At 29.9% G+C, this 43,327-nt stretch carries 61 protein-coding genes; 45 read left to right on the top strand and 16 right to left on the bottom strand.

The features are described from left to right. Positions 1-108: 108 nt before the first annotated feature. A complete protein-coding gene (locus tag ACIQ56_RS00745) occupies positions 109-1,077 on the top strand; it encodes a hypothetical protein (protein WP_397599171.1) in 969 nt (322 codons plus the stop codon). Here the strand turns inward: ACIQ56_RS00745 and ACIQ56_RS00740 are convergent. The 3 genes from ACIQ56_RS00740 to ACIQ56_RS00730 all read right to left on the bottom strand — a co-directional run bounded on the left by ACIQ56_RS00740 (position 1,071) and on the right by ACIQ56_RS00730 (position 3,152). Continuing rightward, complete coding sequence (locus ACIQ56_RS00740; protein ID WP_397599170.1) at positions 1,071-1,799, bottom strand: hypothetical protein; 729 nt, start codon at positions 1,797-1,799, stop codon at positions 1,071-1,073. The two genes, ACIQ56_RS00745 and ACIQ56_RS00740, sit on opposite strands and share 7 nt — an antisense overlap. A gap of 61 nt (positions 1,800-1,860) precedes the next feature. Beyond that, complete coding sequence (locus ACIQ56_RS00735) at positions 1,861-2,160, bottom strand: hypothetical protein (RefSeq protein ID WP_397599169.1); 300 nt, start codon at positions 2,158-2,160, stop codon at positions 1,861-1,863. A 14-nt stretch (positions 2,161-2,174) separates the two neighbouring features. After that, on the bottom strand, positions 2,175-3,152 hold the full coding sequence (locus ACIQ56_RS00730) for a hypothetical protein (RefSeq protein ID WP_397599168.1): 978 nt from the start codon (positions 3,150-3,152) through the stop codon (positions 2,175-2,177). A 253-nt stretch (positions 3,153-3,405) separates the two neighbouring features. Here ACIQ56_RS00730 and ACIQ56_RS00725 point away from each other — a divergent pair, with 253 nt between their 5' ends. Next, on the top strand, positions 3,406-3,819 hold the full coding sequence (locus ACIQ56_RS00725; protein ID WP_397599167.1) for a hypothetical protein: 414 nt from the start codon (positions 3,406-3,408) through the stop codon (positions 3,817-3,819). Here the strand turns inward: ACIQ56_RS00725 and ACIQ56_RS00720 are convergent. From ACIQ56_RS00720 to ACIQ56_RS00705, 4 genes are read right to left on the bottom strand one after another with little or no spacing between them, the layout of a single operon-like run. Beyond that, entirely contained in the window at positions 3,816-4,571 is a 756-nt protein-coding gene (locus tag ACIQ56_RS00720) for a metallophosphoesterase family protein (RefSeq protein WP_397599166.1), read from the bottom strand. The genes ACIQ56_RS00725 and ACIQ56_RS00720 overlap by 4 nt on opposite strands. Beyond that, positions 4,568-5,143: a hypothetical protein gene (locus ACIQ56_RS00715; RefSeq protein ID WP_397599165.1), complete on the bottom strand. Its 576-nt coding sequence runs from the start codon at positions 5,141-5,143 to the stop codon at positions 4,568-4,570. Before ACIQ56_RS00715 ends, ACIQ56_RS00720 begins: the two co-directional genes overlap by 4 nt. Then, positions 5,131-5,946 (bottom strand): VUT family protein, encoded by an 816-nt coding sequence (locus tag ACIQ56_RS00710; protein ID WP_397599164.1) that lies wholly within the window; start codon positions 5,944-5,946, stop codon positions 5,131-5,133. Before ACIQ56_RS00710 ends, ACIQ56_RS00715 begins: the two co-directional genes overlap by 13 nt. Before the next feature lie 13 nt (positions 5,947-5,959). After that, positions 5,960-6,637, bottom strand: coding sequence for a hypothetical protein (locus tag ACIQ56_RS00705; protein WP_397599163.1), 678 nt, complete (start codon positions 6,635-6,637; stop codon positions 5,960-5,962). Positions 6,638-7,103: 466 nt separating this feature from the next. On the opposite strand from ACIQ56_RS00705, the gene ACIQ56_RS00700 reads away from it, so the two are divergent. Both ACIQ56_RS00700 and ACIQ56_RS00695 read left to right on the top strand, forming a co-directional pair. After that, positions 7,104-9,011, top strand: coding sequence for a hypothetical protein (locus tag ACIQ56_RS00700; RefSeq protein WP_397599162.1), 1,908 nt, complete (start codon positions 7,104-7,106; stop codon positions 9,009-9,011). Between the two features lie 199 nt (positions 9,012-9,210). Next, positions 9,211-9,453: a hypothetical protein gene (locus ACIQ56_RS00695; RefSeq protein ID WP_397599161.1), complete on the top strand. Its 243-nt coding sequence runs from the start codon at positions 9,211-9,213 to the stop codon at positions 9,451-9,453. Here ACIQ56_RS00695 and ACIQ56_RS00690 read toward each other — a convergent pair. The 8 genes from ACIQ56_RS00690 to ACIQ56_RS00655 form a co-directional block, all read right to left on the bottom strand. Continuing rightward, positions 9,442-10,047, bottom strand: a complete 606-nt coding sequence (locus tag ACIQ56_RS00690; RefSeq protein WP_397599160.1) for a GNAT family N-acetyltransferase — start codon at positions 10,045-10,047, stop codon at positions 9,442-9,444. The two genes, ACIQ56_RS00695 and ACIQ56_RS00690, sit on opposite strands and share 12 nt — an antisense overlap. A 54-nt stretch (positions 10,048-10,101) precedes the next feature. Next, positions 10,102-10,572 carry a hypothetical protein gene (locus ACIQ56_RS00685; protein WP_397599159.1) on the bottom strand — a complete coding sequence of 157 codons (471 nt, stop codon included), beginning with the start codon at positions 10,570-10,572 and terminating at the stop codon, positions 10,102-10,104. A 92-nt stretch (positions 10,573-10,664) separates the two neighbouring features. After that, positions 10,665-11,075 (bottom strand): D-Ala-D-Ala carboxypeptidase family metallohydrolase, encoded by a 411-nt coding sequence (locus ACIQ56_RS00680; RefSeq protein ID WP_397599158.1) that lies wholly within the window; start codon positions 11,073-11,075, stop codon positions 10,665-10,667. Continuing rightward, complete coding sequence (locus tag ACIQ56_RS00675; RefSeq protein ID WP_397599157.1) at positions 11,072-11,344, bottom strand: hypothetical protein; 273 nt, start codon at positions 11,342-11,344, stop codon at positions 11,072-11,074. The genes ACIQ56_RS00680 and ACIQ56_RS00675 overlap by 4 nt, the downstream gene beginning before the upstream one ends. A gap of 8 nt (positions 11,345-11,352) precedes the next feature. Beyond that, positions 11,353-11,763 (bottom strand): single-stranded DNA-binding protein, encoded by a 411-nt coding sequence (locus ACIQ56_RS00670; RefSeq protein ID WP_397599156.1) that lies wholly within the window; start codon positions 11,761-11,763, stop codon positions 11,353-11,355. Between the two features lie 10 nt (positions 11,764-11,773). Continuing rightward, on the bottom strand, positions 11,774-12,568 hold the full coding sequence (locus tag ACIQ56_RS00665) for a recombinase RecT (RefSeq protein WP_397599155.1): 795 nt from the start codon (positions 12,566-12,568) through the stop codon (positions 11,774-11,776). A 2-nt stretch (positions 12,569-12,570) separates the two neighbouring features. Further along, on the bottom strand, positions 12,571-13,461 hold the full coding sequence (locus ACIQ56_RS00660; protein WP_397599154.1) for a YqaJ viral recombinase family protein: 891 nt from the start codon (positions 13,459-13,461) through the stop codon (positions 12,571-12,573). Then, entirely contained in the window at positions 13,415-13,597 is a 183-nt protein-coding gene (locus ACIQ56_RS00655; RefSeq protein ID WP_397599153.1) for a hypothetical protein, read from the bottom strand. The genes ACIQ56_RS00660 and ACIQ56_RS00655 overlap by 47 nt, the downstream gene beginning before the upstream one ends. A 174-nt stretch (positions 13,598-13,771) precedes the next feature. Here ACIQ56_RS00655 and ACIQ56_RS00650 point away from each other — a divergent pair, with 174 nt between their 5' ends. From ACIQ56_RS00650 to ACIQ56_RS00585, 14 genes are all read left to right on the top strand, one after another. Further along, positions 13,772-15,199, top strand: a complete 1,428-nt coding sequence (locus tag ACIQ56_RS00650; RefSeq protein WP_397599152.1) for a DEAD/DEAH box helicase — start codon at positions 13,772-13,774, stop codon at positions 15,197-15,199. 210 nt (positions 15,200-15,409) lie between these two features. Continuing rightward, positions 15,410-15,802 (top strand): hypothetical protein, encoded by a 393-nt coding sequence (locus tag ACIQ56_RS00645; protein WP_397599151.1) that lies wholly within the window; start codon positions 15,410-15,412, stop codon positions 15,800-15,802. After that, positions 15,799-16,146: a hypothetical protein gene (locus tag ACIQ56_RS00640; protein WP_397599150.1), complete on the top strand. Its 348-nt coding sequence runs from the start codon at positions 15,799-15,801 to the stop codon at positions 16,144-16,146. Before ACIQ56_RS00645 ends, ACIQ56_RS00640 begins: the two co-directional genes overlap by 4 nt. 39 nt (positions 16,147-16,185) lie before the next feature. Then, on the top strand, positions 16,186-16,473 hold the full coding sequence (locus tag ACIQ56_RS00635; protein ID WP_397599149.1) for a helix-turn-helix domain-containing protein: 288 nt from the start codon (positions 16,186-16,188) through the stop codon (positions 16,471-16,473). Further along, positions 16,470-16,643: a hypothetical protein gene (locus ACIQ56_RS00630; protein ID WP_397599148.1), complete on the top strand. Its 174-nt coding sequence runs from the start codon at positions 16,470-16,472 to the stop codon at positions 16,641-16,643. Before ACIQ56_RS00635 ends, ACIQ56_RS00630 begins: the two co-directional genes overlap by 4 nt. A gap of 41 nt (positions 16,644-16,684) precedes the next feature. After that, positions 16,685-17,497, top strand: a complete 813-nt coding sequence (locus ACIQ56_RS00625) for an RNA ligase family protein (protein ID WP_397599147.1) — start codon at positions 16,685-16,687, stop codon at positions 17,495-17,497. A gap of 244 nt (positions 17,498-17,741) precedes the next feature. Continuing rightward, positions 17,742-18,011, top strand: coding sequence for a hypothetical protein (locus ACIQ56_RS00620; protein ID WP_397599146.1), 270 nt, complete (start codon positions 17,742-17,744; stop codon positions 18,009-18,011). After that, complete coding sequence (locus tag ACIQ56_RS00615; RefSeq protein ID WP_397599145.1) at positions 18,004-18,189, top strand: hypothetical protein; 186 nt, start codon at positions 18,004-18,006, stop codon at positions 18,187-18,189. Before ACIQ56_RS00620 ends, ACIQ56_RS00615 begins: the two co-directional genes overlap by 8 nt. Positions 18,190-18,202: 13 nt before the next feature. Then, positions 18,203-18,400, top strand: a complete 198-nt coding sequence (locus tag ACIQ56_RS00610; protein ID WP_397599144.1) for a hypothetical protein — start codon at positions 18,203-18,205, stop codon at positions 18,398-18,400. Beyond that, a complete protein-coding gene (locus ACIQ56_RS00605) occupies positions 18,397-18,588 on the top strand; it encodes a hypothetical protein (RefSeq protein WP_397599143.1) in 192 nt (63 codons plus the stop codon). The genes ACIQ56_RS00610 and ACIQ56_RS00605 overlap by 4 nt, the downstream gene beginning before the upstream one ends. Beyond that, positions 18,585-20,111 carry a VapE domain-containing protein gene (locus ACIQ56_RS00600; RefSeq protein WP_397599142.1) on the top strand — a complete coding sequence of 509 codons (1,527 nt, stop codon included), beginning with the start codon at positions 18,585-18,587 and terminating at the stop codon, positions 20,109-20,111. Before ACIQ56_RS00605 ends, ACIQ56_RS00600 begins: the two co-directional genes overlap by 4 nt. Before the next feature lie 329 nt (positions 20,112-20,440). Continuing rightward, complete coding sequence (locus tag ACIQ56_RS00595) at positions 20,441-21,217, top strand: hypothetical protein (protein WP_397599141.1); 777 nt, start codon at positions 20,441-20,443, stop codon at positions 21,215-21,217. Between the two features lie 18 nt (positions 21,218-21,235). Next, positions 21,236-21,889: a hypothetical protein gene (locus tag ACIQ56_RS00590; protein WP_397599140.1), complete on the top strand. Its 654-nt coding sequence runs from the start codon at positions 21,236-21,238 to the stop codon at positions 21,887-21,889. A gap of 133 nt (positions 21,890-22,022) precedes the next feature. Continuing rightward, entirely contained in the window at positions 22,023-22,388 is a 366-nt protein-coding gene (locus ACIQ56_RS00585; RefSeq protein WP_397599139.1) for a hypothetical protein, read from the top strand. A gap of 251 nt (positions 22,389-22,639) precedes the next feature. Here ACIQ56_RS00585 and ACIQ56_RS00580 read toward each other — a convergent pair whose 3' ends face one another. Beyond that, positions 22,640-23,314 carry a hypothetical protein gene (locus tag ACIQ56_RS00580; RefSeq protein ID WP_397599138.1) on the bottom strand — a complete coding sequence of 225 codons (675 nt, stop codon included), beginning with the start codon at positions 23,312-23,314 and terminating at the stop codon, positions 22,640-22,642. A gap of 255 nt (positions 23,315-23,569) precedes the next feature. Between ACIQ56_RS00580 and ACIQ56_RS00575 the strand changes: the two genes are divergently transcribed. From ACIQ56_RS00575 to ACIQ56_RS00445, 27 genes are all read left to right on the top strand, one after another. Next, a complete protein-coding gene (locus tag ACIQ56_RS00575; protein WP_397599137.1) occupies positions 23,570-23,782 on the top strand; it encodes a hypothetical protein in 213 nt (70 codons plus the stop codon). A 34-nt stretch (positions 23,783-23,816) separates the two neighbouring features. Beyond that, positions 23,817-24,386, top strand: coding sequence for a hypothetical protein (locus tag ACIQ56_RS00570; protein ID WP_397599136.1), 570 nt, complete (start codon positions 23,817-23,819; stop codon positions 24,384-24,386). A 394-nt stretch (positions 24,387-24,780) separates the two neighbouring features. Next, positions 24,781-26,232, top strand: a complete 1,452-nt coding sequence (terL, locus tag ACIQ56_RS00565) for a phage terminase large subunit (RefSeq protein ID WP_397599135.1) — start codon at positions 24,781-24,783, stop codon at positions 26,230-26,232. Beyond that, entirely contained in the window at positions 26,223-27,530 is a 1,308-nt protein-coding gene (locus ACIQ56_RS00560; RefSeq protein ID WP_397599134.1) for a hypothetical protein, read from the top strand. Before terL ends, ACIQ56_RS00560 begins: the two co-directional genes overlap by 10 nt. Continuing rightward, positions 27,523-28,341: a phage minor head protein gene (locus ACIQ56_RS00555; protein ID WP_397599133.1), complete on the top strand. Its 819-nt coding sequence runs from the start codon at positions 27,523-27,525 to the stop codon at positions 28,339-28,341. The genes ACIQ56_RS00560 and ACIQ56_RS00555 overlap by 8 nt, the downstream gene beginning before the upstream one ends. An 8-nt stretch (positions 28,342-28,349) precedes the next feature. Further along, entirely contained in the window at positions 28,350-29,408 is a 1,059-nt protein-coding gene (locus ACIQ56_RS00550) for an XkdF-like putative serine protease domain-containing protein (protein WP_397599132.1), read from the top strand. A gap of 4 nt (positions 29,409-29,412) precedes the next feature. Further along, positions 29,413-29,781 carry a hypothetical protein gene (locus tag ACIQ56_RS00545; protein WP_397599131.1) on the top strand — a complete coding sequence of 123 codons (369 nt, stop codon included), beginning with the start codon at positions 29,413-29,415 and terminating at the stop codon, positions 29,779-29,781. Next, positions 29,778-30,785, top strand: coding sequence for a hypothetical protein (locus tag ACIQ56_RS00540; protein WP_397599130.1), 1,008 nt, complete (start codon positions 29,778-29,780; stop codon positions 30,783-30,785). The genes ACIQ56_RS00545 and ACIQ56_RS00540 overlap by 4 nt, the downstream gene beginning before the upstream one ends. A gap of 12 nt (positions 30,786-30,797) precedes the next feature. Continuing rightward, positions 30,798-31,067 (top strand): hypothetical protein, encoded by a 270-nt coding sequence (locus ACIQ56_RS00535; RefSeq protein ID WP_397599129.1) that lies wholly within the window; start codon positions 30,798-30,800, stop codon positions 31,065-31,067. A 32-nt stretch (positions 31,068-31,099) separates the two neighbouring features. Next, on the top strand, positions 31,100-31,522 hold the full coding sequence (locus tag ACIQ56_RS00530) for a hypothetical protein (protein WP_397599128.1): 423 nt from the start codon (positions 31,100-31,102) through the stop codon (positions 31,520-31,522). Continuing rightward, complete coding sequence (locus tag ACIQ56_RS00525; protein WP_397599127.1) at positions 31,512-31,964, top strand: hypothetical protein; 453 nt, start codon at positions 31,512-31,514, stop codon at positions 31,962-31,964. The genes ACIQ56_RS00530 and ACIQ56_RS00525 overlap by 11 nt, the downstream gene beginning before the upstream one ends. After that, positions 31,961-32,293: a hypothetical protein gene (locus ACIQ56_RS00520; protein ID WP_397599126.1), complete on the top strand. Its 333-nt coding sequence runs from the start codon at positions 31,961-31,963 to the stop codon at positions 32,291-32,293. Before ACIQ56_RS00525 ends, ACIQ56_RS00520 begins: the two co-directional genes overlap by 4 nt. Continuing rightward, positions 32,277-32,744, top strand: coding sequence for an LIC_12616 family protein (locus ACIQ56_RS00515; RefSeq protein ID WP_397599125.1), 468 nt, complete (start codon positions 32,277-32,279; stop codon positions 32,742-32,744). Before ACIQ56_RS00520 ends, ACIQ56_RS00515 begins: the two co-directional genes overlap by 17 nt. Next, positions 32,731-33,774, top strand: coding sequence for a DUF3383 family protein (locus ACIQ56_RS00510; protein ID WP_397599124.1), 1,044 nt, complete (start codon positions 32,731-32,733; stop codon positions 33,772-33,774). The genes ACIQ56_RS00515 and ACIQ56_RS00510 overlap by 14 nt, the downstream gene beginning before the upstream one ends. 8 nt (positions 33,775-33,782) lie before the next feature. Then, positions 33,783-34,208 carry a phage structural protein gene (locus tag ACIQ56_RS00505; RefSeq protein ID WP_397599123.1) on the top strand — a complete coding sequence of 142 codons (426 nt, stop codon included), beginning with the start codon at positions 33,783-33,785 and terminating at the stop codon, positions 34,206-34,208. Continuing rightward, complete coding sequence (locus ACIQ56_RS00500) at positions 34,201-34,665, top strand: hypothetical protein (RefSeq protein ID WP_397599122.1); 465 nt, start codon at positions 34,201-34,203, stop codon at positions 34,663-34,665. The genes ACIQ56_RS00505 and ACIQ56_RS00500 overlap by 8 nt, the downstream gene beginning before the upstream one ends. 11 nt (positions 34,666-34,676) lie before the next feature. Then, positions 34,677-34,838 carry a hypothetical protein gene (locus ACIQ56_RS00495; protein WP_397599121.1) on the top strand — a complete coding sequence of 54 codons (162 nt, stop codon included), beginning with the start codon at positions 34,677-34,679 and terminating at the stop codon, positions 34,836-34,838. Beyond that, positions 34,828-36,672: a hypothetical protein gene (locus ACIQ56_RS00490; RefSeq protein WP_397599120.1), complete on the top strand. Its 1,845-nt coding sequence runs from the start codon at positions 34,828-34,830 to the stop codon at positions 36,670-36,672. Before ACIQ56_RS00495 ends, ACIQ56_RS00490 begins: the two co-directional genes overlap by 11 nt. Next, complete coding sequence (locus ACIQ56_RS00485) at positions 36,672-37,346, top strand: phage baseplate protein (RefSeq protein ID WP_397599119.1); 675 nt, start codon at positions 36,672-36,674, stop codon at positions 37,344-37,346. Before ACIQ56_RS00490 ends, ACIQ56_RS00485 begins: the two co-directional genes overlap by 1 nt. After that, entirely contained in the window at positions 37,346-37,705 is a 360-nt protein-coding gene (locus tag ACIQ56_RS00480; RefSeq protein ID WP_397599118.1) for a phage baseplate plug protein, read from the top strand. The genes ACIQ56_RS00485 and ACIQ56_RS00480 overlap by 1 nt, the downstream gene beginning before the upstream one ends. Continuing rightward, a complete protein-coding gene (locus tag ACIQ56_RS00475; RefSeq protein WP_397599117.1) occupies positions 37,690-38,559 on the top strand; it encodes a baseplate hub protein in 870 nt (289 codons plus the stop codon). Before ACIQ56_RS00480 ends, ACIQ56_RS00475 begins: the two co-directional genes overlap by 16 nt. Further along, on the top strand, positions 38,556-39,335 hold the full coding sequence (locus tag ACIQ56_RS00470; protein WP_397599116.1) for a Gp138 family membrane-puncturing spike protein: 780 nt from the start codon (positions 38,556-38,558) through the stop codon (positions 39,333-39,335). The genes ACIQ56_RS00475 and ACIQ56_RS00470 overlap by 4 nt, the downstream gene beginning before the upstream one ends. 8 nt (positions 39,336-39,343) lie before the next feature. Next, complete coding sequence (locus ACIQ56_RS00465) at positions 39,344-39,685, top strand: hypothetical protein (RefSeq protein WP_397599115.1); 342 nt, start codon at positions 39,344-39,346, stop codon at positions 39,683-39,685. Beyond that, positions 39,685-41,106, top strand: coding sequence for a hypothetical protein (locus ACIQ56_RS00460; RefSeq protein WP_397599114.1), 1,422 nt, complete (start codon positions 39,685-39,687; stop codon positions 41,104-41,106). The genes ACIQ56_RS00465 and ACIQ56_RS00460 overlap by 1 nt, the downstream gene beginning before the upstream one ends. After that, positions 41,096-41,671: a hypothetical protein gene (locus ACIQ56_RS00455; protein ID WP_397599113.1), complete on the top strand. Its 576-nt coding sequence runs from the start codon at positions 41,096-41,098 to the stop codon at positions 41,669-41,671. Before ACIQ56_RS00460 ends, ACIQ56_RS00455 begins: the two co-directional genes overlap by 11 nt. Then, positions 41,668-42,468, top strand: a complete 801-nt coding sequence (locus ACIQ56_RS00450) for a hypothetical protein (protein WP_397599112.1) — start codon at positions 41,668-41,670, stop codon at positions 42,466-42,468. Before ACIQ56_RS00455 ends, ACIQ56_RS00450 begins: the two co-directional genes overlap by 4 nt. A 6-nt stretch (positions 42,469-42,474) precedes the next feature. Continuing rightward, on the top strand, positions 42,475-43,182 hold the full coding sequence (locus tag ACIQ56_RS00445; protein ID WP_397599111.1) for a hypothetical protein: 708 nt from the start codon (positions 42,475-42,477) through the stop codon (positions 43,180-43,182). Positions 43,183-43,327 lie beyond the last annotated feature (145 nt).

Genomic DNA, 43,327 nt, shown 5'->3' with positions numbered 1-43,327 from the left:
CTACGCAATGAATATCATCTCTGGGAGCCGGATGTGGGAAAACTACAAGTCCGGTTCTGCAGGGGTTTCATGGCAATGAATTACTTTATTTGAAAGGAAATAAAAGTCATGTCTCTACCTACCATTAAAAAAATATTTTTACTTTCATGTTTAGTATTTAGTTCTGCTTACGCAGATATAAATATTAACGATAATATTTATCAAAATTGTATTTTAGATAATAATGGTATTATGTATGGTTGTACTGCAAGAGAAGAGCCAATTTTAGGAACACTCGAATTTTCACAAAGAAAAGATATCAAGTTTAAATACAAAATTGATTATAATTATTCTTGCAATGCTAACAGATTAACTAATATCAATATCGTTTCTGAGTCAGATAATCTAACATTAGGAAATTTTAGATACCTTGGTGGGACAATAGAGGGTGAAGCAAATGGCCGTTTAGTTATCAAAGATCTATCTCCTATGAACACAAGAAGAGCTAAATATAACGCAGCTTGTAAGTTGGAAATTATAAAAATTGAGCAGGATTTATCAGCGTCATCAATTTTAGGTTTAAAGCGTGATATTTGCACAATGCAATCATTAAATTATTCTTATTATCAGTCAAGAATTGTTTCAGATTTATCACAAAGTTTAAGAAATAATATTGGGACATTGTCATCTGATCAGCTTAATAGAGAGTTATCTTATTTAAAATCGAACCTAGATTTTATGAAAAGGCAAACTTCAAGCAGGGAAGCAAAACAACAAATTGATAATATAATTGGGTCTAATAATAACCCATTAGTTGGAACAATAAACTATATTATGGCAAAAAGTTCTACTTGGGAAATGGGATCTTATCAAAAAATATCTAACATGAATATTTTATATAATAATATGCAAAATATATTAACAAGTATGAGAGATAGAGTTGAAAATAATATTAAAAATATTTATGATTCTAATAAGGATATTTCTTTAATAAAGCAATTTCCTTCTGTTCCCGAATTATTTGATAATTTAATGTTTGAATATAGAACATTAATAGGTGAGGATACATCTAAGAATATTCAGGCTGAATGTCAATAAGATTCTAAATAAACAACCTGTGATCTATCAGGACGGCGATAGGGACTAAGAACAAATGAGCCGTCCTCAGTAAAAATTCCATTCAAAAATTCATTGCTATTAAACCAAGAATATTTATTTATTAACGGAACCATTACTAGGCCATTTGTTTTGCAGCCATTTTCAATTGTTTGTATTTTAGATGGTGTTATACCTTTTTCATAAAAAAATACTTCTTGCACAGTTTTATTGCTGCAATCAATTTTTGCTAATCCATTATCTGAATTATATTCTTTATTAATTATAGAAACACCAGTATAAGTAAATATTAATTTATTAGGAAGTTCTTTTTTTATGTTAATGTGAAAATCACCATCAATAGTTTTAAATGCATTATCAATCGTGCAATGAACTGTAACGCCTCTTTCAGTTATTGGCTTTGTACAATCCGAATAAATGCCTTTTTTAGCTGTCGAAATTTTAAAATTTATTTCATTGTCTGAAAGCATATTTAAAGCCTCAGATATTACAGGCTCAGGCTTTGGATCTGGTTTGATTGGTTCGGGTTCTGGTATAGGTTTTGGTTTAGGTTCTAAAGGATCAGTTTTAGGAGTTGCATCAATAATATTTGTTATTAATGGCTTTTCATCTTGAGTATTATATGCGTTATTATTCTCGTTATTTTTAACACCACAACCTACTATCATTAAAGATGCTACAATAAAAATTCCTTTTTTTATCATTTTAAATCTCCTAAATTCGAAGACTAATATTTAACATTAATTAATAACTAAATCAATATTATTAATTTGGAGTTTTAACACCAAATTTACTTAATTTATCTTGACTATTATTTATTATTAAAGGAGCTTCAATCTCTTTTTGAGGTTCTTCTTTTAACATTTTATTTTGTTCTTGCACCCTCGCAGCTAATAAATACATTACTAGATCTTTACCTTTTAATTTTATAATTTTTTTATCATCTACATAAGAACCTTCACGAATTAATTTAGCTATATTGGCAATATTTGTATCAGAATCTTTTAAGTTTAGTTTTAAGTTTACATTTACAAAATCAGAAGCCCCTTTTTTTTCCTTTTCCATTCTTTATACCTCATTTACTTTAATAGTGTTACTACGCTATGATTACCTATATCAATACCAATTCCTTTATTGCCATATAATTCTCTTGCTACATATTGATAACCTACCGCAGCCGATAAAAGGCTAGTTTCATCGTTTGCGATTGAACAATTATATTTAATTGATTTAAAAAATTCTTCTAATTTATGCGCAACTATCTTATGGCGAACCCCGCCACCAGTTGCAACTATCGGCATTTTAGTGTCAAATTTTTTGAAATAGTTAGCGATTTGTTTAACTAGGTTATCAGCATATTTATTTAAGGCGTTATCCATTGCAATTTTTAAGTCTATTGCTTCCCAAACTTTATTGTTATAATTAAGTAACAAAGTTTCATCATTTTCGGCAACTCTTTGTAGTAGTAAATCCCAATAAAAAAATTGATCATCTCTTATTAGTGGATTGTCGTAACCTATGGCTCTCAATTCGTTACGAAAAAATGGTACAGCCTGATGTAAACCAAAATTTATTGAGGCTAATGATTTATCAATTATTCCCTCGCTTGTAGCGGCTCCTAGTTCAACCGTTCCGAAGCCCACACTAATAACTAGCGAGTGTGTCCCTAGTTGTTGTGTAAACGCCAAAGCATGAGCGGCACACTCAGGCATTACGCTTATTTCATTAATATTTATTAATCTAATAGTATTGTCAGGTAAGGATATTTCGAATTTTCCTTTAGGTAATTCATTCTTAAATCTGTCAACTAAAAAATATGGTGCTCCTACAACAATGTTACATTCGCTAGCATTGTGTTTTAAAAGAGCAGCAAAAAAAAGAGCTTGCCAATGTTCAGAGGCTGGCGAGGCATTTAATGGGCGATCCCATTCCAATTCCGCTTTGCGGCATATATCACCAACAGCGAAAAATTTTTGTTTAAAACCAACTTGAGAACCTTTATGGGCTAAAAATTTATCAACTTTTGAGACAATAGATTCAATTTTTGCAAAATCCATAGTTTAGACCTCATTAAAAATAATTTTGAAACAATTTAAAAACTATTTTCAAACGCTTCAAAATTATTTTCAAACAAAAAATAATCAGAGTCAAATTTTAAAGAAACAAATATTTGCTATAAAGTAACGCATACTTGTTTGCGGACACCGTCCGAAGATTAACGCAAACAGTTTTGCGCATATCAATACGCATATATTATGCTAGAGGTTGTTACGTAATGTATTCGTATTCGGTTCGTGAAAAGGGGGGCTTATGGAATGGTTAACGATCGCAGAAGCTGCGCAACGTTACGAGAAGAGCACAGCGGCAATACGCCGAATTGTCGACAAAAGCTTGGTAGATACTAAAAAAGATGATCGTGGGCGTGTGCTGTTACGATCCGAACAGTTAACACAGCATATGATCGCACTCACAAAATCGATCTCTACTAATGAAGCAAAAAAACAGCTACCCACAAATAGCAACGATGAACTGATCGCAGAATTGCGTCGTACGATTGAAGATCTCCGCAGAATGCTGTCCGAAGAGAAAGCGAGATCTGATCGCATTGATAAGCGTAACGAACAGTTGCAGGGTGAGCTTTTACAACGACACAAGGAAATGCAGGCGGTTTTGGAAAAACAAACGGGCGTATCGGGCTGGCTTCGTGGTATTTTAAAAGATTAATCAATTAAAATTGAATAACACTTATATGAATTCTCACTTAAATCATAGTATGTATACCCAAAATTATCTTTATCAATGTCTGTTAATTCGTTTGAACCAGTATATTGAAATTGTGCGAAACTTGAAAAACCAGTTTCTAAAAAAGCATTGTTACCTATACGAATTGAATAACGATTATGAACATGGCCTGTAATAAGAAGTTTAATATGGTTATTTTTTTCTATAAGATTAACTAAATTAGAGCCATTCATAATAGGACAATCATCAATTAAAGGAGTTCCAACAAGTAAAGGATGATGATGGGTTATAATTACACAATTTTTATTTAATTTTTTTGCTTTATCTATTATTATTTCAGCTTTTTTAAGTTCAGAATCAGATAAGTTGCCAAAATCTTTTCCTTCTATACATGAATCAAGGCCAATAAAAACCCAATTTTCAATTAAAATTTCATCTAAATTAATAAACATTTGATTATCTGAAAATGTTGAGATTAAATTGCTTTTTAAATCGTGGTTTCCATTTATGAAATATATTTTTTTATTTAATTTTGAAAGTATATTTTTAACATATGCGTATGATTCTATACTTCCATCATCTGAGATATCACCTGTAAGTAAGATAAAATCAAACTCTATTTTTGAAAATAAAATATTATTTATTACATCATATAATCTTTGTTTAGAATTAACACCATAAACTAATGAATTATCATTTTTTATGTGGCAGTCAGAAATTTGTATGATTTTCATTTTACCCTCTTTAATTCGTTATAATCATTAAATTGAATTACATTTGAGTTTTCAAATTTATCTAATTCTAGATAATTTTTATCTATATTTTCTTCAATATTATTAAAAAGTAATTCTTCTTGACTATTTATATAGTTATTAATTTCAAAATTCACTATTGTATTAACAATATGTTGAGCTTCTAAATTTTTCATATGCTTTAAGTATTTGATTGATTCTGTCCAATTTTCAGAAGTTATTTTAACTATATTATTTTGATAATAATCACATATAGATATACTATTATTAATTGGATCAAAACAATATATTTTATATTTCTCAAAATTATTAGAATGAAAAAAAACTGAAACTAATTCAACATCTGATGGTTCTGTGTCATATATTAATCCTTTTTTATATTCGTCATATTCAATTTCATCAGAATGGAAAGAACCTAGCGCTTGAAATGTGATAATTTTCTTACCTTTTTCATCTACTTTGCATTGTAAAATTCTTACACCCCTAGTATTTTTAAGGATATGTATAAAGAAATTAATTATTTTTTTTAGTTTTGTAGATATTAATTTTGACATATTTTATTCACATAAACATTGACGCCAGTATTGCCTTTTTTTGGAAATATATTGTAAGATACACCGTAATCATAAGTATCAATTTTATCGAAATAAGTACATAACTTTGTTAATGGCCTAGTAAGAAATAAAGCAATCAACAATCCTATACATAGTTTATAAATATAAGTACTTGTTATTATATTAAATAAATCTGATAAACTTACTCCAACACCTAAACCAAAATTAATTGTGTATGTAATTAGAACTAATGATAATTGTGACAAACAAAGTGGAATAAAAATTGATAAAAAATAACCAATAATTGGAAAATTATAAAATACTCCAGCATTTTTACTTGTTTTACAGACAAACAATTTTTTACATTTTGAAGTTAAAACCGAGCATATCCATAAAGGGATAAATGTATCTAAAATACCCGCGGATGTTACACTCCAATATTTGATAAAATAAGCACTAAAATTTTGTGATACACCATTATCATTAAATGTATTGTTAGTTTTTACAGAAGCAAAAATAAAAACAGTTATACAAAAAATAAATTGAGCCATAGTCATAGCGATTGCAACGCTTTTTGCTCTTTCCGCTCCGTATATATTTGCAATAATTCCGACTAATACAAATGCAATTGGAAAAATAACACCACTGGCAGATAAATGTATGCTAGAAATATTTATTGTTAATAACGCAACAACATCACAAATTAATTGTATTAAAACTAGGAATGACATTAAATATGAATACATCATGAGTGTTGGTTTTTGAGTAAAAATATCTTCTTGTTTTATAAATTTAACCGCCATATTATTTTCCTTTTTATTCAAGTTCAAAATCAAAATTTGAGTTTAGTCCAGAAACATTTTTCATAATTGCATATACCATTTTTGCTATTAATATAATTTTGTCATCAAATAATTCCTCCTTTTTTAAATTATATAAGCTTACTAAATAACGTTTGTTTGAAATTAATTTATAATAATTTAAATAAATGAGACTACCTTTTTTAATAATTACAACATCACCATTTCTCAAAAACCTTGGGTCAGTTGTTTTTTTAAATAATGCAATAGTTCCTGATGGTAAAAGAGGGTTTTCTAAATTAGTACCTATTTCAAGACAGAAATCGCAAATATATTCGTTACTAATTGATATAGTAAAATGCTTATAAGCCACAGGGTTTTTCGTACTTAATTGTTCAATATTGAAAACAGGGATTTTTTTTATATCCTCTGTTTTTCCTGTATGGATATTATCTAGCCATCCATTTGGTAATTCTGCGGCGACTTCGATTTGTCGTGCTGTGTTATCTGAAACTTTTTTTCTTAAATCTTTTGATACTAATTCAGACAAATAGCTTGAAGATATACCTAAAATTGTTTTTAATTCTGCATAACTAGCATAGCGTTCTGCTAATAATATTAAATTATCGCGCCGTATAGCATAAATATCTTTGTAATTACTATTTGGCAAAATTTGATGTTCCGTTGTTTTCACGATAGCCCCCGTAAGAAAAATAAAAATAGCTTAAGATCTAACAACTAGTCAATCAAGCTAGCGAATTTTAATGCGAAAATTTTAGCGAAGGATTGACTAGTGACCTCAAACTAGTTAAGTTGACTTAGCATTTGAAAAAATATTTAAAATGCTCGATCGTGAATTTTGTTACCTTAATTATAAAGGATATAATTTTGATTATTAAATTAACAATTGAGTATAAAAGGAAAAACCCCACTGATGTAGAACACACTAGTGAGGGTTTGAGAGCGGAGCTTGTGGTTTAGCCACATTATTGTTACTATAGTTTTTGGGAACTCGCATTCTGTTTGGCGACGTCTACGAGCAACCAATTACACAACTACATACAAAAGTTTGCACTTTCGCATAGTTCGAGGACTTTACCGTCCGCGTACTATAAATAGCCTAACACGCTATAAATGCGATTGCAACTTGAAAGGGTTGCATGTCTCTAGCCAAAATATTTCTACCACAGCACGCAAAATACGATTATAAAAAGTATTTTTTTGATAATGATGGCAACCGTTTAGCTGGGTTTTGCGAGCGGGAACAAACCCCAGATTTACAAAGTTGTGCGATTAGAAATCCAAACGGTTTGCAAGTTCTCAGACATTTAATGCTAGATTTAGACGCGCACAGAGCGGAAGATAGATGGCTAGATATAAACGGTGCTCTCGACTGGCCTAAAATAAAATCTTATTTATCAGAAAAATATCCTTTAATTTTTGCACATATCGAATATGCTTTAAAATCTTATAGTAAAAAAGGTATTCATATATTATTTGGATTTAATCCTTTTTCATTAGAGCAAAAAACTTATAAAACACAAAGAAACTGTTACTTAATTCAGAACTATTTAATTGAAATATTTAAGACAGAAGGTCTAGGCGTTGACCCCGCAGCGAGGGGATTAAATAGAGATTTTTCATCATTCAGAAATGAAGATAATATATTATTTCATAATAAAATATTAACTAAAAGAATCAAAAATGAAAGGTTTGAAAAGGATGTTTCTAAAAAAACACCTTTTTTATCAAACTTATTTAATGCTTCTAAGTCAGAATTTGATCGTATACAAAAAGAAAACACATGCAGACTATATAATAACGCAATAGTTGAAGAAAAGTTTGCAAGATTATTCTTATATACTCTTGGTGAAATTGAAGTAAAAAATGAAAATAATAAACAAAAAGAACAAATAGAGCAATGGGGATTTAATCAAAATAATTTTGTTAAATGTAAACCTTTTGAGCCAGTTACTTTAAATTTAAAGCAAATAGAAATCATTTCAGGACTAAGCCCGAGGAGTATTAAAGACCTTGATTTTTGTAACTTAAGAGAAGCAAATAAATTATGGGATATAACTAAGAATGCTGATAAAACTATCACTCTAACAGCAAAAAATACAGATGATTTAAAAAAGAAAATTGAGAGAGCTAAACAAATATACAAGAACCAAAAAGCAGTTACTAAAAAGGTAGATCCTAAATTAATTAGACCAGAATTAGTTCAAGACGGTGAAAGAAATTTAGCGATTTGGTCTTGGGCAGTATACTATAAAATGGCGGGCTATTCCGAGTTAGAAGCATTAGAAAAGATAAACTTACGTATAAAATGGATTACAAATTTTGAGAGTTCGCAGGAATGCAAAAGCTATCAAATTAAAAACACCGTTCGCTCTATATATAGGAACAGAAAAGAGACATTTGGCATTAAGCCAGACTGTCTGCCTGATTTTTTAGCAGATGATAGTTTTTATTTTGATTCGGGTCTAAAATTATGCCCGATTTTAGAGCCGTCAAATACCAGAAGGGAGCCACCCCCTGCCTTAAGCATTGCCCCTACTCCAGCATGCCCTGCTGTGGAAGAGAAAAATAAACAAAATCCCGTGACCCCAACAGGCGACCCAAAAATTAAGCCCGATTTAATTTTAATTAATAGCGTATTTGCTGAAAACAGCAATATCAAAAAAATTGATAACACAAAGAATAATGCTGTTAATTTAAGCATTAAAAAGATAACGGTTGTTCGCTACAATCGAAAAATTGGGCTATTTAATAATGAAGATAATCTTATTTTATGCGTCACAGATTCGAGGCATTATAAATTAAAAAAAATAATACCAAAATTAAAAACAATAGTTTCTTTTGAATTAACAGATAAAAATTTCTTCCATCCGAAAAAAAATAATAAAAAATTACGAATTTGGAACGCTAAAATAGACAAAGAAAAACATCCGATTAGTTCTGATATCCTTTGTGGTAGAAAAAAAAGTTTTGCTAAAAAAGTTTTGGAATTTAAAAAGAAAAACTCAAATAAATTGAATGAACATGATTTTGATATTCCATTTTAATTAAACATTTTTTTAAAACATCTATTGTTTTTTACATTTTTTACTTTATATATATAGTGTGGTTTGTATTGGTAAAACTGTCTAAAATTTGTATAGTTTTGTCTGTTATAAAAAACAACTATAATATAATTTAACTAATTGCATTCATTAAAAATTTTGCTATGATTGGACGTAGATAGATTTTATGGAGGAAAATAACATGGAAAAAATGTGCGAAATGTGTAGTGAGATTGCTACAAAAAGAGATTGTAACGGTAATTATTTTTGTAAAAATCATATCATCCATTCGAGAAAATCTGAGAAAAAACAAATAAAAAGAGTTTCACTAGATGATGATATTTACTGGTCTGCTGTTAAGTTAGGAGCTGAAATAAACATGGACGTTCATAAATTTATTTCAACTTTGGTGATTGAAAAATATAGGGAAACATTAGAAGCTTGAAAAAACTTCTTTTAATTTTTCTAAGTTTTTCTCTGAATTATCATAAAGTTTTTTGCTTAATTTGAGTTCTCCGCACCTAAATATATAAGCTTTTTTTAGGTCTTCATTTAAAAAATGTGTTAACCATCCAATTTGCCCATATTCTGCATGTGTTTCTACTCCTGTAAGGTAAAAATCTTTTTTGATCATTTGCGACAAAATATTGTTATTTGAAAGAACAAAACAGCATATAATCTGCACAAAGCCAGCCTCTTTACAATATTCTATCGCTTTGTTTAAACACTCGGATAAAATCCCATGTTTTCTATATTCTTTTTTAACTACTCCGTGTCGTAAATAATAAACATCTATGTCTCTCTGTTCACCACGGAATAACGCAATAGCTTTGTCGCCATTTTTTAAAATTAAATAGTGTGAAATATTTGAAGTTTTATTTAGTAACTCTTTTCTTTTATTTAATTGGTCTTGTGTCAAAAGTCCTTCTCTAATAAAAGTCAATTCATCAGGGTAGTCCTGCATAAATTCTTTATAGTAAGTGTTCCAATATTGTTCATTATTTACTTGTTCTACTTGGTAATTTAAAATTTGTTCCATTAAAATATTTTTCCTTAACGTTGTTTTTAGACCGTCTACTAGGGACACCCCTATTTAAAATTCGAGTCTGTGCGAGATCCCGATCTCGTAAAAATTATTGTTGTTAAAAATTTCGTGTTTGATTCTTGAAAAAGCCCACAAGTCGCCCGTTACCCTATAATTAAGTTTTGCTGAAACATTGGGCGAAAATTCGAATGTTCTTGGAAGGTCTGAAAAATTTGTGAAACTATTTTCAATACCTGCCTGCATTTCTAAAGCAAAATCATTTCTAGGCGTTTTAAGCTCAGTTTCTTGCATAGCCCTAGCCTTAGTATCTACAGAAACGAAATTTGCAATGTTTCCCGTTTCTTCTCTTTTACTTTCGGTTGCTATTGTTTCGTGCGTTTTGATTGTTCCGTCTGGCAATTTAATTTTGTCTATAGTTTTAACCTGTTTTTTTTGAGAAGAAATTTTTTTAAGCTCTTCTTTTACAAGATGGGCTACTTCTTCAAAATCTGTTACTTTAATTGTTTTAGTCTCTGTCACAATTTTTTCTTTGACTGAAAACCTGCCAATAAAAAAAACTGAAACCAAAACAACTAAACATATAATGATTTTATATTTAAGGAGCATTAAATCTATCCAATCCTTAAAGAATTATTTCTATTATTTGCGCCATCCCAAGAAACATGCACCCAATTTTTACCCTTAATATGTTCAATGATAAGTTGGTCAAATTTAAAATTGTTTTTAATAAAATGAAATAAATCTTCTGTAGATAAATCTTTAACAATTATATCAGCAGCTTTGCCTTCAAGATGTTGTGATTTACTAACACCACCAACAATTTTATTTAATTCAAAACATCTATAACCAGATGTTACTATAATGGGTTTGTTTAATTTATCTCTTAAAGGTTCTAATAAGTTGTTGCATAACTCTTTTAAATTATATACTACTTCATTATTTGCTTTATTAATTATATTATTTTCAATTGCTGTATTTGAATATTCAAACTCTTCAAGTGTAAAATTCTGAGTCAAGTTCATTTGATTTTATCCTCAATTTTCTCCACTCTATCTTCTAAATTTAAGTGTTGGTGTTGAAGTCCTACAAGGCTCTCTCTTGTTTTAGATAATTCAGAATTTGTGTTGTTAATTGCCGTATTAATGCTTGCAAGTTGAGCTGTCACTTTTTCAATAAATTTTTCTGAAATATTCATGATAAATCTATATACACCATATAAAACAATTAGTGAATAAATTAAATAAGCTGCTGGAGTATTTAACCCTCGTAATATAGGATCAACTTCGCTCATTAATTCCCTCAAAATGGAATATCGTCATTCATTGGACGATCTGGTGATGTATATTGTTCTGTTTCTATTTGTTGTTGGGAATCTTCCTTTTTTAGAGATTCTATAAAGCAAAATTGATTAGCAATTGTTTCTGTAACGCTACAATCATTTCCATTTTTGTCTTTATATTTTTTAGTTTGAAGCTTACCTTCAATATATATATTAATGCCTTTTTTAAGGTACTTTTCTGATAAATCTGCTAGTTTATCCCATGCAACTATTCTATGCCATTCTGTTTTCTCTTCTTTATTTCCATTTTGTACCCAAGTTTCACTTGTTGCGATTGAAAAAGAAGCGCATTTTTTACCTGATTGCGTAGCGTGAATATCTGGGTTTCTGCCAAGTCTGCCGATTAAAATAACTTTGTTAAGTCCTGACATTTTTTTCCTTTTACGAGTTAATAGATTCTTCTATTAAAAGATTTTCTTCTGTAATTGATAAATCTTTTTCTATTTCATTTTCATGTACTAAATATTTAGATAAGTCCTCTGTTTTTGGTAGATATTTTAGAGCTTTTTTAAGCACAGTTTTTTTTGCCATTTCATTAAAATCTGTCTTCCAAGGGCTTGTATTCGTATTATAAGATTTTGAATACTTTGAAGCGTGTTCTCTCACTTCGTCGTAACTCATGACCTCAAAAATTGGTTCTGAAAATTCAGATCTAACACTTGCGTAAAAATAAATAATTTTTTTATCTTTTGAGCGTTCTTTAAAATTTGGATTGTGAGTTAATTTCGGAGCTGAGCCATATTCACAAATAAACTCGTCACATTCGTATACTTCTCTAACGCAAATTTGTTTCAAACCTGCACGCCATGCTAGTTCTAAATAACCTTGATATGACATTTGAAATGTCACTGTATTTGAGTATGGAATTAAGTAAAACATATCATGAGCAACTATAGGTAAATTTAATGTAATAGCTTTAGAAATACAGCTTAAAAATCCTATTTTATCCGAATTAATAGCAGCCATTAGGGTTTGATTGTCTTTGGCTTTTGTATATAAATGTTGTACTAAATTTGAAGCATATTTTCTTTCTTTATCATTCCAATTTTTACCAAATTGTGACAATGTATTTTCTGTAAAATATGTTAACAAATTTGTTTTTTTCTCTTCTATTTTTGGAACTTGTGCATTTGATTGTTGCATTAATTGTTTCTTTATATCTTCTGTTTTACTCATTATCACATCCTAAATGTTCTGTATGTGGTTGTTTTTTTAAATTCATTGAATTTATCGCCTAAATATTCCTCAAGTTTTTTATTATCAATAGATATTCTTTCCGCTTGCTTCCATGTGCATAGCTTTTTATTAAACTCATCCAGAAGTATTTCATTTTCTGCCATGAAATTTTTTACTTCTATTTCATTTTTTTCTTTTTCAGTTTCTAGTAATTTAATTTTGCTTTTTAATTTAGAAATATTTTCAAGTGATTTAATAATATTTTCATTGGCAACACATTGAGAATCTTTGACGGCATTTATCTTATCTGCTGGTGCTGGGTATTCGTCGTTTCCTTCAACATATTTTTTCCAAAATTTGACACACTCATCTACACAAAACTGATAAAAATTTTCATCAAATTCAATTAAATATGTTCGGAACTTTTGCCCTCCCATCAAAACGGGATAAATACATTTTTCTTTTTTGTGCATGCCGCAATGGAAATTTCCTTGAACATAATATTCAATAGGTATTTCTTCAGTGAAACTTTTATTAAATAAACCAGTTGTTTTTGCTTCAATAACATCATTCTCTGTTAGAGCGTCAGCGGTTGATCCTAGAAAATTGTATTCAGAATGTCTAATGTGTACTTGTGTACCCGTGTAATTTAAATTTAATCTTTTTGCAGATTCTTCAAGTAAAATTGGCTCAAGTAACAAACCCCAATACATGCGCTCTAGGGTTCCATCATTAAATTCTTTTTCCTGTTTTAATTTTTTATGACACCAAACATCATATGCCGTTTGATAGGGGCTTAGTCCTATTATAGCTGCAACTTCTGTACTTCCTATATATTCATGCCTGTTATTTAATGTTTTGATTTCTTGGTTCTGTGTTTCTGTTTGCTTCAATTTTTGTAACATCTATCTTTTTTATTCCTGCTTGTAGAACTAATTCGCGTATATATTCACGAATTGTTTTGTTTTCGTTTATTGAGTTTAATTTTATAATTTTATGAGTTTCTGGATCTAGCGTAACTGATTTCATGTTTTTACCTCCAACATTTTTTTATTTTATTTCTATTTGTATTTGCAAATACGTTTTGGCAATTGGGCGTTTTATCCTATTTGTACATTTTGCCATTTTGCCACTTTCGCCATTCTGCCAAATCGTATTTGCAACAAAAAAAAAAAATATTGCATGATTACCGCGGAGGTAAAAATGCAATTAAGGCCATATCAAGACGAATTAATAGAAAATATATTTAATAAAATTAATAATAATGTACATAGAATTTGTGTTATGGCTCCAACGGGTGCGGGAAAATCTGTCATCATTGCTAAAATAGTTCAGATGTTTGTCAGTAATTTAAAACGAGTTTTTTTAGTTGCGCATAGAAAAGAACTTTTAGATCAATTATCTGATACACTAACAAATTTTAATATTAATCACGCAATGATATCTCCAGATTATCCAAGTCAGGATGATATTAATGTACAAGTTTGTTCTGTTGATTCTCTAATAAAACGCTTTAATAAATACAAAAAACCCGATTTAATTATAATCGACGAATGCCACCACGTCGCAGATAATAAATGGGGAAAGGTTTTAAATTATTATTCAGAGAGTGTTTCGTTAGGTTTTACAGCAACACCGATAAAATCTAGCGGCGAGGGTTTAGGTAGGTTTTATGATCTGTTGATTGAAGCCCCGTCGGTAGAGTGGTTAACAGATAATAAATTTTTGTGTCCTATTCGTTACTTTGTTCCTCCTCAAATTGTTGATCTTAGCGGCTTGCGCACGGTTGGTGGCGACTATGTAGCTTCTGAGCTTGAGGAGCGCCTAGATAAATCAATCATTACGGGCGACGCAATAAAACACTATGCCCGTATTTGCCCTCGCTCTCCTGCAATTGCTTTCTGTGCCTCAATACGCCACGCGCAAAGTGTGGCCGCTGAATTTTCCGCTAATGGTTTTGCCTCCGAGGTAATTCATGGCGGACTTAATAAAGTAACTAGAAAGCTATTATTAAAAGCGTTAGCTTCTGGTGAAATTCACGTCTTAACTTCTGTAGACGTTATATCAGAGGGTACCGACGTCCCCCATGTTGTAGCTGCTATTGATCTTTGTCCCACACGTTCGCTAGTAAAACACAAGCAAAAAATGGGCAGAATAACACGCAATGCAAAAAATAAAATATTTGCTTTTTTCTTTGACCATGTTGGAAACGTTTTAAGAAATGGTTTTGCAGATACACCTATAAAATGGTCGTTGGAAGGCAACAAAAAGTCAAGAAAAAAATCAGAACCCACACCACAAATAAAACAGTGCCCAATTTGTTATTGTGCTCACAAACCAGCGCCAACTTGTCCAACATGTGGGCATACATATAAATCAGAAATTAGAAAATTAAAAACAGAACATGGCGAGTTAACGGAATTAACGAAACAAGAACGCGCATTAATTCAAATTAAATTAAAAAAAGAGGTTCAAAATGCAAACACTCTCGATAAATTATTACAAATACAACAACAACGGAAGTATTCAAATGGATGGGCTGAAAGAGTCTTTGAGGGTAAAAGAAAAGCTCGAGAAAAGTACAAAAACCAATATTGGAAAGAAAACAAAACAAAGAATTATTATTTATGAAGGCGACAAATACGAATCAAAAAATTTTAATACTGAATTAAAAGAAATTGAAAAAATAAATAAAGGGCGCGCAGCCGCAGGCTTAAGTTTATTAAAAATTAAATTAGTAAAATGTTTACGTTGTAATAAAAAAATTTACACGGTGGGAAGGTATCGATGTTTAATTTGTCAAAATCATATTGAAAAATTTAATATTTATGAAGGTTACGGATGAAAAATGAAATGACTATCATGAAAGAAAACATGATAGAGCAATCGAAAGATAAAGAAAAATTTACGAATTTAGAAAATAGTAATGCAATTTATACAAGGCTTTTCAGAAACAACACAGCAATAGGGGTGGCGTATGATTTTAAAAACAAAAAATTAATTACACCAATTAGACCAATTAGAGCGGGATTATTTAAAGGATCAAGTGATTGTATTGGTTGGGAATCAATAATTATTACGCCTAATATGGTTGGAAAAAGGATTGCGATTTTTAAAGCAGTAGAAATGAAAACGTTAAAAGGTAAAGCAACAAAAGAACAAGAAAATTTTATAAGAATTGTTAATTTATTTGGTGGTATAGCCTATTTTCACACTGAGGAGAAAAAGAAATGACAGCATTAAATAAAATTATTGAAGCAAATTTTAGTAAAGATGTAATTATTAAACAAGAAAAAAATATTAATAGTATGTATAATAGGCATTATATGGATGTTAAAATATTATACTTGGCAACAATTACTCAATTAAACTCAGAAAAAAATAAAAGAAAATGCTCATTGTCATTAATCAACCCATTAGATCAAATTAAATTATTGCGTGTAGAAGTGGATGAACTAGAAAAAGAAATACGTAATAAAGAAAATCGTAATATTGAAAGAATTATTGAAGAAATAGGCGATTGTGGCGCTTATTTAGCTGGTATTAGTTCTTTTGTTAAAAAAGAATTTGCGAAATAAAGAAGTTGTTATGAAATTAAAATAATAAGGATCTTTACTATGTCATTTGCAAAAACATTAAAAGAAATAAGAAAAACAAAAGGATTAAAACAATTTCAATTAGCAAATATTATAGGCATATCCGAGTCTGCAATATCACTTTATGAAAGTGGTAGTCGTTTACCAAATCTAGATATTTTAGTAAAAATATCTAATTCATTAAATATTAGTTGTGATTATTTGTTAGGTATTAAAACAGAAAATAATGACATTTTTAAATCATTAAAAGAGAGTGATAAAAATGTTGTTTTAAAACTTATTGAAGTTCTTAAAAAGGATTTGATATGAGTTACAGAATCCAAAATATTTTAAATGAAAACCTAAGAGATGTTGAATCACTTGTATGTAGATTAAATCAAAATATTAATAATTTATTTAACGATTTTATTGATGATTTATATAGTTTAAGTAATGAAACAAAGGATAAAATTATTTCAGAAAATGATACTAATGAATGATGAGTATTTAATCGTTAATATATTAAACATGAGGTTTTAAAATGGATTTTAAATCATTCCCTAAAATACAGGCTTTACATAAAGCTAAAATGTCGATTACGCAAAAACTACACGGTACAAATGCACAAGTTTATATTTATTTAGATAAAAATACAGGAAAGCTAGATTTAAAATGTGGCTCTCGTACTCGTTGGATAACCCCAATTGATGACAACTATGGATTTGCTAAATTTGTGTATGAAAATAAACAAGAATTCATTGAAAAATTAGGAGAGGGACATCATTTTGGCGAGTGGATAGGGCATGGAATTAATTCGAGCGAAGGAATTAACGAACGCATGTTTGTATTATTTAATTGGTGGCAATTCCCAACAGAAAGACCTTTACCGCCAAGGACTTCTATTGTTCCAGTTTTATATAATGGTGATTTAAATTTTGATAAAATATATGAAACAATGAATGACTTAAAAGAAAATGGATCAAAATTAGTTAATGGTTTTATGCGTGTTGAAGGCGTTGTCGTAGATATTGATGGCACCAGATATAAAAAAGTTTTTGATCCAGAAGAAACAAGATGGCGTTCGGGTACTGATAAAAAACCCAAGACAATAAGCGATGTGTACGAAGATCTATTACAGCCAATAAGGCTTGAAAAATTGCTATCAAAAGATGAAAGATATTTAAAAAACTTTCCTCGAACTATTCCAGATATTGCACATGATTATATAAATGACTTAATAGAAGAAAATCAAATATCTAAAGAAAAATTTGAAGATAATAAATTCAAAATAAAAAAAGATGTTTGTATTTTTTTAAAGGAATTTATAGCCGTCAATTATAATGGAAATATCTAATGGTAAGAATTTTAAAATCAATTTTACTTCTAAGTTTGAGTATGTGTATATCGTTATTTCACTTTGAACTTACGATATATAAAGCTATTTTTATAGCAATTATAAGTTTATTTATCACTTCAATAGTTTTTAATTATAAAGATTATAAAATTATTTATAAAAGCCTTAACGAGTACTATAAACGAAGAAAAGTCAGACGTTTCTACAAAACTATATCTAAATTAAAAAATAGGAGATAATTAAAATGGAATATTTTAAGATTGTTTTTAAAGACTCTAATATAAGGTTTATTAAATTAGTAAGTATTAAAGATATTTACTTTAACAATGAAAAAAATAAAATACATTTATCATTTGAAGGTATTGCAGACTCTTTAGAAGAAATAATTTTAGATCAAAACTATGTTTTAAATTATGAAGAAATATATAACATTTTGTTTACTTATATGGAAAAAAATTCATTTCGTTGCAATATTATAAAATCGAAAAATAAACAGGAGGTTTTAAATGATTAATAAGGAAAAATTAGAAGCATTCTTTTTTATTTTAAATAGAGACTATCTGCCTTTTGGTAAAGTTGAAGAAATTTTTAAAAATCACGTTGATAAAATTAGCGAAGAAAACAAGCCAGTGTTTGAAGACAAAAATTTAGAAGCTTATTGTAAAAATTTGGTCAAAAAATTTGAAAACTAAGAGGTTTTTAATCATGAATGTAATAAAAATAATACGTTCTTATTTATGGGTAAGAAGTTTAAAAAAAGAATTAAGTTCATTTCAAAGACCAGCAAATGACGACATTGTTGACGCTTCAAGATTATCTTTAAAGCATCTTAAACCAAGCTTTTGGAGTAGGTTTAAAAATTTATTTAAAAAAATTATTTCAATAGGATCTAAAAAATCATGACAGATGTTCGAGAATATAAACTTAAAAATCTTTTGTTAGATAAAGAATTTTGCATTGCAAATGCAAATAGAGAATTAGATTTAGGTGGTTGGTTAAGTGATTGGGGGTATCTTATTAAATGTATAAATATGGAGATTGATAAATTAATTAAAGAGCTTGATAATTTGCCTCTTGAGGCCAATAAATGAGCGATAATAATCTTATTAATATTTTGAAAGAATCTCAGAAACAAAATATTAAAAAAAGACAAATAAACGCATTAAGAGATAACGATATTTTTCTTGAAATAATAGCGATGTTAGAAAAAGAATACTTATGCGATGGTGAGAGATATTATAAAATAATTGATTACCGCAATAAAATTTGTAAACTTATTAAATATACAAACTTAAAAAACGCTTGTATTAATATAAGAAAGCCGCAAAAAACAGACTCTAAAACCGCTAACGAAGCAATTATTGCGTGGAAATCCGAATGCAATTTTATTTCGGAACCGTCGCTACATCGTGAAGAAACAGATGATGATTCGTGGCAATTAGAAGCTAAGTCAGAAATTAATAATATTATTATCGAAAACGACCCAAGACGATGGCTAGATGTATGGTTTAATTCGAGAAAAATTCAAATGAAATCTTGCAATGAATTTCACATGGAAGGCGAAAAAATTCCCTTTGATGATTTAGTTGCAACCCTGAATTGTGACTTTATTTCAAACAAACCAGAAAAAACCCGAATTAATCTTCAAGTTTTACGCAATGCACTAGATTTAAAAATTTCCTCGGAACAAAGAAAGATTCGTATTATGATAATTGAAAAACTTACTTACACCCAAGATTTAAACGGTAATATGGAGAAATTTATCACGGCTTTACTTGGTAAATATGACTTTATTGCTGACATGATTTTTAGGCATTTTATTTGGCAGACAAAGCGCAAAATATTTGGTCTTAAAGTTTATGATCATCTCATGCCCATTATTTACGGCTCTCAAGGCATTGGGAAATCGGAAGCTATTAAAAAACTTCTCAGCCCACTAGACGGCCTATGGATCGAGGGTAAGTTCACGGATTTAATTGATGACAGAAACTCGAAATTTTTTGAGTCAAATTACATCATGTTTTTTGACGAGATGAAAGGCGCAACAAAAGCAGATATCGAGGAAATTAAAGAACGCATTACAGCCGATTTTATTAAGTTTCGGTTACTTTATTCTCACAATATGATGCGTGTACAAAATAATTGTACGTTTATCGGAACGTCCAATAAGCCCGTTTCTTTATTAATCAGAGACGAAACTGGGATGCGCCGATTTTACGAGATAGAAATACATGGCAATTGCGATTGGGACACGATTAATAAAATTGATTATCTAGCTATCTGGCGAGATGTGGACGAAGCCTTGGACAAACCTTTTATTGCGACTTGCAGAAAAGAAATAAAGGAACAACAAGAATCCAACAGAGATAAAAACTCGGTCGAACAATGGATCGAAGAAAAAAATCTTGTTGTCGGAGATAAAAAATCTGAGGTCAATAATGTTTACGCTGACTATTGCCATTTTTGCAGATTAAACGGCCTTTACAGCGATTCAAAACGTGTGTTCGGTATAAAGCTTAAGTCCAAATTAAAAGTTGCTTCTTATCCGTATTCTGGCAAGCGTTACTATAATTTCAATATCGAAATTTCAGACAAAGCGATGGCCTATGTTTAGCACAGAAGCACAGAAGAAGCACAGAAGAACTGTGCTAAAGATTTATTACTCTCAGTTGAACAAATACCCATTAGAACAGAAGAACAGAAGAAATCGACAAAATACCTACGGAGAATTTACAACACACGCATTTACACGTTTTCGGGCGTGTTCATATGCTAATTTTTTTTTATATTAATTTTGATGATATATTCTGTATAATATGTGCTAAATGAGAATTGTATAACAGAGAGTAAGAAAAGTTTTAGCACAGAAGAAGCACAGATCTAGCACAGAATATACAGAAGGAATGATTTTTTAATGGGTTTTGATTAAAATGAGGGCAAAAAATGAATAAACCAGTTAAAACAGAAAAAGAAGAAACAACAAAAAAGAATGATAAAATTTCTAAAACACTTGGCGGGTTTATCCTAAAGTTCCTAGAAGACAGAGCCAGTGATCCACTTTGGAGATCGTTTGCGTTTTTCTTTATAATTTATAACTGGAAAGCTTTCGCCGCTTTTATATTAGGTGATATTGAAAATCCAAGTGATAGAATAGAAAAGATTTTAGCCTATTTTCATGAAAATAAAATACCTGATTTAACAGTAGAAATATTCAAATATTTTAATATGTTTGAACAATCAAATTATACATTATTAGGTCAAGCTTATTGGTTTATTCCTTTCTGTTATTCCATGTTATTTATATTTGTTTATCTTAAATATATTAAACCAATTGTAGTTGAGATATATACAAACAATAATGAATTATCATTGAAATCGGCAAAGAAAAAAATAAAATTAATTCAAGATAAAATAAAACAACTTGAGATTGAAAAAAATAATATTATTAAGTCAAAAGATGATGTTATAAGAGAAAGAGACAAAGAAAGGCAGTTATTAGATTCTCATTGGAGAACTCATGATAATGCAAATACTGAATATTTAAAGTATTTAGGAAAGAAAAGAGATGATGATTATTATTTAGTACCAATAGATAATCTAGGAACAAATCAACCAAAAGTTGGATCTAATATTAATTGGGGTGGTAAAAATTGCGAAATAATACACATTTTTTATGATGAATTTAACGGAATAAAAACAGCTTTTTTAGTTAAGAAGTAAATTAAAAGGTAGCATTATATGAAAAATATATATAATAGATTAAGTAATATAACAATTAACTTTATAGCTAATCATATTCTTATTATTATGTTTTTATGGATTGCTATTCTAAGTATTGCAATCTTAATATCTAAGCATGATTTAAAATTCCTTATAGCTCCTTCAATAGCTTTTTTTGTTCCATTCCTAATCATGAAATTTAATAAACATAAAGAAGAAAAACAGAATGAAGATTTTAAGAAAATTATTGATGAATCAATATATGAAAACTCTATAAATATTAATGAAAACTTATTTAAATACTCTGATGGAGAATTTTTAATATTAGATGATGAAAATCTTGATGAATGGAATTATCACAATCTCCAAGATCCAGAATTTCGAGAATTTCATCTTGAGTATATTGATAACATAAATCAAATATATAAATTATTATGTGCAGAATTAAAGATCCTTCAAGATTCAAAACTCCAATTTTACGATAGAAAAACATTTATAAAATTTAGAGATTATAAACTTCTAGTTTATGAATATGAAAAATATACTGATAAATTTGATTTTTATATATCTTTAGGATTTTATTATAAATTATTAGAATTATTAGAACCAGAAAATAAAAAATTATTAGATAGTAATAATATGAAAAGGGTAAAATTAAATGAATGTAGGTAATAACGAAACAACAAAACCAGCACCGAAAAGATCGGGCGGACATCCAACAAAGTACCAGCCTGAATATTGCGAAACTCTCATTGAACACTTGGGGGCTGGCTATAGCTTTGAAAGCTTTGCAGGACTATTGAGAGTGAATAAGTCCACGATTTACAATTGGCTTGTTTTATATCCAGAGTTTAAGGAAGCGAAAGAAGTAGCGGACGGATTATCTAGGCTTTGGGCTGAAACTCAACTAAAGTTACAAGTGCAAGGCGATGCTAAAGCAAATCCTATTCCGTTAATCTTTTTTTTAAAGAACAGGTTCCCAAATGAGTGGCGAGATCGCAAAGAAATTGACCTTAAAAAAGATGATGAAAATAAGAGCAATAATTTAACGCTTGACCAACAACTAGCCCAAATCGAGGCTATGAGAGCGCACTTATTAGAGCTTAAATCGAGAGAGCAAGGGACTGATACACTAACAATTTGTACTAGTTCAACGGTAGATAATGAGTGATTTTATTGCCATATTTTCGGGCGTAAAAACTCAGTTATGATAACTAGCATTATGGTGGGTGAGTTTGGGTAACAATTTCGCCTAGTTGTATAGCAGTTCGAGAGGAGCTTAAGGTGTGAACTAATACGCAAAGCTTAGTATATAGGGGTACCCCGTCAATTTCATGAGCGGGGGGTCGACTTCCAAAACTGCCTACCCCCGCCACAATAAATGCAAATCGTATATATTTAATGATTACTTGAATAATTATATTACAGTTTACGATCACTAAAATTTGAAAGCTCAGAAAATAAATTAATTTTATCTTTATCTTTAGCTATCTCTAATATACGTAATCGAAAGTTAAAAATATGTTGAACAATTATATTTATTTTTGACGCAAGAAAGATTGTTAAATATTTAGAAGCCAAGCAATGATCATTAACGAGTCCTTTTTGAACACTATCTGGCGGTGAACTAATGCGCTCGCTAGAATGAATTGCGCCTGTATACAATCGATATTTCATTAGTTGAGTAAAATTATTTTTCTCGATTAAATTTTTTCCATTGATTTCGATTTTGTCCCTTTGATCAGTAAAATTTTTATTTATTTTATTTACAAGCTCAATATAAAATTTTTCAAATTCTTTATCATCGCCAAATACTTTAATTACATCTTTTTTTAAATCTTTAAAATAAAAGAGTTCATTTTTTGCTAAAAATTGTCTAACTCGTGTTAATAAACTTTCAAGATGATATTCATCAAAGTTGAAAGTTAATTTGAACTTTCCATTTTCAATGATATTTAAATTTAAAGTTCCACCATTTTTATGGGCTATAATAAATGGATGTTTTTCAAGATTAGAACAAAATATAAAAAACTCTCGTACTCGTTCAATTGAGTTAGGTATAAATAATTTTTTTTTCTTGCATGGACATACAATCATACAAAACCTCATAGAAAAAATTGTTTTGATAACTGGATTGTTACCATTTGAAATATAAACAATTAAAAATATTTGTCAAAATAAGTAATTAGTTAGATTGCTGTAATAGTGTGCGAACTGTATTCGTGTATAATATATTACGACAAATTTTTGAGTAATATAAAAATACTTATCAAATAATCCCATACAACTATTTACAATTTAATATACATGAGTTAAGGTAACAAAGAATTATTTTTAAATAGGGGTATTAAAATGACTGATTTTATTAAATTGCCAGCTAATGATGAATGTTTCACATATATAAATTTAGATAAAACTATTTCTTTTCAATTTAACAAAGATAAATTAGAGGTACTCGTGCTACATGCAAATGGTAATGTTCAAATTAAATCTACAAATTTAGATATCTTTGAAGAAATTAAAAAGATAATTAATCGAGAAATGGAAAAAAGAATGCTTCCTTAATGCAGATTTTAATAATAATTCTTAGGAGAGAAGAATGCTTAAAGAACAAATATCGTTTTTAGATAAAAAGTTTCCTTACCTTAATAACACTAGTAAAATTAAAATGTTGAAAAATATTAACGAAGAAAGTAAAAAATTATATAGTTTAGTTGATAATAAAATTATAGAAATGCCGATATATTCAGATGCTAAAAATAAAATAGTTAATTATTTATATAATGTTTTAAGTGAAGACGGCAAGAACCAAGTCGAAAAATTTTCAGAAATTTATCAAGATGAATTTAATAAAATTACTTTTGATATAGCTGTTAATTTTGATGAAAAAAGAGATTTTGAAATATTTACACTACCACACGCTTATTTTGTTGTTGCAATGAGCAATAAAGAACGAGAATTTTATCTAAAAATACTAGAAAAATTAAGTGAAATAAGAAGTCAATTTTATTATATCCTTATTGATTATTCTGCAAAGTTAGTTTTTAAAATAAAAGCAAATGAGCGGGTTGAATTCAAGTTTGAAAATTGCATTAAAATAATACATGAAAGTAAGAAAAAATTTAAACTTAATGATTACGAATTTGATATGAAAAGTATATTTAAATAATGAATTTATGAAGTTGTTTTAAGAGTAGTTTAATGCTAATAAAAATTTAAGGTGATTATTTTTTGATTTTTGATACAGACCGAAAGCTGGAAATAATCACGCCCAAATAAAAAAAGGAGGCACTATTGCCTCCCCGTGATCTTGCTTAGTAGTTTTCAAATTTTAAAATTTCTCTCCCCTAAAGTCAAATGTTACTTTGCTGTAATTTTAATCAAATCATGGTTACTTTAACTTAGCCATGAATAAAAGATGTGGATAACCTGTGGATAACTCCCAATTGTAAAAAAAATAATAAATGCAATTTGTATTTTTAATATAGTTATTAATTATTTTAAATATTATCTATTGCTATTTACTGCGAAAACATGCTGAAAATAAAGCTGGAGGTATGTTTTTGTATAATTTTAGCGATATTCAAAAAGAAATAGATAGCCTGCAATTAATGCATAAGCGAAAAGATTTTGCGGCAATGGTGAAAAATACTGTCCCAAAATATAAAGATGCTCCTTATTTAAATTATTTATTTAAAGAATTGACTTTATTTTATTATGATTTGTTAGCTGGAAAATCCCCGCGTTTAATCGTGAATATGCCACCACGTCATCTTAAAAGTGAATCCATAACAGTTCGTTTTGGTTTGTTTTGTGCATTAAACAACCCTCTATTTGAAGTGATCGCGGCTTCCGCCAATCAAGAGCTTGCGAATAAATTTTCGCGTGCTGCTCGTGATGTTGTGCTTGAGAAATATATACAAGATACATATAATATAGGCATTGCAAATAATAATAAATCAATTGAACATTGGGGACTAACAAATAAAGCAAATTACAAAGCCGTAGGAATGGATGGGACAACAACGGGTTTTGGTGCTGACTTATTAATAATTGATGACCCTATCCGCTCACCCAAAGACGCAAATTCAAAAAAATTAAAGGACGATCAATACGAATGGTTCGATGCAGTAGCAGATACTCGTTTGTCTCCTGAAAGTGGAATTATTATTGTGTTAACCCGCTGGGCAGAAGATGATCTTGCGGGTAGATTAATTGCAAAATTTCCTGACGATTGGAAAGTTATCAAATTTAAAGCTATTGCGGATAAAGACGAACCTTTCAGAAAAGCGGGAGAAGTTCTACACCCGCAACGATATTCGCTCGAAAGAATGCTTAAAACAAAATCAAGAAAATTACCTCACATTTGGGCAGCGTTATACGAGCAAGAGCCGAGAGTAAAACAGGGTAATTTATTTAAATTAGAACATTTTAAAAACAAATATTATCCAGCAGAATTGCCGCAAAAATTTGATTTAATAATATCATCATGGGATTTTCCATTTTCAAAAAAATCAGATTCAGATTTTGTTGCTGGCGTAGTTTTAGGAATCAAAGAAAAAGTAATTTATTTAATTGATGTAATAAATAAAAGGTTAGGCTTTAAAGAAACAGTCCAAGCAGTTTTAGATAATTATAATAAATATAAAGTGAATACAGTTGTTATTGAAGCAAGAGCAAATGGCGAGGCTGTGGCTGATTGTATCAAAGATATTGTTATGGCGTATAAATTAGTACATCCCTGTGAAGATAAAATAACACGAGCGAATGCAATAACTCCAGTTTTAGAATCTAATAAAATATTTTTTCCAATAGAAGAAAATGCTAGTTTTTGGAGTGAGTTTAACAATCAATTACTAGGTTTTCCTCGTGCTCCTAATGATGATATTGTGGACGCATTTACGCAAGGTGTTTCGTATTTAATAGAAAAAAGTTTTGAAGATCAGGATATCAATGATGTTGATTTTAACGCTGATCATATGCTTTATAAGAGTGAATTTAGACTATGGGCGTAAAGAAATTAAGTAATACAAGTAATGAAATGATTGAGATTGGAGACACTGGTTCGTTACGTAATTCTGGATATACATTTGAGGAATTTGTACCTGAGTTACGTAGCAGAAATGGCGCTGAAATATTTGATGAAATGAGAAAAAACGACGCAACAATTAACGGCGTTTTGACTCTCATGAATCAATTATTTTACAATGTTTCTTGGAAATATTCGACTGATTGCGTTGATAATGATTTAGAAAAAAGAGGAATAATCGTTGAACAAATGCTCAATGATATGGAAAAAACTTTTACTCAGACAATGAATGATGCGCTTACATTTTTACCGCATGGTTACAGTTTGTTAGAAATTGTTTGGAAGCAAAGACTAGGGCTACATACTGATCGTAGGTTTTATTCTAAACATAATTATCGAGATGGCCTTTGGGCGCCGCGTAAAATTCCTTTAAGGTCACAAAAAACAATAATCAAATGGGCGTTTGATCCTACGGGGACACCAATTGGCGCTTTCCAGCGGATCCCATCAAGTGGGCGTGAGGTTTTTATTCCCATCGAAAGATTATTACATTTTAGAACAACAACAGAATGTGATTTACCTGAAGGCATTTCTATTCTTCGGGGCTGTTACGAGAGTTACGAAACCGTAAAAAAAATAAGACGAATTGAAGCCATTTCGATTGAGCGAGATCTTGCTGGTATTCCTGTTGTTTACGCTCCCGCTAGCATTATGAGTAAAAAAACAGATGAAAATAAAAGACAATACGATAATTTAGCAAGCCAAATAGTAAATATAAGAAACAACACGCAAGCGGGTATTTTGTTACCTTCTAATATATATGAAGGAACAAATCATCGCCAATTTCAATTTGATCTGGTTAAAGCGGCAGGACAAAAACAAATTGATACAAATACAATTATAGAACGATACGAAGCAAATATTGCAATTCAATTATTAGCTGATTTTATGTATATGGGAGCTAAAAAAGCAGGTGGTACTTATAACCTAGCCGAAGTTAAAATCAAACTATTTGCTCAATCATTAAATTATTATTTAGATGTTGTACAAGATGTTATTAACGATAGTCTGATCAGACAAATATATATTATGAACAACTGGCCGTTGGAAAATATGGTCAAAATAAAACATGGAAATATTGATACAATCGATTTTGAAATATTTGCAAAATCGATAATGGAACTCGTGCAATGTGGGGCTTTAACTCCTGATCATACACTCGAAAAAGAAATACGCGAACGTGGTAATATTCCGCAAATTGGTGAGGATATAAGCAATGTTTGAAGTAGAATTTCTGATAAAAAAACTATCGCGTGAATTTAAAAACGTGTTTTTAGATATTGTAAACAGCGTTAATGAAGAAATTGAAATTGACGATTTAATTAAGGCAATAGAAGAAAGAAATTTATCACGAGTTAAAAGAGCTATTAATTTTGAAAAATTTCAGCAAAATTTAAAACAATTTTCTCCTGTAATTTTAAGTACTATAAATACAGCCGCAAATGAAATGGAAAAAACAAAACATATTTTGCTAGATTTAGATAGGGAAGTTAACTTAAGTCAAGTAAAAACTGTAACAAATAAATTAATTACAGGACTCACAGAACAACAAGATAAAATTATAAAAGATATTGTTTATGAAGGCATTGACAGACAGTTATCAGTTAAAACAATTGCTGATAAAATAAAACTAAATATAAATTTAAATGCTCCACAATCTAAAACGTTAAAATCAATTGAAGACAATTTATTAAGTAAAAATACAAATAAAGAAGTTATTAAAAAAATAGTTGAAGAAAAAGCAAAGCAAATGTTGAAGCTCAGAGCTGAAACTATCGCATTAACAGAGTCAGCAAATGCGGTAAGTGCAGGCAGGGATTTAATGCAAAAACAAATGTTTTCTGATGGGGATATTCCAACAAATACAAAAAAAGAATGGGTTACAGCGAGCGATGAAAGACAATGTGCAAACTGCGCGCCTATGAATGGTCAAATAATCCAAATGGAAGAATTATTTACAACGGGTTTTGGTGCAAAAGTTGAGCGTCCAATCTTACATGCGCGTTGTCGTTGTTTCGTCGTAATAAAATTTTGAGGTAGAGAATGAATAAGTTTGAAATTATATCTAAATCATACAAATTTAATAAAGATTATAAAACAATAACAGGTTTAATTTTACAGCCTGATTTACCAGATTTACACGGCGATATATTAAGCAAAGAAGAAGTAAAAAAAGCTTGCTACAATTACATGAAAAAGAAGCAGCTACAAACAGGTAAACAGCATGTTATTAGTGATGATATTGCATTAGTTGAATGTTATATCTCTAAAAGTGATATAAATATTGGTGATCAAGTAATTAAAGAAGGTTCATGGTTTGGCGAGTTCGAGCCTTTAAATGACAAAATAAAGGAGGAAATAGAACAAGAAAAATTTAAAGGTTTTTCCGTAAAAGGTACCGCTTTAACAGAGTTATTACAGCAAGAAAATATTCAAAAATCAAAAGAAAATCCATATATAAATAATCCAAAAAGAAGACTTTCTGACGTTGATGTTTTTGAAATATCTATCGTTGATCAGCCTGCCAATAATGTACAAATAATTGAATTTAATAAAAGTTTAGATGGAGAAAATAAAAAAATGACAATAAAAATTGAAGATATTAAAAAAGAAGTTGCAACAAATTTAACTTTATTAGAAGAAATAAAAAAAGAGTTTGGAGAGAAAAAAGAGCAGACAAAAGAAGACATAATTAAATCAGCTTCTCCAGAATTAGCTTTTATTATAAAACAAAATGAGGATATGTTAGCTAAGTATGAAAAAGAAAAAACAGAAACAATCAGGAAAGAATTTCAAACAAAAGTTTCTGACTTAAAAAAATATACACCAGCCGAAGATAATTTAATTGACGCTTTAATGGCTGTTTCAAAAAATAATCCAGAGCAATTTAAAATTATTGAACAAACGTTAAATAGCGCAGTAGACACAATTAAAAAATCCGCAAATTTTGTTCCATTTGGGGAAGATAATCCAGAGGACAAAACAACAAATACTCCTCAATCAAAAACTGAAATAATAGCAAAAAGCTATATGGATAAAGATTCAAATTTAACAAAAGAAAAAGCAGTCGCTAAAGCAATAAAACAAAATGCTAGGAGATAATTAAATGGCTACATTAGGAGCAGGGATTGATTTAACATCATTTCCAGTAGGGGATAATGAGATAAAACAATATAAATTTTGCACAATAAGAGACGGCAAGGTTTTTACTTCAAAACTTAACGAGTATTCGGATGGTGTTTCATTAAATGAATTTTACAAAGACCAGACTGTACTTTTAAGGACAATCGGTTTTGCAAAAATAATTTGTGGAGACGTAATTGCAGACGGTGATTTTATTTCATCGGATGCGGAAGGATGCGCAGTAAAAACAAAAGAAAACCAATTAATCTTAGCAAAGGCTTTGGAAAAAGGAACAAAAGGGCAAATAATTGAAGTTATACTTCATAAGTTTTATAATAAAGGAACAGCATGAGCGATAATAAAATTCATATAAATAGACCGATGACAAATATATCTGTTGCATATATACAAGATGCAGATAAATTTGTAGCAAATAAAATATTTCCTGAAATCCCAGTTGAAAAAGAATCAGCTTCTTATTTTATTTATGATTCAAAGCAGTATTTAAGGGATGATGTAAAAAAAGTTGCACCAGGTGGGAATGCTCCGTCAATCGAATTAACTGTTAAAAGCAAAGATGCTTATATTTGTGAGTCATGGGAATTACAAACAAAAATTCCAATTGCTCATCAAGTTAATGCTGACGAACCGTTAAACATTCAGATAGATACTACCGAATTACTAACAAGAAAATCTTTGATAAATCGTGAAATTAATTTCGCGAGAACATTTATGAGAACTGGTTGCTGGGAAACAAATTTTAAAGGCGGTAAGGAAAATAAAGAAGATAATATTATCCAATGGGATCAACGCACCGCAGCGCCAATAGATAATATTGATGATTGGAAAGAGCTTGTCTATTTAAAAACAGGATTTGAGCCAAATACATTAGTATTATCAAAACCTGCATGGAGAAAATTAAAGAAAAATACCGAGCTTTTATCAAGGATATTGTACAAAGGCGGTGATGACCCTGCAATTGTCACACGGCAAACAATCGCGGCTATTTTTGAATTAGATAATATTTATATTATGGATGCGATTTATAACCAAGGTAAAGAAGGTGATACAACAACACCAAACGAATATATATCAGGAAAATCAGCATTGCTTTGTTACGTTCCTGAAAGCCCAGGTTTAAAGACTCCAGCAAGCGGATATACATTTGCGTGGACAGGTTTACAAAAACAACTAAACGGTAATCGAGAATTTGATCGCATTGGGAATGGTTCTTTTTGTACCGAAATGTGGTGGGATATCAATTGTAAATCGCACATCGTCAGAACATCGGACGCACGAGATCAGCGTTTAGTTGGGAAAGAATTAGGCGTATTTATTGATAACATCGTATCATAATAAGGTAACAATATGTTAAGACAACCGCCATTTTATGAAATTGAAAAATTTTACGTCCAAGCACGCGCGGGGCTTTACTATCATGGGCGCGTTTTGGAATTTGGCGAGCCAATAGATTGTTTGACTGATTTTGCAGCAAACCAGTTGTACGTCAGAAAATTAATTGGCTCCCATGAGCAAGTGCAGGCTTCCGCTAATAAATACGGTCTAGTTTTTAATGTAGAAAATAAAAAAAATGATGCTCAGGTCATTAAAAAAAATGAACGCTGTAAATCAATTTAAAACACTAATTTAAATGTTTTAGGAAAGTGCCAATGAATTTTAGTTACTCTGGAAATCCGAACGCTTCAAAATTAGACAAACTTCGTTTTTTAATTCAAGACACGGACGCAAACGATCCGTTGCTTTTAGATAACGAAATTTTATTTCTGATTGACGCATTTGGAGATGTTGAGTCCGCGGCAATCGAAGCTTGTTACATTTTAATAGCAAAATACTCCCGTTATGTTGATGAAACAGAGGGTAAATTGAGTATAAAAGCGTCTCAAATTCAATCCAATTATAAAACATTAGCTAAAGAATTAGAAAATAAATATATCTCGGGTTGTACAATATTTATTGGTGGAATTTCTGCAAATGAGTATGAGAAAAATATAAATAATAAAGAAATAAATAAAACTCAATTCAGTGATAGGAATGGTGACAATCCTAGAGCATGGCGCGGTAATGACAACTAAAATACAAGCGAATACTGAAAACTATCAAAAACTAAAACGTGTCCTTGAAGACTTGGCGGGCGCAAAATTAAAAGTCGGATTTTTTGATGGTAAAAAAGAAAAAGATTCTGAATTAACATTAGCAACTATTGCAAAAATAAATGAGTACGGAGATGGTAAAAATATTCCACCGCGCCCATTTATGCGTCAAACTCTAAATAAAAATAAAGATTTTAAAAAAGATATTGAAGATGCAGTTAGGGATACTATTAATTTTAAAGCTTCTTTTAAATCTGCATTTAGAAAAGTTGGTGTTAAGGCGATGCAGGAAATGCAATTAGAAATAACAAATGGAAGTTTTAAAGAAAATAGCGAGTATACTAAAAAGAAGAAAAAATCATCAAAACCATTGATTGATAAAGGCCATTTAAGAAGAAATGTTTCTTGGAGAGTGGAAAAATGAAGCAAAAACCGCGGGCAATTCCGAGACTAAAAATAAATATTACTAGAAAAGAAGGTGACTTAATTGACGGTGTTTTTGAAGAAATAGTTAAAGAAAATATTGAATTATATTTAGGAATACAGCCATATAACGGCATGCGCTTAATAAACGACAAAGATTTATCTAAAATAAAGTCATCAGTTCTTGTCTTTGCAGACAAAGAAATAAAATTAAATGACGAATTTATATATAATAATATTGTATATAAAATTAAATATATTGACCAATACTATCTAGGAAATTCTGCACGCTACGAGGCAATAGCTTTTTCGTATGATAGTTACAAATGAAATAAGAAAAATATGTAAATTAGTTTCTGAATATTTAAATTTACCTGTTTATATTGCAGAACAAGATTGTGAAACAAAAAAACAAAATTATATTACTGTATATATTATAGGAATTAGTCCTATTGGTCGGAAAAAAACAGAAATAATTGATAATCAATTAAAATATATCCAATTGTTAGAGCTAGAAATTTGTTTTGACTGTATTGGCTCAGATGCTGCAAAAAATGCAATAAAAATTTCTAACATGTGGCCACTAGAAGAAATACAAAATAAGCTTGCAGATATTGACATATCTTGGAAAAAAAATAACCAAATTAAAAACACATCATATTTATTTAGTGAAAGTTATTTACCGCGAATGACTTTTGAATCTTATTTTTATTTTAAAAACGAAGAAATAGAAACGCATGAAAATATAGAAAAGGTTAAATTAAATTATGGCACAAATTGAAGAAATTATAGAAGTGACGGCGGTTAATTCCGCTCAAAGTATATCACAAAAAGGGTTTGGAACTGGGCTATTTGTTACTGATAACGTTCCTAGTTCATTTAATGATGTTCTTAGAATTTATTCGGAATCAAAAGCAATATTAGACGACGGTTTTCTTGCGACCGATAGCGCATACATTGCAGCTAGTGCTTTTTTTGCACAAGAGCCTAGACCATCACAGTTAATTATTGCACCAATTACTAAAAAAGAAGACGGTAAAATTGATGACTGGCCAACAGCATTAAGCAAAATTAGTAATGTAAATGATGATTGGTATGGTTTGGCCACATACACAAAAAAAGATGACGAAATTATTTCTATTGCAAAATATATTGATACAACTGCAAAAATTTATGCTGTCGCTACATCTGATCCCGCTTCTCGTGATAATCCGTTTAAAGAAACAGGAAAAGATTTAGGAAGCGTTTTAAAAAAATCAGGCTTTAAAAATACTGCTTGGATGTACTCGGAGGAAGCAAGTAAATTTGCTGAATGTGCAAAGCTTGGACAATGTTTAGCATATAAAGCAGGAACAGCAACAATTGCATATAAAACGCTATCAGGGATTAAATCAGACAGTTTAAGCAGAACTCAATCAGAAAATATATTTGCAAAAAATGGCAACACCTATCAAATGATAGCAGGCGTTAACGTAACTAGATACGGGACACTTTGCGACGGAACGCCAATTGATATAAAAATTGGGTTAGATTTTATTAAGGCAAGAGTCCAAGAGAATATATTTTTTGTTTTAAAAAATAGTAAAAAAGTTTTATTCACGGAAAGCGGAATTGTAACTATTCAAAATTGTATTCATGAAGTTTTAGAAAATGCAAATGAAATCGTAAGTGAATATAAAGTTGAAATGCCAAAGCCTGCTAAAATATCAAAAAATATTAAAGCTAAACGAATACTTGATGACATTAAAATAGATTTGATTTTAACGGGTGCAATTCACAAAGTTAAAGCTCAAATTAATTACCAATTATAAGAGGAAACATGACGCTTTATAATCCAGAATCAACAATTGTAAATATTGGCGGTGTAGAAGTAACTGGTTTTGCTGATGGTTCTTTTATTAAAGTAAAAAGAACAAAGGATTTATATACATTAAAATCAGGAGCGCACGGCGATTCCATTTTTGTAAAAAATCCAGATAGAACGGGAACAATTTCGGTAACAATTATTTCAACATTTAAAACAAATGATAAACTATCGGCTTTATTATTAGCGGATGAGTTAGCACCAAACGGCACAAAAGAAATTCCAATTATAGTTAAAGATACAAACGGTTTAACGCTTTGTACAGGATTAGGACGATTAAAAGGCTGGCCAGAATTAGATCGTAACGTGGAAGAAAAGCCAATTGAATGGACTTTTTTAGTTAAAAATTTAAAAATATTTATAGGTGGTACAGATGACTGAAGAAAAAATTAAAGTAAATATTGATGGCGATGATTTTGTAATTGAAAAATTAGAAACATGCGATTCATACGATTTATATATGCAATGTCTATCAATGTTAGCAATAAGTGTAAAGAATTTTAAAAAAGAAACTATTAAAGATGATGATGGCAAAGAAAAGATAGTTTACAGGCCAGATATTGAAAAATTAAATATTGAAGAAATTATTAGTGAATTGATTAAAAAATTAAATTTTGATTATGTAGTTTCTAAGCTAAAAAATATTACAAAAAATAATATTGCATTTACTAGAGATGTTATAAATAAAACAGATGCTTTAACGATTATCGAATTATTTATTCATGTGATTAAAATGAATTGTATGGAACAATTGTTAAAAAAAGATTTAGGGGCAATGTTCCAGCGGATCATTGGCTCCTCGAAGTTTCTCGACGCATTAAAAATCAAACTAAGTTAGATTTTAAAATTATGAGAATATGTCATCAATTTAAAATCTCAAAATCACAATTATTTAAGAATTTTACTCTTGATGATATTTTTGATGAAATCGAATACATGGAACAGCAACATGAAATTGAATACAGGCAAAGCTTAGAAATGCAAAGAAAGTATAACAAAAATGGCGGCTAATTTACTAGCGGATTTTTTCGCAAGATTTACAATTCAATTTGACAAGTCAACGCTTTCAGCTTTTGAAAATAGTATGAGCAAAGGTCGAGAAAATGTTGACAAATATGCTCAATCTGTTGAAAAACTTTCTGGAGTTTTGCAAAAATTAAAATTTGTATTAGCTGGTTATTTAGGTTTTGAAGGAATTAAAAGCACATTTAAAGTAAATGCTGAATATGAAAATGCTAAAAATCAGTTGATAAATGCGACAAAATCAGAAGATATTTCTACAAAACAACTGGAGAAAGTCACTCAATTTGCTTTAAAGTCGAAAATGTCGATTGCAGCATTAACGGAAGAGTATGGAAAATTTCAACAGCAAATGTCATTCTCTGATATTAGCGTTGATAAGTCCTATGATATATATACAAAACTACAAATTGCTTATGCTGGCGCAAATATAAAAAACAAAGAAACTTTGCAGCGAGTGCAGAAAGGCGTAACAGATTTTATTGCTGGCACTGCTTCAATGGCCGAATTAAAACAAAGAGAGCTCGGTGATGACACAATTATTTTGCAGGAAATTGAAAAAAGATTAGGTGGCAAAAAAGTAGCAGATGCAAAATTAAAAGCAATGACCGCAGAACAACGAGCAGAACTTATAAGTGACTCAGGATATTCACTATATAAGGACGGGGTAGAAGCTTATTATAAAAGTCCTACCGCTGCACTTCAAAATTTTAAAAACCAAATTTATATGATCCAAAAAACTATTGGAGAGGCGGGCTTTACAAAATTAGCAGTACAAGCGCTTGATATGTTCTCTAGTGCGTTGAGTAAACTAAATCCTCTAATAAGAATTACATCGGATTTTATTCATGGTATTGCAGAAGCTTTTGATAAAGTACCAGTGGTAATGTGGTCGGTCGTGGGTGCTATAGGGGCTTTAACGTTAGCGCTCAACGCAAATAAAATAGCACTACTTGCAAATATTGTTGTAACAAATGCTTTAATAATAGCAGATGGCGCGTTAGCAATCGCCGCAGGAACAGCGACAATTGCAGAAATTTTAATGACCCTACCTCTGTGGTTGATTGTTGCGGGTGTGCTCGCGGTAATTGCTGTTATTGGTTTACTTGCTGAGGATATTTACGGATATTTTCATGGAAAAAACTCTGTTACTGGAAAAGTTGTTGCAAAATTAAGAGAATTATTTTCTGAATTTGGAACTTGGATTGAAGAAATTGGCGTAAAAATTTCAAACTGGATTTATGATCATACAATAGGCTGGATTAAAAAATTTGAAGCATTCGGTACAAAGTTTTCAAAATGGATAAGCGAAAAAACAAAATCATGGGTTAAAAAATTTGGTGAATTTGGTACAAAAATATCTTTAGAAATTTATAGTGCGTTTAATAGAGTTAAAGATTTTTTATTGGGTATATTTATTTATATTAAGGATAAATATTTTCAATATGTTGTTGAGCCTATCCTAGCGATGTCATCAAAAATTTCAGGAGTATTTAGCAAGATATTTAGTGGTGTAAGTGATAAATTTAGAAGATTTAAACCTAAAATATCTTTAGATGATGTTAATAACATTATGGGTACTATTATCCCAAAAGTGGAACATTTTACAGAATATAGGAGCCAACAGCCGCTTATTTATCCAACACAAAAACCAATTAATAACGTAACTAATACATTTTCACCTAAATTGAGTTTTGATATTGTATCAAATAATCATCATCAAACAGACGAAAAATTTCTAGCAAATAAAATTCGTGATTATGTTGATGATACGTTTACATCTCACTACTCATTAGCAATGGCAGACGCTACAAGCAGGGAATAATGGGCGCAATAGTTATTTTAGATGGTGATGGTAATTCTATTGATATTGATTGCACAAATGAAGATTCTAGAAATTATTCTTCTAAAGTAACATCAAAACCTATCGGTAGTGGCATTTCTGTTTCTGACTCAAGAGTGTTAGAAAATCCTAAGTTTTCAATTGATGGAACAATATCAAATATACCAACAATTGAAACAAGCGATGAAGATGTTGAAGTAAAAGCAGATAACGGAATTATTAATAAAATAAGTTTATTGTTTGGAAAAACAACATCAAATTCAAGTATTAAAATAAAAGAAAATGTAGAAGAGAATAGAGTTTTAGATGCACATAAATATTTTGAAAATCTTTATGAATCGCAAAAAACATTCTCTTTATTTATTAGGGGATTTGATGAAATAGACAACCTTGTTTTGTTAAATTACACACCAAAATTTAATGCCGATAACGGGGATAGTTTAAAATTTACTCTTGAAATACAAAAAATTATTAAAGTCAAAACAAAAACTACATCAGTACCAAAAGAAAAAGTTAAGCCTAAAGTTGTTGAAAAAAAGAATAACGGAAAAAATGAAACAAAAAAAATAGATCCTAATGATACATATGGTGTGAAAGTTTTTGATGGTTTAAAAAACGTATCTTCAAACGTATCTTCATTTTTGGGGTTTAAATAATGATATATGAAATAGTAATTACAAATAAATCTCATTACTTTGTGCAAACAAATATCATTGATAATCAAGCATATCAATTTGAATTTTCTTTTAATTCACGAGACGAAAGATGGCGCTTGTCTGTTCTGGATATGAAAGACAATTATTTAATTAGAAATATTAAAATATTGCCTTTTGTAGGGATGTTTAAAAGATACAAAATAGAAAATTTATTTGCTGGTGAAATTGTAGGATTTAATAACAAAAATATTTATGAATATCCAAATTTTGAAAATTTAGGGAATGAATTTAAAATATATTATTTTTCTACAGAAGCAATTGATAAAATAAAACAAGGTGAACTATGGAACAATATATAAGGTCATATGAATTAACTATAGGGCAACCTAACTCCATTGGATTTGTTTTAGATGATCATGAAATAGATTTTTCTGTAAAAAAAGGACAAGAAAACGATAAATCAATTAATAAACTAACTCTAAAGATAATAGGTTTAGATAAGGAATACAGAGATGCCTTAACAGCTAAAAATAATATGGCCATTATATTTAGTGCAGGTTATCAAAATAAAACCGTTATATTTCAAGGGAAAATTACAAAAGCTTCAAGCAAAAAAAATGCAACTGATTATGAAACAAATATTGAAGCGGCCGAAGGTTATATTGCATTACGAGAAGCAAAAACATCAAAATCATTTCCAGCAGGAACAAACGCGCTGACAATAATAAATGCGCTATGTAGTGATTTAATGGAAAAAGAAAATGATTTAGCATTAGGAACAATTTACAATTCAGAGTTGCTTTCAAATAAAATATATAGAAATGGTTATTCAATCTGTGGATTTACTAAAGCAGAAATATCAAAAATATTACAACCTCTAAATATGAATTTTTCAATACAAAATAATATTATTTATATTGCAGCTAGAGATAAAATAACGCAACAACAGGGTTTTTTATTAGATTATAGCTCTGGTTTAATCATCGCAGAAAAAACAAAAAATGATCCACAGGCTACAGAAAAAGAAAAAAAGCCTGTAGACGGTGTAAATTTTGAAGCATTTCTTAATGGTGCGCTGCAACCTCTTTCGATGATTAAAATTAATAATGATGATAGTGTTAATAGTAATTACAAAATAATTAGCATTGAACATAAGGGAACATATTTAGGCGGCGACTGGATAAGTAAAGGCTTTGCTGTGGAGGTTCGATGATATCAGAAGTAATACAAGCGCATCTAGAAAATTTTTTAACTGAGTTTCACACTGTTTTTCCTGCTCAGGTTGTGAGATATAACCATGAAAATCAATGTGCCGATTTGCAGCCGACAATTAAAAAAAGATTCAAGGACGGGCAAGTTTTAGATTTGCCGATTTTACATAACGTTCCGATTTGTTTTTTGTCTGTTTCTAATTCAATTATAGGACTACCGATAAAAGAAAATGACACGGTTTTAGTTCTGATTTGCGAGCGTTCAATCGACGCGTGGATTAATTCAGACGGTGCGCCAATTGACCCTGACGACACACGTAAATTTAATTTAAGTGACGCTTTAGCTATTCCCTGTTTAAGACCAACAAGTAAAAAAATACAATTTGCACAAAACGCCATTGTGTTAAAAAATGCAAATTGCCAAATTGTAATTAACGACAATAATACTCTAGACATTCATGCACAATCTAAACTAAATATAAATAGCGATGATGATGTTTGCATTGTTTCCGCAAAATCAATCGAGATTAAAAGCGATAGTAATTTAAATATCACTTGTAATAATGCAATCATCAAAGCGGATAAAGTTTCTTTCAGTGGTGATATTGAATGTAAGAAAATTTCTTGCACAGCATTAAAGTCATCCTCAAATATTGAAGCGTTAAACGTAAAAGCAGATGTTGAAGTAACAGCGGCAAAAGGTTTGGTCTCTTTAAGTAAACACACTCACGCGGGTGTATTGTCTGGAGGGTCTGTAACAGATTTACCAAAGGGATAGAATTAATTATGGTTGATATTTTACTAGATAATGATGGCGAAATAGATATTAAAAGTGGTAAAATATTATCTACATCAAACATTGCGCAAGCTATAAAAATAAGACTCAGAACATTTAAAGGCGAGTATTTTTTAGATGAAACTCGAGGAGTTCCCTACTATCAAAAGATTTTAGGAAAAAAAACAACAAAACAAAACATTGATATTCTTTTTAAGAAAGAAATATTAAGCGTTAAAAATGTTGAAAAAATAATTAAGTTTAATTCTTATACTAATAATAAAACATATTTCTATAACGCAGAAATTAAAACTAAAAACTCTGAAGTGTTTACAATTAAGGACAATATTTAATGACATCATACATGACAAGAGAAGGCTTAAATATTAAAAGACAACCTCAAATATTGTCTGAGATGGTTAAATATATTGAGAGTAAAGCTAAAGTAAAAATTGTATTAGAAGATACTCTGATCGGTAACTATTTAGAATCTGTTTCTTTTCAATTAAGCGAAGTTTGGGAGGGTGTGCAAAGCGCATACGACGCTTCAAATCCTGATAGTGCGGAAGAAAAAAACCTTGATGATTGCGGCTTAAATAGTAATATTATCAGATTGGAAGCTGCAAAAACAAAAGTTGAAGCTGCGCTTACAGGAAAAATAGGCACAAAAATACCTAAAGAATTTTTATTAAAATGCGTTGCAAATAATGAACTATTTTTTAATGAAAATGAAATTATTTTAAATGTAAATAATTGTATAGAATTTTCAGCAAAAATAAATGACGGCATACTACCAAGTAAAGAATATTTTATAAATATTAATGGAAAAAAAATATCTTACACATCAAAAGCAAATGATAAACCTGTTGATGTTTGCAGAAATTTAGTAAGCTTATTTAATATTGATAACTATAAAATAATACAAAGCGATAATTTCTACACAATATCATCAAATGATTTTAGTGTATTTTTACCTTACATTAGTGAGAATCAGACACTAGATAAAGTGACAAATAAAACAATGTTTAGCGCTAAAAATGACGGCGCGATTATATGCCCTCCTGAAACGTTAAACATTGTTGTTTCTCCTGCCCTCGGTCTCTCGCGTGCTACAAATAATGAGCAAGCGCGATCTCTCGGTAGGCTTCGCGAATCAGATATCGAATACAGAGCGCGAAGGTCAGGAGCAAGTGCGATTATCGGTCAAAACGTTTGGCAGGCTCTTAAAGCAAAACTTGCTGATGTGCGCGGGGTTTCTAGCGCTGATGTTATTAATAACGATAGCGATAAGGTATCGAGCGAGGGTCTCCCGCCACATTCGTATCAAGCGATTGTTGAGGGTGGCGATGATCAGGAGATTGCGGCGGTTATATTTAATAACAAGCCGTCGGGTATTCCATGTGTAGGTAGTGTTAGGGTTCCGTATTATATCCCAAAAACAGATCAATATTTTGATATTTATTTTTCCCGTCCTAGCGACGTTCCTATTTTAGTAAAAATTGAATTAATCGTAACAAATAATTTTCCAGAAAATGGAGATATTATTGTGCGAGAATCTGTTTCAAAATATGGTAATAGTTTAGGGATTAATAATAATATAATTGATCAGAAATTTTATGGTTCTATATTTGCAAGTTGTATTGGAATTATAAATATAAATTTATCATTAGCTAAAAAATCAGACGGTATTTACAAAAAAGAAATAAAAATATCAAGAACCGAATACGCTACATTTTCATTAAATGAAATAATGGTTATTAAAAATGTACAATAAAATTGAACATAAAAAAGAATTAAATAATAAACTGTTATTTCAATTTCAAGATAAAGAAATAATTAATATTGTAAATGATGCAATAGGGATTCAGTTAAATGATATTGAAGAAACATTAGAAAATATGACAACAAAACGGGGGTTAAACAATGCGATAGGTAAACAATTAGATGTTATTGGAATAAATAAAAATATTCCTAGAAATATAGATAATGATGAAATATATAGGCAGGAAATTAAAAATAAAATAGCAATAGATTGTTCTCGGGGGCTATGCAATGATGTAATATTAGCGGCAGAATTGATACTAAATGGAAAAAAATATTTATATGGCGAATCTTATCCCGCACGTTGTGAAATAATAGCATGTAATAATTGTAATAAAAATGAATATTTAATGTTAAAAAATACAGTTTCACTTGGTGTTACCTTTGGTTTAAGATATTCAAAATCTGAAAATCCATTTGGATATAACAAAAAATTATATACAGGATTAAAAACAATATTTGGCAATAATTCAAACAAAGGAGCTGGTTATGCTTCTATAATTAGGGATGAAGAATGATAAATAAACCTGAAAAATATGCCGATTGGTGTATAAAAAACAACAAAAATGGATTAAATAATACATATACAAAAGCAGAATATCCACAATCAAAAATTGACGACGGATGGGATGTTGACGAAATTCCCCCAAGGGAATGGGAAAATTATAAGAATAATTTAGTAGGCCAATGGCTTAGATATCTTGATGAACAATTACAAAAAGTTTCTACCGTGGGCGTTCCTATTGGCGTTGCCGTTGCGACATTTCCAAGCCTTGGGGGCTACAAATGTATTGCCTTGGAAAAAGCAGACGAATTTGGTTTTGTTCTTTGCAATGGCCAAATAATTAATGATCAAGAGTCTCCATTTAATGGAAAAACAATACCTAATTTAAATAATAATAATTTTTTAAAAGGTTCTAACAAAGATAATGTCTTAGGTGGTAATAAAAATAATAATGTTAATTTTAACCACACACATAATTATGCCCATACACATGAAGTAACAAGATTAAAAATAGATAACGCTGATACAGGAAGATTAATACAATTATTTTATGAGAACGCAAGAAAGGGAGAAAATGAGCCTGATTATGTTCTCTCTTTTAATCCAGCGGCAAATACATCTGCTAAAGGCAGTGGATTGCAATTAGTAAATTCAAGCCATGATTACAGAAATTTTTATACAAGTGGTGTTTTAGGCGATGCAATTAATGGTGTGCTTGATAAGGCAGAAACATCAAATATAAGCGGTAAATCTGATTTAAATATCGAACCGCAAAACGTAACAACAGTATATATAATAAGGATTAAATAATTTTATATGAAAAAAATAGTTTTAGGTATTTTAGGATTTTTAGTTGCTTCTTGCGGATTAAATGCCCATGCAAATTCAACTTGTGGTGATCCAACAAAGGGATCTTTCACTTGCGATGCGGATCAAATTTCTGTTGAATTTGATTTTGATAATATCAGCAGATCGAGATTATATGAGCTTGACTCTTCTTCAGGATATAGTGATCATGGGTATTATGCATCGTTAAGTTTTTACGGGGCTCCAATTAAATCAATTACTAGTCCATCAATAAATATAAACTCAATGGGAGGGGCTTTTAGATACAAACATGTTACTGCTTCGTTTCCTTTTAGAAATCATCTTTTTGATTGTTATGGCTGTAGGAATTACCAAAATAGTAATGCTTATACGGTAGAATTAATTGCTAGAGATAAAAATGGAAATGATATTGTAATTGATTCTAGATCTGCAACAGTTACTGGTGAGTATAGGTATGCATATCCTGCACTTTATTCTTTATCAGCAATTAATAATGGTTTTTTATCTACATATGGAGAAGGTGCTGTTATTTTAGCTGGTAACGTTGATGATAGTTATAACGAATTTAGATTTAGAATTAAGAATATCAATTTACCAACAAGAGTTTATTTAGGATCTGATAGTTTAATCAAAACAAATTTATTTGATATGCTAAGGAATAAAAAAATAAATTTAAATGTTGTTGGCTATAATTAATATTTAAAAATAAGGAAATTTTATGGTGCGCCAAGATAAGTGCGTAAGAACCAGTGAGTGCGAATCTCACCCACGTAAAGATTAGCCATCAGCGTGGAAGTAAGCAGTGCGATTAATAAGGTAACAAATTAATTGAAGCCATTGT

The sequence above is a fragment of the Silvanigrella sp. genome (assembly GCF_044369315.1).
GTDB lineage: Bacteria > Bdellovibrionota_B > Oligoflexia > Silvanigrellales > Silvanigrellaceae > Silvanigrella.
This window is presented reverse-complemented; position numbering and strand designations above follow the sequence as displayed.

What these genes read in the sequence shown, in the direction of transcription:
- ACIQ56_RS00680 (WP_397599158.1), bottom strand. Translation starts at nt 11,075, where the DNA reads ATGAACTTGACTCAGAATTTTACACTTGAAGAGTTTGAATATTCAAAT.
- ACIQ56_RS00480 (WP_397599118.1), top strand. Translation starts at nt 37,346, where the DNA reads ATGATATATGAAATAGTAATTACAAATAAATCTCATTACTTTGTGCAA.
- ACIQ56_RS00510 (WP_397599124.1), top strand. Translation starts at nt 32,731, where the DNA reads ATGGCACAAATTGAAGAAATTATAGAAGTGACGGCGGTTAATTCCGCT.
- ACIQ56_RS00470 (WP_397599116.1), top strand. Translation starts at nt 38,556, where the DNA reads ATGATATCAGAAGTAATACAAGCGCATCTAGAAAATTTTTTAACTGAG.
- ACIQ56_RS00545 (WP_397599131.1), top strand. Translation starts at nt 29,413, where the DNA reads ATGGCTACATTAGGAGCAGGGATTGATTTAACATCATTTCCAGTAGGG.
- ACIQ56_RS00560 (WP_397599134.1), top strand. Translation starts at nt 26,223, where the DNA reads ATGGGCGTAAAGAAATTAAGTAATACAAGTAATGAAATGATTGAGATT.
- ACIQ56_RS00610 (WP_397599144.1), top strand. Translation starts at nt 18,203, where the DNA reads ATGAATGTAATAAAAATAATACGTTCTTATTTATGGGTAAGAAGTTTA.
- ACIQ56_RS00570 (WP_397599136.1), top strand. Translation starts at nt 23,817, where the DNA reads ATGCTTAAAGAACAAATATCGTTTTTAGATAAAAAGTTTCCTTACCTT.
- ACIQ56_RS00670 (WP_397599156.1), bottom strand. Translation starts at nt 11,763, where the DNA reads ATGTCAGGACTTAACAAAGTTATTTTAATCGGCAGACTTGGCAGAAAC.
- ACIQ56_RS00615 (WP_397599145.1), top strand. Translation starts at nt 18,004, where the DNA reads ATGATTAATAAGGAAAAATTAGAAGCATTCTTTTTTATTTTAAATAGA.
- ACIQ56_RS00460 (WP_397599114.1), top strand. Translation starts at nt 39,685, where the DNA reads ATGACATCATACATGACAAGAGAAGGCTTAAATATTAAAAGACAACCT.
- ACIQ56_RS00630 (WP_397599148.1), top strand. Translation starts at nt 16,470, where the DNA reads ATGAGTTACAGAATCCAAAATATTTTAAATGAAAACCTAAGAGATGTT.
- ACIQ56_RS00695 (WP_397599161.1), top strand. Translation starts at nt 9,211, where the DNA reads ATGGAAAAAATGTGCGAAATGTGTAGTGAGATTGCTACAAAAAGAGAT.
- ACIQ56_RS00515 (WP_397599125.1), top strand. Translation starts at nt 32,277, where the DNA reads ATGATAGTTACAAATGAAATAAGAAAAATATGTAAATTAGTTTCTGAA.
- ACIQ56_RS00580 (WP_397599138.1), bottom strand. Translation starts at nt 23,314, where the DNA reads ATGATTGTATGTCCATGCAAGAAAAAAAAATTATTTATACCTAACTCA.
- ACIQ56_RS00540 (WP_397599130.1), top strand. Translation starts at nt 29,778, where the DNA reads ATGAGCGATAATAAAATTCATATAAATAGACCGATGACAAATATATCT.
- ACIQ56_RS00675 (WP_397599157.1), bottom strand. Translation starts at nt 11,344, where the DNA reads ATGAGCGAAGTTGATCCTATATTACGAGGGTTAAATACTCCAGCAGCT.
- ACIQ56_RS00590 (WP_397599140.1), top strand. Translation starts at nt 21,236, where the DNA reads ATGAAAAATATATATAATAGATTAAGTAATATAACAATTAACTTTATA.
- ACIQ56_RS00620 (WP_397599146.1), top strand. Translation starts at nt 17,742, where the DNA reads ATGGAATATTTTAAGATTGTTTTTAAAGACTCTAATATAAGGTTTATT.
- ACIQ56_RS00645 (WP_397599151.1), top strand. Translation starts at nt 15,410, where the DNA reads ATGAAAAATGAAATGACTATCATGAAAGAAAACATGATAGAGCAATCG.
- ACIQ56_RS00450 (WP_397599112.1), top strand. Translation starts at nt 41,668, where the DNA reads ATGATAAATAAACCTGAAAAATATGCCGATTGGTGTATAAAAAACAAC.
- ACIQ56_RS00490 (WP_397599120.1), top strand. Translation starts at nt 34,828, where the DNA reads ATGGCGGCTAATTTACTAGCGGATTTTTTCGCAAGATTTACAATTCAA.
- ACIQ56_RS00655 (WP_397599153.1), bottom strand. Translation starts at nt 13,597, where the DNA reads ATGAAATCAGTTACGCTAGATCCAGAAACTCATAAAATTATAAAATTA.
- ACIQ56_RS00600 (WP_397599142.1), top strand. Translation starts at nt 18,585, where the DNA reads ATGAGCGATAATAATCTTATTAATATTTTGAAAGAATCTCAGAAACAA.
- ACIQ56_RS00550 (WP_397599132.1), top strand. Translation starts at nt 28,350, where the DNA reads ATGAATAAGTTTGAAATTATATCTAAATCATACAAATTTAATAAAGAT.
- ACIQ56_RS00725 (WP_397599167.1), top strand. Translation starts at nt 3,406, where the DNA reads ATGGAATGGTTAACGATCGCAGAAGCTGCGCAACGTTACGAGAAGAGC.
- ACIQ56_RS00710 (WP_397599164.1), bottom strand. Translation starts at nt 5,946, where the DNA reads ATGGCGGTTAAATTTATAAAACAAGAAGATATTTTTACTCAAAAACCA.
- ACIQ56_RS00735 (WP_397599169.1), bottom strand. Translation starts at nt 2,160, where the DNA reads ATGGAAAAGGAAAAAAAAGGGGCTTCTGATTTTGTAAATGTAAACTTA.
- ACIQ56_RS00595 (WP_397599141.1), top strand. Translation starts at nt 20,441, where the DNA reads ATGAATAAACCAGTTAAAACAGAAAAAGAAGAAACAACAAAAAAGAAT.
- ACIQ56_RS00635 (WP_397599149.1), top strand. Translation starts at nt 16,186, where the DNA reads ATGTCATTTGCAAAAACATTAAAAGAAATAAGAAAAACAAAAGGATTA.
- ACIQ56_RS00730 (WP_397599168.1), bottom strand. Translation starts at nt 3,152, where the DNA reads ATGGATTTTGCAAAAATTGAATCTATTGTCTCAAAAGTTGATAAATTT.
- ACIQ56_RS00505 (WP_397599123.1), top strand. Translation starts at nt 33,783, where the DNA reads ATGACGCTTTATAATCCAGAATCAACAATTGTAAATATTGGCGGTGTA.
- ACIQ56_RS00475 (WP_397599117.1), top strand. Translation starts at nt 37,690, where the DNA reads ATGGAACAATATATAAGGTCATATGAATTAACTATAGGGCAACCTAAC.
- ACIQ56_RS00520 (WP_397599126.1), top strand. Translation starts at nt 31,961, where the DNA reads ATGAAGCAAAAACCGCGGGCAATTCCGAGACTAAAAATAAATATTACT.
- ACIQ56_RS00465 (WP_397599115.1), top strand. Translation starts at nt 39,344, where the DNA reads ATGGTTGATATTTTACTAGATAATGATGGCGAAATAGATATTAAAAGT.
- ACIQ56_RS00665 (WP_397599155.1), bottom strand. Translation starts at nt 12,568, where the DNA reads ATGAGTAAAACAGAAGATATAAAGAAACAATTAATGCAACAATCAAAT.
- ACIQ56_RS00535 (WP_397599129.1), top strand. Translation starts at nt 30,798, where the DNA reads ATGTTAAGACAACCGCCATTTTATGAAATTGAAAAATTTTACGTCCAA.
- ACIQ56_RS00605 (WP_397599143.1), top strand. Translation starts at nt 18,397, where the DNA reads ATGACAGATGTTCGAGAATATAAACTTAAAAATCTTTTGTTAGATAAA.
- ACIQ56_RS00495 (WP_397599121.1), top strand. Translation starts at nt 34,677, where the DNA reads ATGAGAATATGTCATCAATTTAAAATCTCAAAATCACAATTATTTAAG.
- ACIQ56_RS00445 (WP_397599111.1), top strand. Translation starts at nt 42,475, where the DNA reads ATGAAAAAAATAGTTTTAGGTATTTTAGGATTTTTAGTTGCTTCTTGC.
- ACIQ56_RS00575 (WP_397599137.1), top strand. Translation starts at nt 23,570, where the DNA reads ATGACTGATTTTATTAAATTGCCAGCTAATGATGAATGTTTCACATAT.
- ACIQ56_RS00530 (WP_397599128.1), top strand. Translation starts at nt 31,100, where the DNA reads ATGAATTTTAGTTACTCTGGAAATCCGAACGCTTCAAAATTAGACAAA.
- ACIQ56_RS00740 (WP_397599170.1), bottom strand. Translation starts at nt 1,799, where the DNA reads ATGATAAAAAAAGGAATTTTTATTGTAGCATCTTTAATGATAGTAGGT.
- ACIQ56_RS00690 (WP_397599160.1), bottom strand. Translation starts at nt 10,047, where the DNA reads ATGGAACAAATTTTAAATTACCAAGTAGAACAAGTAAATAATGAACAA.
- ACIQ56_RS00715 (WP_397599165.1), bottom strand. Translation starts at nt 5,143, where the DNA reads ATGTCAAAATTAATATCTACAAAACTAAAAAAAATAATTAATTTCTTT.
- ACIQ56_RS00525 (WP_397599127.1), top strand. Translation starts at nt 31,512, where the DNA reads ATGACAACTAAAATACAAGCGAATACTGAAAACTATCAAAAACTAAAA.
- ACIQ56_RS00500 (WP_397599122.1), top strand. Translation starts at nt 34,201, where the DNA reads ATGACTGAAGAAAAAATTAAAGTAAATATTGATGGCGATGATTTTGTA.
- ACIQ56_RS00455 (WP_397599113.1), top strand. Translation starts at nt 41,096, where the DNA reads ATGTACAATAAAATTGAACATAAAAAAGAATTAAATAATAAACTGTTA.
- ACIQ56_RS00720 (WP_397599166.1), bottom strand. Translation starts at nt 4,571, where the DNA reads ATGAAAATCATACAAATTTCTGACTGCCACATAAAAAATGATAATTCA.
- ACIQ56_RS00745 (WP_397599171.1), top strand. Translation starts at nt 109, where the DNA reads ATGTCTCTACCTACCATTAAAAAAATATTTTTACTTTCATGTTTAGTA.
- ACIQ56_RS00555 (WP_397599133.1), top strand. Translation starts at nt 27,523, where the DNA reads ATGTTTGAAGTAGAATTTCTGATAAAAAAACTATCGCGTGAATTTAAA.
- ACIQ56_RS00640 (WP_397599150.1), top strand. Translation starts at nt 15,799, where the DNA reads ATGACAGCATTAAATAAAATTATTGAAGCAAATTTTAGTAAAGATGTA.
- ACIQ56_RS00485 (WP_397599119.1), top strand. Translation starts at nt 36,672, where the DNA reads ATGGGCGCAATAGTTATTTTAGATGGTGATGGTAATTCTATTGATATT.
- ACIQ56_RS00625 (WP_397599147.1), top strand. Translation starts at nt 16,685, where the DNA reads ATGGATTTTAAATCATTCCCTAAAATACAGGCTTTACATAAAGCTAAA.
- ACIQ56_RS00700 (WP_397599162.1), top strand. Translation starts at nt 7,104, where the DNA reads ATGTCTCTAGCCAAAATATTTCTACCACAGCACGCAAAATACGATTAT.
- ACIQ56_RS00650 (WP_397599152.1), top strand. Translation starts at nt 13,772, where the DNA reads ATGCAATTAAGGCCATATCAAGACGAATTAATAGAAAATATATTTAAT.